The organism is Mesorhizobium sp. BR-1-1-10 (genome assembly GCF_020165595.1).
GTDB classification, from domain to species: Bacteria; Pseudomonadota; Alphaproteobacteria; order Rhizobiales; family Rhizobiaceae; genus Mesorhizobium; species Mesorhizobium australicum.
In genome coordinates this window covers 55,657-112,622 of record NZ_JAIUIL010000011.1, presented here as the reverse complement: position 1 = coordinate 112,622, position 56,966 = coordinate 55,657, and the positions used below count along the sequence as shown (strand labels likewise).

The window sequence follows — 56,966 nt, the reverse complement described above, 5'->3', positions numbered from 1 at the left end:
TGGCGGCACCAATTGGGGCGCCATCGCCTTCCGCACCGGTGCGGCCTACAGTTGGAGCAGCCTCTCGACCAAGCGGTCCGTCGCCTTCACCGGTTTTGCCGATCAGCTCTCGGCCGACTATGATGCCGGCACCGCGCAGATGTTCGGCGAACTCGCCTACAAGGCCGAGACCAGCGGGGGCCTCAAGTTCGAACCCTTCGCTAACCTCGCTTATGTCAGCCTGCACACTGACAGCTTCAGCGAAACCGGCGGTGCGGCGGCCTTGACCAGCGCCGGCGCGAGCAGCAACGCCACCTTCACTACGCTCGGCTTGCGCGGCTCGACCGATTTTGCGCTTGGCGGCGTCAATGCCACCGCGCGCGGCATGCTCGGCTGGCGCCACGCTTTCGGCGACGTCACGCCAAACTCGAGTTTCGCCTTCGCCGGCGGCGACGCCTTCACCATCGCCGGCGTGCCGATCGCCAGGGACGCGGCGGTTATCGAAGCCGGCATCGACATGAAAGTGTCGCCCAATGCCACGCTCGGCCTGTCCTATTCCGGGCAGTTCGGTGGTGGCGCCTTCGACAACGGCGCCAAGGCAAACCTCAGTGTCAAGTTCTGACGACAACAGGCCGCCGGCTCGCGCCAAATTAACGTCGCCGGGCGGTCCTGGCGTCCGTCCCCTACTCCGGCGACGGCACCGGCGGCTTCGAGGTTAGCGCGGTGCCGGCGGCGGCCACGATCACGGCGGCGATGCCGGCCAATTGCGGCGTGGTCAGGCTTTCCCGCAGGAACAGGAACCCGGCCAGCGCGCCAAGCCCCGGCTCGAGGCAGGTCAGCGTGCCATAGATGCGCGCCGGCATGCGGGTCAGCGCCACCATCTCCAGGAAGAACGGCAGCGCGCTCGAGAACAGGCCGACGAGCAGCGCGCTGACCAGGATCGACGGCGCGAGCAGGCCGCTTCCCGCCTCGGCAATGCCAAAGGGCAGCACCAGCACAGCGGCGATCGCCATGCCATAGGCGGTGGTGCGGGTGCCGAGTTCCGCGCCCGCCTTCTGCGCCAGAACGATATAGAGCGCCCAGAACCCGCCGGCCGCCAGCGCCAGCATCACGCCGATCGGGTCGAGCGGCTTTAGCGAGTGGATGAAGGGCGACAACAGCACGATGCCGGCGACCGCAAGTGCGATCCAGGCAAAGTCGCTGGCCCGCCGAGAGGTCAGTGTCGCCACCAGCAGCGGACCGGAAAACTCCAGCGCCACCGCGACGCCGAGCGGGATCCTGGCAAGTGCCGCGTAGAACAGAAGGTTGAGCGCGCACAGCGTCACCCCATAGGCGATGAGCCACGGCATGGTGGCGCGCGAGGGCCGTACCTGCCAGGGCCGCAGCACCGCGATCAGCATCAGCGCGCCGATGACCAGCCTGAGCGTCGTCGTGCCTTGCGCGCCGATCACCGGAAACAGCGTCTTGGCGAAGGTGGCGCCGATCTGGATCGACACCATGGCCCCCATCAGCGCCGCGACCGGCAAGGGTGCGGCTTCGCGGCTGGCAAGCGGCATTGATGTCACTTGTGCTTCATCTCCATGCCCGACGCGAAAACCTGCCCGGCAGCAATGCAATAGGATGAACCGGCCTGGCTGTCGTGAGACAGCGCGGATGCCTCGATGGGGGCACGGCCAGAAACGGTCGATGCCGTAAGGCGATTCCGCCACCGACAGCGCTTCGGGCGCCGGCGCGACACCGATGGCCGCCGGCCCACGGACGCGTCGCTGGCGGCGGCCCGGTTGAGTTCGACGACGGTCCCTGCCCTGAGCAGATGCGCCGTAGTCGGTCAGCGTGGTGGGCGAAAGCGCCGTGCGCCGCGCCAGTTCGGCACGACTGCGGACCGTCGTCGCGCAGCATGCGCAGGATCGCCGCTCCAAACTGGATTTGGCAGAACGCCGAACCCGCCCTAACCAGTTGGTTTCCTGGAATTGCCCTAGGCCGCGGCGGCGGAGCGCTTGAACACGATCGTGACCCGCGTGCCTTCGTCGGCGCTGGAAGTCACGTCGAACTCAGCCTTGGCGTTCTCTGTCAGCGATTGTGCGATGAGCGCGCCGAGCTTGCCTTGCTTGGGCCAGCTCTCGCCTTCCGGCAACCCGATCCCGTCATCGGCGACGACGACGCGGCAGCCATCCCCGTTCACGACGCTGTGCAGCGTGATCGTGCCGCTGTCACGCCCGCGAAATGCATGCTTGAGCGCGTTGGTCAGCAATTCGTTGACCACCAGGCCGGTGGGCATGGCAACGTTGATCGAGACCGGGTAGGTGTCCACCTTCATGTCGAGGCGAATGCCCTCGACAGCATGCGAACTCATCACGGCTGACGCGATCTGGCTCAGATAGACGCCGAGATCGACCTCCTCCTTGTGCTCCTCGCCCGATAGCGTTTGATAGAGGATGGCCAAGGCGTCGACGCGGCCGGCCAGTCTTTCGAAGCGTTTCCGGTCCGGCTCGGTCGCATTGCGCGTTTCGAGGCGGATCAGGGCGGTGATCATCTGCAGATTGTTCTTCACCCGGTGCTGCAATTCCCGCAGCAGCGTGTCTTTCTCGCGGACGCGCTCCTCGATCGAGCGCGCATCTTCGGTCTCGCCATGGGCCGAGACGTCGACCAGTGCCACCAGCCGGAAGCAGGCCTTGCCGTTGTCATCCTCGATGACGTTGGAATAGACGTCGACGATCGCAGGCTTGTCCTCGGCCCGCTCGAGCCGGAACGTGCCGACGAAATCGGTCCCGTCGACCACCGCATCGGACAGCGCGCTGTCCTTCTGCTGGTGCAGGCCAATGCCGGAAAGTGCCGCCCAATGCTTCTGGGCGAGGCTCGCCGCCTTCAGGCCCGACAGTTTCTCGAACTCCGGATTGGCATAGACGACACGTTCCTGCCCGCCGAGGTCCGAAACGGCGATGGCAATCGGCACTTGGTCGAGGAACTTCTTGAACTGTTCGCTTTCCAGCGCGCTGGCAAGGTCGGGCGTTTCCAGCAACTGCTCGACCGTTTCCGCCTTATCTGAATTCGATGTCATCTCTTGCATCCAGGAATTTTCTGGACGCCACCAATATCAGCGAAGCGATGCGCGAGCTATCGCCAAAAGTGCCACTTTCACCGGCATCAGGACTAGGCCCGCGCCGGCCTGGTCCCGCGCAACGGCAGCGCCATGGTGAAATCCAGGCCGTCGCCAAGATGATTCTGCTTGATGATGGCATCGCATTGCAAGCGTTCCCCAGCCTGGAACCCTGCAGGAACCCGAACCGGTCAACTCTGGCCGGCCACCTTCGCCAGCCGCGGACCGGTCTTGCCGTCGACGATTTCGGGCCTGGCGCTGTCGACCGCGCCGTCCCAGCCGCCGCAGAGCGCCTTGTTGAGGGCGATGTAGTCGGTCGCCAGAAGGACGCGGCTCTGCAACAGCGAATCCTCGGCCGAGTAGAGCGAGCGCTGGGCCCCGCGGCCACCGAGCCACGTTCAAAACCTGTCATGTGAAGAACCCTTACTGCTGGTTGGCCGTCACCGGCGTTTCGCCCGTATCCTGCCCGGGATCTGGTTTGGCCACCCCGCCCTTGAAGATGCGCCGCACCGTGACGAACAGCAGCGGCACCAGGAACACACCGATCACGGTCGCGGCGATCATGCCGCCCATCACGCCGATGCCGACGGAGTTCTGCGCGCCCGAGCCGGCGCCGCTGGCGATCGCAAGCGGCGTGACGCCGAGGATGAAGGCCAGCGACGTCATCAGGATCGGCCGCAACCGCTGTCGCGCCGCCTCGAGCGTTGCCTCCACCAGCCCCATGCCGGCCGCCTGCCGTTCGATGGCGAACTCGACGATCAGGATGGCGTTCTTGGCGGCGAGGCCGATCGTGGTCAGCAGGCCGACCTTGAAATAGACGTCGTTGGTCTGGCCGAACAGGCTTGCCGCCAGCAGCGCGCCGAAGATGCCGATCGGTACCGACAGCATCACCGCGAACGGGATCGACCAGCTCTCATAGAGCGCGGCCAGGCACAGGAACACGACCAAGGCCGAGATCGCATAGAGCGACATCGCCTGGTTGCCCGAAAGCCGCTCCTGATGCGACAGCCCGGTCCATTCATGCGAATAGCCGGCCGGCAGTTGCGCGACGAGTTTGTCGATCTCGTCCATCGCCGCACCCGAGCTCACGCCCGCTGCCGCCGCGCCCTGAATCTCGACCGCGGCCGAACCATTATAGCGTTCGAGCCGGGGCGAACCGAATGTCCAGTGGCTGGAGGCAAAGGCCGAGAACGGCACCATGGCGCCGCTTGAATTGCGGACCTGCCATTTGTCGAGATCCTCCGGCTGCATGCGGAAATTCGCGTCCGATTGCATGTAGACCGGCTTCACCCGTCCGCGATCGATGAAGTCGTTGACGTAATCGCTGCCCCAGGCGCTGGACAACGTGTTGTTGATGTCGGCAAGGCTGACGCCCAGCGCGCTCGCCTTTTCCTGGTCGATGTCGACCGAGAATTGCGGCTGGTCCTCCTGGCCGTTGGGACGCGTGTTTGCGAGCACCTTGCTCTGCCCAGCCAAGGCCAGAAGCTGGTTGCGCGTCTGGATCAGCGCGTCATGGCCGGCGCCATTGACGTCCTGCAGGTAGAAATCGAAGCCGTTGGTGTTGCCGAAACCCTGGATGGCCGGGGGCGCCAGCGCGAAGACCTGCGCATCCCTGATCTTGGAGAACGCGCCCATGGCGCGGCCGGCGATCGCCTGCGCGGCCATTGCGGACGACTTGCGCTGGGCGAAATCCTTCAGCCGCACGAAGCCGATGCCGACATTCTGCCCGGCTCCGCCGAAGCCGAAGCCCGACGCGGTGAAGACCCCGTCGACGGCGTCCTTTTCGTCGTTGAGATAGTGGTCGGTGACTTGCTTCAGCACGCGCTCCGTGCGGTCCTGTGTGGCGCCGACCGGCAATTGCACGCTGGTGATCAGGATGCCCTGGTCCTCTTCCGGCAGGAACGAGCTCGGCAACCGCGCAAACATCCAGCCCATGGCGACGACGATGGCGAGGAAGATGGCAAGAAATCGCCACGACCGGTTGATGATGCCGTGCGAGCCGTCGCGATAGGCCGTCGTGCCGCGATCGAACATCCTGTTGAACCAGCCGAACGGACCGGTCTGCGTGGCATGGTCCTTCGGCCGCCGCAGGATCGTGGCGCACAGTGCCGGCGTCAGCACCAGCGCCACCAACACGGACAGCACCATGGCCGAAACGATGGTCACCGAGAACTGCCGGTAGATGATGCCGGTCGAGCCGCCGAAGAAGGCCATCGGCACGAACACCGCCGACAGCACGGTGGCGATGCCGACCAGCGCGCCGGTGATCTCGTTCATCGATTTTCGCGTCGCTTCCTTCGGCGACAGATCTTCCTCCTGCATGACGCGTTCGACATTCTCGACCACGACGATGGCGTCGTCGACGAGCAGGCCGATGGCCAGCACCATGGCGAACATGGTCAGCGTGTTGACCGAATAGCCGAACAGCGACAGCACGCCGAACGTGCCCAGCAGCACCACCGGCACCGCGATGGTCGGGATGATCGTCGCCCGCAAGTTCTGCAGGAAGATGAACATCACCAGGAACACCAGCACGATCGCCTCGGCCAGCGTCTTGACCACCTCCTCGATCGACAGCCGCACGAAGGGCGAGGTGTCGTAGGGATAGACGACCTCGACGCCTTGCGGGAAGGTCGAGCTCAGCCGGTTTATCGTCGAGCGCACCGCTTCGGCGGTGCTGATCGCGTTGGCACCGGTCGCCAGGTTGACGGCGACGCCCGCCGCCGGCTTGCCGTTGTAGTTGGCTTGCGTCGTATAGCTTTCGGCGCCGAGTTCGACGGTGGCGACGTCGTTCAGCCGGACCAGCGAGCCGTCCGTCTGGCTTTTCAGGATGATGTTGCGGAACTGTTCGGCGGTTTGCAGCCGGCTCTTGGCGGTTACCGTGGCGTTGAGCTGCTGGCCCTTGCGCGCCGGCAGGCCACCGAGCTGGCCGGCCGAAACCTGCGTGTTCTGCGCCTCGATGGCACTCGCCACGTCGCTTGGCATCAGCGCGTATTTGGCCAGCTTGTCGGGGTCGAGCCAGATCCGCATCGCATAGCCCGAGCCGAAGAGCTGCGTCGAGCCCACGCCTTCGACGCGCTTCAGCGTGTCGTTGACGGTGGCGTCGACATAGTCGGCGAGGTCGGTCGAGTTCATCTTGCCGTCGCTGGAGACGAAGCCGATGACCATCAGGAAGCCGGTCGAGGATTTGGAGACGGTGATGCCGTTGCTCTGCACCACCTGCGGCAGTTGCGACTGCACCAGCTGAAGCTTGTTCTGCGTCTGCACCTGGGCGGTGTCGGGGTCGGCCGAACTGGTGAAGGTCAGCGTGATCGACGCAGAACCGGTCGCGGTCGAGGTCGCCGTCATGTAGTCGAGATTATCGATGCCGGTCATGCCTTGTTCGATGACCTTGGTCACCGAGTTCTCGACCGTCTGGGCGTCCGCGCCCGGATAGGTGGCGCTGATATTGACCGTGGTCGGCGCGATCTGCGGATATTGCGAGATCGGCAGTGTGGTGAGTGCGAGCAGACCGCCCAGCATGATCACGATGGCGATCACCCAGGCGAAGATCGGCCGGTTGATGAAAAATGCTGACATCGTCTCAGTTCCCGGTCGACGCGGCGGGTTGCCGGCCGGTGCTGGCCACCTTGGATGGGGCCGGCAAGGCGGAGGTCTGGCCGCGATCCTTGATCTCACCGGTCGCCTCGTCGATCGTCACTTCGACGCCGGTCGCATCGCCGCCGGGGCGCACGAGCTGCAGGCCCTCGACGACGACACGGTCACCATCGCCCACGCCGCTGTCGACCAGCCAGCTGTTGCCGACGGTGTTGCGCACGGCAAGCACGCGCGTCTCGACCTTGCCCTGCGCATTGATGACCATGGCCGTCGCCTCACCCTTCGTGTTGCGGGTGACGGCGCGCTGCGGCACGAGAAAACTGTTCTGGGCAACGCCCTCCTCGACCAGCGCCCGCACATACATGCCCGGCAGAAGCAGGCGGTCGGGGTTGGGGAACTCGGCCCTGAGCGCGAACGTGCCGGTGGTCTGGTCGACATTGGCGCCGGCGAATTCCAGCTTGCCGGTCTGCGCGTAGATGGTGCCGTTCTCGAGCTTCAGCTTGACGCTGACATTGGGGCCGCTGAACTTCAGCCGCCCTTCCGAGATCGCCTGGCGCAGGTTGAGCAAATTGGTGCTCGACTGCGTGACGTCGACATTGATCGGGTCGAGCGAACGGATCGTGGTCAGCACCGTCTCCTGGTTGGCGGTGACCAGCGCGCCCGGTGTCAGCGTGGACTTGTCGATGCGGCCTGCGATCGGCGCGGTGATCGAGGTGCGGTCGAGGCTGATGCGCGCGGTTTCGGCGCTCGCCTTGGCGGAAGCCACATCCGCCTGCGCCTGCGCAAGCGTGGCGGCAGCGTCATCATAATCCTGTTTGGAAACAACGTTCTGCTTCAACAGGCCGGCGTATCTGTCGAACTTGGCCTGCGCGGTAGGGACCGCCGCCGCCGCCTTCTGCTGCGCCGCGACCGCGCTGTCATAAGCCGCCTTGTAGCTCGCCGGGTCGATGAGGTAGAGCGGCTGTCCCGCCGCCACCTCGCTGCCTTCCTTGAACAGCCGTTGCTGGATGATGCCGTTCACTTGTGGACGCACCTCGGCGATCAGCGAGGCCGCCGTGCGCCCCGACAGTTCGGCTGTGATCGCCACCGATTGCGGATGCAGCGTGACGACGCCGACTTCCGGTTTGCCGACGCCGCCCATGCCTGCGGGAGCCTTGCCGCCCTCCTGTGAGCAGGCCGCCAGGAGAAGGGCTGCGGCAAGCGCCGTCCAGGACGCGAGCCGGCGAACCGGCGGGGAGGACTGGCTAGACTGCATGGACATGGCTGAATGATCTTTCGCTGGGGGTGCGGTGACCGCCTGGGCTTTGGCCAGGCGGTGACCGCCTGGGCTTTGGCCAATGCAAAGCGAGGCCGAACGCCGGCGGTCGCAGGTGAGGCTTGAGGCGGACGATGTCGTGACGAGGGGTCGCGCCCACTTGCGGGCGGCGTCGAGCGGTGCTTCGAAGCGGCTCATGTCGCGCTCCTTCTTCCTGGCTGGAGCGCACCCGAGGATCGGATGGCTGGCCGCGATGCCCTCCGCGCCATTATGCCGATCAGCACCGACATGCCAAGCGCCTTGCCAGGTCTCACGCGATCTTGCGGTCATGATTTCCGTGGCCATCGGCGTGCCGCGAGATCGGCAGCGACAGGCGCCAGGCGGCGAATTCCAGCCGGATCGCGCCTTGCAGCGTGTCGACCGGCAAGGCCGGCGGCGTTGCGGCATGATCGATGCGCCGGCCGAACGAATATTTCGGGCTGGCCGATGCGATCAGCCGCAGCAGCATCAGGGCTTCCCACATTGTCGTGCCTTGTTGCATGGGGTGAATCCGGGAAGGCGCGATCCACCATCCCGGAGAAGGAAACCCGGCCGGCCCGGGAACGGGTTGGGTACCGGGGCCGGCCGGCGCAGCCGGTCGGTTGTCAGCCGTTCCCGGGCTGGGGCGGCGGCATCGGGCCATCATTGGGCGGGCCTGCCGGACCGACTGCGTCATTCGGCGGGCCGCCCCATGGACCGGGGGGTGGTCCATGTGGGCGTTCCGCCGAAACGAGGATTTCGAGCTGTTCAGGCGTGAGCTTGGCGCGCAGCTCGGCGATCGCGTCCTTCAGCTTGGCGGCCGAAGCCGCACGCGCCGTGACGTCGTCTGCCAGCCTTTCCTGGAAGGCGAACGGATCGGGCTTGCCGGCCGGCCCTGCATCGGGGCCTTTCGCCTGCGGCCCGCCATCCGGCCCTCCAGGCCCGCCAGTGCCACCCGGACCACGGTCCGGCCGCGGTGGCGAAAGCACCGCCTGCAGCGCGCTGGTGTAGTCGCGCCAGGCGTCGAGCTGTTCGCTGCGGATGCCGACGCGTGTTTCGAGCGCGGCGAGCCGGGCGGCCAGCATGAATTCCGGCGGCGGCCCCACGCGGCGGGGGCCGAAGCCTTGCGGGCCGAAACTGTGCGAGCCAAAACCTTGCGGACCCCATCCTTGCGGAGGATGCGGCATCGAGCCATGGTCCGTTCCATCCTGCATTGCCATGGCAGGCGGCGGCCCGCCTGGCGCCGCGCCCGGGTCGGGCTGCGCCGCCAGCGCGGGGTGGATGGCGGCGGCGGAAAACAGGCCGAGCGCAAGAAGTCTGCTTCGCATGACGGTATTCCTTTCATCCCTGCTTTGGACGTCAGGAGGATAGGAAGCGTGTTTGTCTGCTTCGCGTCGGCATGTTGCCGAAGGTTTCCGCAAAAGGGCAATTTGTTTCCGAATGTTTCCATCCCCCGGCCAGAAACATTGGGTTGCAATTTTCCATGCCGCTTGCGCGCGCGCTCCCTATAATCAGGACAAGCCCGGGATCATGGGCAAGGGCACGATAATGCATTCACAACCCCATATCCTCGTCGTCGACGACGACCGCGAAATCCGCACACTGCTCGGACGCTATCTCGATGGCCAGGGTTTTCGCGTCTCGGTGGCGGCCGACAGGCGCGAATGCGAGCAGAAGCTGGCCACTGGCCAGTTCGACCTGGCCGTGCTCGACGTCATGCTGCCGGATGGTTCGGGGCTCGACATCTGCCGGGGCTTGCGCGACCGCAAGCCGCATATTCCCGTCATCCTGCTGACGGCGCTGAAGGAGGATGTCGACCGCATCATCGGGCTGGAACTCGGCGCCGACGACTATCTCGGCAAGCCGTTCAACCCGCGCGAGCTCATCGCCCGCATCCGCGCCGTGCTCAGGCGCTCGACGCCGGAAGAAGCGGCGCCCGCGCCTCCGCCCCGCGCCTACCGCTTCGCCAGCTACAGGCTGGAGCCGGACACTCGCAAGGTGACGGATGCGCAGGGCGCGGCCGTCGATCTCACCGGCGCCGAATTCGACCTGTTGCAGGTGTTCCTCGACCGCCCCGGCCGGCTGCTGTCGCGCGACCAGCTGCTTGATCTGACGCAAGGCCGCGAACGCGACCCGCTCGAACGCTCGGTCGACGTGCTGATGAGCCGGCTGCGCCGCAAATTCGCCGATGCCGGCGACGGGCCGCTGTTCAAGACGGTGCGCAATGGCGGCTACCAGCTGACCGCGCGTGTCGAGACGGTGGAGGCGCAGGCGTGAACTCGCTGCGCCGCCGTCTCATCCTTTTGCTGGTCGCCTCTATCGTCGGTGTCGTCGGCCTGGCGACGGCGGCGGTCCTCAGCGTGCGCGGCGGCGGGCCGCCGCCGGAACTCGTCGTGCCATGGGTTGCCCAGCAGATGGAACTCGTCGTGCGGCTGCTGCCGGGGCCGATACCGGATGTGCTGCGAGTGCAATTCAGCGACCGGCCGGCGGATGGCAAGGTGGACCGGCAGGAGACGGCGATGCTCAATGATCTGCTGCGCCGCCGCGGCTTCGACGTGCTGGCCATCGTCAGCGACAAACCGGGTGAACCCAGCCAACGTGCCTCGATGCGCCTGCCCGACAGCCGGTGGGCCATCCTCGAAATTGCGCATATCGATCCGCCCAGGCGCGAATGGCTGGTGCTGGCCGGCTGGATCTCGCTGATCGTGGCCGGCGCTACCGCCGTCTCCGTCTATTTCACCTCGGTGCTGATCCGGCCGCTCGAAATGCTGGAGGCCACCGTCTCCAAGATCGGCAGCGACGGCGTGCTGGCGCCAGTGCCGGAGGTAGGCTCGGCCGAGGTCAAGGCCACGGCGCACGCACTGAACCAGCTCTCGTCCAGGCTGAAGACCGCCATGGAAAGCCGCATGCGGCTGGTGGCCGCCGCCGGCCACGATCTGCGCACGCCGATGACGCGCATGCGGCTGCGCGCCGAATTCCTCGACGAGGAGCGCGACAAGTGGCTGCACGACCTCGACGAGCTCGACCGCATCGCCGACAGCGCCATCCGCCTGGTGCGCGAGGAGGTGAACCAGGATGCCGTCGAGCCGCTCGACCTGGAAAAGATGGTGCGCGACATATCTGCCGAGATGGTTACGCTCGGCCATTCCGTCTCGATCGGGCATCTGGACAAGGTTGCGGTCCGCGCCGGCGCGCTCGGCCTGCGCCGCGCCCTGCGCAATCTGGTCGTCAACGCCGCCACCCACGGCAAGGCCTGCACGATCGCGCTCGACCTCGCCGACAGGCGCGCCGTGCTCTCCATATGGGACGTCGGCCCGGGCATTCCGCCCGACCTCATCAACAAGGCCTTCGAGCCCTTCTTCCGCGTCGACCCCGGCCGCCAGCAATCCATTCCAGGCGCCGGCCTCGGCCTCGCCATCGCCAAGGAGATCATCGAGCGCTACGGCGGCACCGTGACGCTGGAGAACCGCCAGGGCGGCGGGCTGGCGCAGACGGTGGTGTTCGCGGCGGTGTGATTGGGTCAGGCCCGTCCACATCGCGAAGGCAGCCCAATGCTGGGACCGCCAAGCAACGAGGCCTGCGAAGCGCGCTACGACGTGGCGCGCAGATTCCTGCGGATGGGACGCCTGCCCGTTGCACGGGCTTTCTCGGCCACCACGGCAGCGATCTCCACCACCTCGCCCTCGCGCGATTTGCCGTTAGTGGCCTTGTGGAGCCGCTCGTAGGGCAGCAATTCCTTGATCCGGGCATTGAGCGACGCGATTTCGGCCCGCAAATCCTCGCATTCCTGCCGCTGGACATCCCGTTGTATGTCCTCCGATGCCTGTTGCAGCGCAAGTTGCGAAAGATTGGCGTTCGCTTTCGAAAGACTCAGCTTGTCGGCTTCGTTCTCGTCGGTGAGCGCGGACAATCTTTCATCGGCGATTTTCTTTTCGGCCACTGCGTCGTCCAGGTCGGTCTTGAGCCTGGCGATTTCGGCGGCGGCCGCACTGTTCTCGTTCGAGGCCCGCTCCAGCCGCGATTCCAGGTCTTGGATCTCGGACCGCAATCCGCGCATCTCCGTCTGGCCGCGAGCCCGTTCGGCTTCCCAGTCGCCTTCCATCAGGCTGGCCGTTTCGGTCTTTTCCGCCAGCTTCGCCTGTGTGGCCTCGAGCGCCTTCTGCAGCCGGATCTCCTCTTTCTCGCTCTTGCCAAGCGCCGCCATCAGTTCGGCAAGGCGCGCCGCTTCGCTGGCGTGGACTGCCGAAAGCTCGTCCAGCCTGTGGCGCGCCTGGCTCTCCCGCTTCAGCACCTTGTCGAGTTCGACCGACAGGCTGACATGTTTTTCCCGCAGCACCTTGCTCTCGCGCAAGCGCCTGTTGGCCTCGACCGTCCTTGCCGTCAGCCGGTTGGCGATGTCGCCGAATTCCGCGTCGCGTTTGGCGCTGGCATTGCCCATCTCGGCGAGCTCGAGCCTTGCCGCCGCGAGCGCTGTGCGAAGCGCGTCCCGGTCCTGGACCAGGTCTGTCTCGCGCTGCTGCAGCACTTCGCACGTGCTGTCACGCTCGCGCAGCTTCGCCGCCGTGTCGTGCAGCTTTTCCGACAGCGCTCTTTGCTCGGCGATCAGGCCGGCATTTGCGAGCTCCAGCTCATTGGCGCGAAGAATGTCGGTGTGGAGGATGTTGAGGAATTCGCGCGTCAGATGATGCGAGGTCGAGATTTCCGACAATTTGCCGTTGATCTCATCCAGATAATCCCTGGCGTCGTGGAACATTCCTTCGAAGGCGTTCAACGCCGCGAGCCGGGTCTGGGCATGGGGCGTCAGTCGTGGCGTGGTTTCGGCGGTGTCGGTGTTGCCCGCATCGTCGGGATTGTCCGCGCCCTCCGCTTGCGCCGCATCGGCCTGGGGTGGCGAGACGGTCGGCGCGTTATCGGGGACATCGTCGCCCTGTGGCGGTGCCTCGAATTCGCTGTCGAGGCTGGCATCCAGGGCGTCCGCCAGATCGTCCTGCAATTCCTGGAGTGCGTCGTCTACGTCTTCAGCACGCTTGATCAGGCTCTTGAAGTTCATACGGAACTCCCTCTTACGCAATCAAAACCAGATATTTAACAAACTGCTAATATGTATCCTTACATCCGCTTATTCCGCAGGGGAAGCCCCCCTAGGGAAATGTAAATTTCAGACATTTGGGGATTTGCACCGCCGCGACAGCCAGTCCTGGGTCCCGGCCTGGCTCAGACCGTAGTGTTCGCGGTGGTGTCAACGCTTCTCGTGCATATTCGGTGTGCAGCCTGATATGCTGCCAGCAAACGGCTTGCAGGTCGAACGGGAGGGGATGGAGATGTCGATCAAGGTGATCGGAACCGGCTTTGGCCGAACGGGCACGGATTCGATGCGCGAGGCGCTGGCCATTCTCGGCTACGGCCCCTGTCACCACATGCATGAAGTGATCGGCAACGAGGAGCAGAAACGGATGTGGCGTGCGGTGGCCCAAGGTGCCGCGCCGGACTGGAACCAGCTACTGTCGGGCTATGTCTCCTGCCTGGACTGGCCTTCGGCGTACTACTGGCGCGAACTGATCGAATTCTATCCGAATGCCAGGGTGATCCTGACCTACCGCTCGGCCGAAAGCTGGTGGGAAAGTTTTGAAAAAACGATCGCGATGGGACTTGAGCAAAGCGTCGATCAAGAATCGCTGGGCCTCGCCCTGATCGCCAGGCAGGTGTTCGGCGGCCGGCCCGGCGATCGAGCGCATGCCATTGCCTGCTACGAAGCCAATGTCCGTGCGGTGTACGCCGAAGTGCCACCGGAGCGGCTGCTGGTCCACGCTCTTGGCGATGGCTGGGAACCGCTGTGCACTCATCTGGGCGTTGCGATACCGGATCAGGATTATCCCAATCGCAACAGCGCCGCGGGCTTCAGGTCGAGATTTTCGCTGAACTGATCTGGACGAAAACCGGCGGTGCCGGCCCGGCAATCCGGGTTCCTCGCCCCCTGTGGAGCGGGGCGAGGAAAAGGCGCACCGTTTTTTACCCCGCCATGGCCAGCGGCACGGCGCTCTTGTTGGGGATCTGGATGTCGATTTCCAGCGTCGACATGGTCTCACCCCGCTCCATTGAGACCTGGAGATAGTCCTGGTCGATCTGCACATGCTTGGCGATCACAGCCATGATCTCCTCCCGCAGAATGGAGACGAGGTCGGGCTGGCCACGGCTGCGGCGCTCATAGGCGAGCAGCACCTGCAGCCGCTCGCGCGCCACCGGCGCGCTGGTGCGCCGCTTGAAGAGGTCGAGGATGCTCATGCGGCCCTCCTTCCGAGCAGACGGTCGAGGAAACCCTTGCGTTCGAAGGGCACCACCACCGGCAAGTCTTCGCCTTCAAGCCGCCGTGCCGCTTCGAGATAGGCCTTGGCGGCGTTGTTGAGCGGTTCCGACAGCGTCACCGGCGAACCGAGGTTGGAGGCGCGCAGCACATCCTGGCTTTCCGGGATGATGCCGAGCAGCGGCACCGACAGGATTTCCAGCACGTCGTCGATCGAGAGCATTTCTCCCCGCGCGGCGCGCGCCGCGTCATAGCGCGTGACCAGCACATGCTTGGCGATCTGCTCGCCCTGTTCGGCGCGCATGGTGCGGGCGTCGAGCAGACCGATGATGCGGTCGGAATCGCGCACCGACGACACTTCCGGATTAGTGACGATGACGGCCTCGTCGGCAAAACGCATGGCGAGCTGCGCGCCGCGCTCGATGCCGGCCGGGCTGTCGCAGAAGACATAGTCGAAGACCGAGCGCAGCTTGTCGATCACCTCGCCGACGCCGTCCTCGGTCAGCGCGTCCTTGTCCCGCGTCTGCGACGCCGGCAGCAGGAACAGCGTGTCGACGCGCTTGTCGCGGATCAGCGCCTGCGACAGCTTGGCCTGGCCCTGGATGACGTTGACGAGGTCGAACACGACGCGCCGCTCGGCGCCCATGATCAGGTCGAGATTGCGCAGGCCGACGTCGAAATCGACCAGCGCCACCTTCTTGCCGGTCTTGGCGACCGCGGCACCCAGCGCGGCCGTCGAGGTGGTCTTGCCGACGCCCCCCTTGCCCGATGTGACGACCACTACCTTGCCCATGGAAAAAGCCTCCGTTGCCTGTTGTCGTTTGTTGTGCCGTGCGCCGCACGGCTGTTGTCAGAGCCTGCCATCATGCCATCCCAAACCGGTCCGAGGCTTGCGCGCGGCGATGGTGCCTCGGCGCTTGTCCGGGCCGCAACCGTGAAGCCGGGCGTCAGCATCGCGCCGCCCTAGTTCAGCGGCACGACGGCGAGCATGTCGCCTTCGAGGAAGGCCTGCACGGCCTTGCCGCGCGAGACGCCTTCCATCTCTTCGGCGGTGGTGTACCAGCCGTCGACCGAAATCAGCTCAGCCTCGTTCTTGCGGCAGAAGATGCGTGCCGAGCGATTGCCCTGCGAGCCGGCGATGGCGCGGCCGCGTAAGGTCCCATAGACATGGATAGAGCCCGCCGCGATGATTTCGGAGCCGGACGCGACCGAGCCCAAAACGATGACATCGCCATGTGGATGGAAGATCGACTGACCCGAGCGGATCGGCGACTTGACCATAAGCGTGCCGGCCTGGACAGTTTCGATCGCGCCTGCTTCCGCGGCCTTGGCTGCCTTGCCCTTGCCCGCCTCGGCCCTGGCTTCGCCGGCCTTGCCCTCGCCTGCCTTGACTTCGCCGGCCTTGACTTCGCCGGCCTTGCCGGCATCCTTGCCGCGATCCGAAAACACCGTTTCCAGCTTGCCGGCTTCATCAGCCGCCTCAGCCTTGCCCTTGCGGCCGGGCTGCGACAGCAGGCCATCCGTGGTGGCCTCCTTGGCGCCGCCAAGCAACGGCGGCAGGTCAAGCCCGAGCGAGGCCCCTTCAAGCTCGATGGCATAAACCCGGATGCCCCGTGCACCGAGCGAAGCAACCAGCAGCCCGATGTCGCCCGCGTCGGGCTTCAGCACGTTTAGATCGAGCACCACCGGCCGCCCCGCAAAATACCCCGGCGAATTGCCGATCCAGTGATCCAGCCCCTCCAGCCAGGCGGAAATCGGCGCCTCCGGCGTGAGCGTAAAGGCCACGAACGAACGGGCGCGAAAACGAATGGATTTTGTTTCGACGGGGGCGGCAAAGGTCACGGCCAGCGAATCCTTACTGAGAGGTAAACGCTAGGGGGTTAATGGTTAACGAATGGTTAACGTGGAGAGGGCAACTCGGCAGCTGGTGCGAGAAATTGGGAGGTCTGCTAAGCGCCTGCGATGACCGACGGCAGGTGCGGCTCCTCCGAAGCAAGGGCGTCAGCGGCGGCGCGAAGCTGATCGAATGGCTGCTACCAAATGGGCATCTTCGAAGGGCTTGCTGATCAACGCCACGTCGTGAGGGCGGTCCGAGATCTTCTCGGCATCGGCGTAGCCCGTGACGATGAGTGCCGGCCAATCCGCGCGCAGGCTGCGGGCGAAGCGGATGACGTCGATGCCCGAAATGAGCGGCATGGCGAAGTCGGTTACGATGACGTCGAAACGGTCCGGTTCCTTTTCGATGGCGGCCAGGGCCTGGGCGCCGCCGGAAAACGCCGTCACGTCGAAACCCGATTGCCGCAGCGACATCGCCGTCAACTCCCGCAGGGATTGACTGTCGTCGACGAGCAGAACAGTCGGCAACTGATCCTCGGCCGCCGTCGGGAGGTCCGTGCCGGCATTGTTGGCGGCACTGGCTTCGAAAACGAGCTCATCCCTGGTGGTAACGTCTTGCGCCTCGCGTGAACGGGGCAGCCAGAGCTCCATGGTGGTGCCGTGGCCAAGCTCGCTGTCAATCCTGAGCGTGCCACCCGACTGCTTGGCGAAACCATAGACAGTGCTGAGGCCCAGACCGGTGCCCTTCCCGATCGGCTTTGTCGTGAAGAACGGCTCGATCACCTTGCTGATGACATCCGCGGCGATACCTGTCCCGGTGTCCTCGACCGCAAGCCTGACATAGTCGCCCGCGGCAAGCCCCTGGCCGGAATGGCCGACGCTGCGATTGTGGGCCCTGACGCAGATTGTCCCGCCGGAAGGCATCGCGTCGCGGGCATTGAAGACCAGGTTCATCAAGGCAAGCTCAAGCTGCGCAGGATCCGCATGCACCGGCCATATGTCGTCACCGACATGCCAGTCGAAGCGCACCAGGCCGCCCAGGATCGGTGCCACAAGGCCGGTCATCGTGTCTCCGAGGCTCGACATCCGCACGGCAACCGGTTTCAGATCCTGGCGCCTTGAAAAGGCGAGCATGCGCTGGATGAGGTCCTTGCCCTGGGAAGCGGAACGGCGCGTCATGTCGAGAACCTGGGCCGCCTTGCCGTCGAGGCTCACTTGCCTTTCGAGCAGGCTCAGCCCGGAGAGGATCGCCGCAAGCAGATTGTTGAAATCGTGGGCAAGTCCGCCGGTCAGCTTGCCGATCGCATCGAGCCGCTGCGATTGCAGCAATTGGCTTTCCAGGTGGCGCTGCTCGGTGATGTCCTGCATGGTGCCCAGCAGTTCGAGCCCGGCGCCATCCCTGGCGACCACTCCCTGGTCGAGGAATATCCGGTATTCCTCATTGGCGCATCGCCAGCGGAACTCGCACGCATAAGAGCCGGTCTCGTGGGCGGCCGAAAGCGATCTTGTCACTGCGTCCCGATCAGCCGGATGGACACGGCTGATGCCGAAATCTGGATCCGCCATGAACCGGTTCGGAGAAAATCCCGTCAACCGCTCGACCCCCTTGGAAACATAGCTTGCGGCGAATGGCGCCGCGGCCGCGCGAGCGTGAAAACAGATCGGCAGCGAGGCGAGGATCGTCTCCTGCCGGGCCTCGGAATGCCGCAGCGCCCGCTCGGCGTCGAGCTTGTCGGAGGTCGCCTTCAGCGCTCGCTCAAGCAGCAGTTGCTCCCTGGCCGCATTCCGTTCGATTTCCCTCGTCTTTTCATATAGATCGACGAAGACCATGACCTTGGACCGCAGCATCGACGGGTCGAATGGCTTGAACAGATAATCCACCGCGCCGGCGTCATAGCCGCGCAACATATGTGCTTCTTCCTTGTTGATGGCGGTCAGGAAGATGATCGGCGTGGCGTTCGAACGTTCGCGCCTCCGGATCAGCGAAGCGGTTTCGTAGCCGTCGAGACCGGGCATCAGCACATCCAGCAGAATGACGGCGAAGTCGTCCTTGAGCAGAAAGCGCAGCGCCTCGTCGCCCGACTGGGCGCAAATCACCTGCCCGACCCCGTCAAGTGCCTCCTCAATGGCAACGAGATTTCGCGCGTCGTCGTCGACAGCGAGAACGCGAACCGGCCCCAGCTTTTCGAACGGTTCGCTGCTTTCTGCTTCCATCGCCGCCATTGCTAAATCCGCCGGGGCGCGATCAGATTGCGGTCGTCGCCGTCTGCCCGCGATGTCCCCGCTCGCGAGCGCGAGCGACCGACCCAAACCCGCAGCAGGGCGAGGAGCAGGTCGAGGTCGACGGGCTTGGCGATGTAGTCGGACGCGCCGGCGTCCAGACATTTCTGGCGATCTCCTTTCATCGCCTTGGCCGTGACGGAAATCAGCGGAATGTGCGCGATTTCCGGCTGGGAGCGTATCCGGCGCATTGTCTCGTACCCGTCCATCTCGGGCATCATGATGTCGATCAGGGCGACGTCGACGTCCGGCGCCTCTTCAAGCATGGCTATGCCGTCCCGCCCCCGCTCGGCATGCTGCACCTCGATACCGTAGGTCTCCAGCACGCTGGTCAGCGAATAGATGTTGCGAATGTCGTCGTCGACGATCAGAACCTTGGCTCCGGCCAGATCGGCGTTGTCGAGTTGCTCGGAAGCCAGGATTTCCTTGTCGGGCCTGTCGCCTGGAAGGGCGGCGGACATCAACAAGCCAAGCTGGGCAAAGTTGTCGGCACGTGGAACATCGCTGAGCGGCGGATGCAAGGCGATCTGCTGTTGAAAGGCGTCCGGATGGGGCGTGAAGAAGAGCAGGCGCGGGACAAAATCGCCGAACTGGGACATGATCTCATCGAGCATCTGGGCGTTGTCCTTGGCCGAACGGCCAAAACCGAACACGACGGCGTCATATCCGGCAATACCACCCCCGTCGGCATTAGCCGCGACGCGGCCGATGGCGGTGACCGACGTGACGCCGTCGCGAATGGCTTCGACCAGCGCCAGGCGACGCTCGGGATCCGGATCCGCGACCAGCACATTGCGTTGTGTCCTGAGTGTCCTCGACTGAATGTCGTCGAAGACACGCGAAAGTTCGCCGGCGGACACCGGCTTGCTGGAAACGCTTGCGGCGCCTCGGCGCGTGAGGAGCTCGATGTCTTCGGCGCCGGAGATAACGTGGATGGGTATGTTCCTGGTCTTCGGATCGTGCCGTAAAAGGTCGAAAAGCACCCAGCCATCAATGTCCGAAAGGCCGAGATCCAACGTGATCGCATCGGGCATGAGCTTGCGCGTAAGCGCCAGCGTTCCCGAGCCGGCCGTGGAGAGCACGCCTTTCAATCCGGCCGATCGCGCAAGACCAAGCAGCAGCCCGCCAAAAGTGGGGTCGTCCTCCACGATCAGCACCACCCTGTCCGATGGATCGATCGCATCACGGTCGTCGGCGAGTTCCGGCGTTCCTGTCGTGCTGCTGGCCGCAACGGAAACGGCGGCCGGCGAAAGCTCGATCTGCGGTGCAAGACTGCTGCTGCGCGGGCCGTCGAAGGGAATGACAAGCGTGAAGGTCGATCCCGTTCCAGGCTGGCTTTCGACGCGCAACTCGCCGCCGAGCAGGCGGGCGATTTCCCGGCTGATCGAGAGGCCGAGGCCAGTGCCGCCATATTTGCGGCTGGTGGTGCCGTCGGCTTGTTGGAACGCCTCGAAGATCAGCTTTTGCTTGTCCTCCGGAATGCCGATGCCCGTGTCGGTGACGGCGATGGCCAGCGCTTGCGGCAGTGCCGCCGCGCCGTTTGCGCGGCCGGTCCGCTCGGCATGGATGCTGAGCGTCACGTCGCCTTGGGACGTAAACTTGAAGGCGTTGGACAAAAGGTTGAGGACGATCTGCTGCAGCCGTTTTTCGTCCGTACGGATCGTCTCGGGCAGGATCTGATCGATCTTGATCGTAAACCCAAGCCCCTTGTCGGCCGCAAGCTGCCGGAAGGTCCGCTCCATATGCTGGCGCAGATGTGCGAGCGGCATGTCGTTGAGCTCGATCGAAACCGTGCCGGATTCGATTTTCGAAAGATCCAGTATGTCGTTGATGAGGCTGAGCAGGTCCGTGCCCGCCGAGTTGATCGTGCGAGCGAATTCGATCTGCTTGTCGTTCAGGTTGCCCTGCTGGTTGGTCGCGAGCAGGTTGGACAGGATCAGCAGCGAGTTCAGCGGCGTCCTCAGCTCGTGGCTCATATTGGCCAGGAATTCGGACTTGTACTTGGACGTCAGCGCCAGCTGTTCCGCTTTCTCCTCGAGTGCGCGTCTGGCCATTTCGATCTCGAGATTCTTGTTCTCGACCTGCTTTTTCTCGTTCTCGAGAAGCTGCGCCTTCTCCTGCAATTCCTCGTTGGTGGCGTGAAGCTCTTCCTGTTTCTTGGTGAGCTCGGTCTGGCGCGACTGCAGTTCGGACGTCAGAAGCTGTGACTGCTTGAGAAGCCCTTCCGTGCGCATGGTCGCGGCGATCGTGTTGAGCACGATGCCGACTGACTCCATCAATTGCTCGAGGAACAGGCGATGCGTGTCGCTGAAGCGGCTGAACGAAGCGAGTTCGATGACCGCCTTGACCTCTTCCTCGAACAATGCCGGCAGAACGATGGCGCTGGCCGGCGGCGCTTCACCGAGGCCCGAGCTGATGCGCAGGAAGCTCGAGGGAACCTCGTCGAGCATGATCGCCCGTTTGTCGGCCGCGCTTTGACCGATCAGGCCTTCCCGAAAGTCCACACGCTGGCGGATCTTGGCTTTGCCCTCGGCGGCGTAGGACGCGGCCAGCTCCAGATAGGATTCTTCCTCGTCGCGATTGGTCACGTAGAAAACGCCATACTGCGCGTTCACCAGCGGCGCCAGCTCCGATATGATCATGCGCGACACCGTGGCCAGATCGCGCTCGCCCTGCAGCATGCGCGAAAACCGCGCGAGGTTGGTCTTCAGCCAATCCTGCTCGGCATTCTTGAGCGTCTGATCCTTCAGGTTGCGGATCATCTCGTTGATGTTGTCCTTGAGCGCCGCGACCTCCCCGGAAGCCTGGACGCTGATGGAACGCGTAAGATCGCCCTTGGTGACCGCGGTCGACACCTCGGCGATGGCCCGCACCTGGGTGGTCAGGTTCGCCGCCAGCTGATTGACGTTGTCGGTCAGGTCGCGCCACAGGCCGGCGGCGCCAGGCACCCTCGCCTGGCCGCCGAGCTTGCCCTCGATGCCGACCTCGCGGGCGACGTTGGTCACCTGATCGGCGAAGGTCGCCAGCGTTTCGATCATGCCGTTGATGGTGTCCGCCAGGGACGCGATCTCGCCCTTGGCATCGACGGCGAGTTTGCGCTTGAGATTGCCCTGCGCCACGGCGGTGACGACATCGGCGATGCCGCGCACCTGGTTGGTCAGGTTGGTCGCCATGAGGTTGACGTTGTCGGTCAGGTCCTTCCAGGTGCCCGCCACGCCCTCGACCTGTGCCTGGCCGCCGAGCTTGCCCTCGGTGCCGACTTCGCGCGCCACACGCGTCACCTCGCCCGCGAATGAGTTGAGCTGGTCTACCATGGTGTTGATGGTGGACTTCAGCTCCAGGATCTCGCCCTTGACGTCGACGGTGATCTTCTTCGACAGATCGCCTCGCGCCACCGCGGTCGTCACATCGGCGATGTTGCGCACCTGGCCGGTCAGATTCTCGGCCATCGAATTGACGTTGTCGGTCAGGTCCTTCCAGGTGCCGGCGACGCCGCGCACCTGTGCCTGGCCGCCAAGCTTCCCCTCGGTGCCGACTTCGCGCGCGACACGCGTCACTTCCGAGGCGAAAGAGTTGAGCTGATCCACCATCGTGTTGATGGTGTCCTTGAGCTCGAGAATTTCGCCGCGAACGTCGACCGTGATCTTTTTCGACAGGTCGCCCAGCGCAACGGCGGTCGTCACTTCCGCGATGTTGCGGACCTGGCCCGTCAGATTGGCGGCCATGGCGTTGACGTTATCCGTCAGGTCCTTCCACGTGCCGGCGACACCGCGGACCTGTGCCTGGCCGCCAAGCTTGCCGTCCGATCCCACTTCGCGGGCAACGCGCGTCACCTCGGATGCGAAGGAGTTCAGCTGGTCCACCATCGTGTTGATGACGTCCTTGATCTGCAGAATCTCTCCCAGCGCATCGACGGTGATTTTCTGGGTGAGATCGCCGGTCGCGATCGCGGTCGCGACCTTGGAGACATCGCGCAACTGCACGGTCAGGTTGCCGGCCATGGCGTTGACGTTGTCGGTCAGGTCCTTCCAGGTGCCGCCGACCCCCTCGACATGGGCCTGGCCGCCGAGTTTTCCCTCCGAGCCCACTTCGCGGGCAACGCGCGTGACTTCGGAGGCGAATGAGTTGAGCTGGTCCACCATCGTGTTGACGGTGTTCTTGAGCTCGAGGATTTCGCCCTTCACGTCGACCGTGATCTTCTTGGAGAGATCACCCCGCGCGACGGCCGTCGTCACATCGGCGATGTTGCGCACCTGGCCGGTGAGATTGGCGGCCATCAGATTGACGTTGTCGGTCAGGTCTTTCCAGGTGCCTCCGACGCCACGGACTTCCGCCTGACCGCCGAGCTTTCCCTCGGTGCCGACTTCGCGCGCGACGCGCGTCACTTCCGAGGCGAAGGAATTCAGCTGGTCCACCATCGTGTTGATGGTGTTCTTGAGCTCCAGGATCTCGCCCTTCACGTCGACCGTGATCTTCTTCGACAGATCGCCAAGAGCCACTGCGGTGGTCACTTCGGCGATGTTGCGCACCTGGCCGGTCAGGTTGGCCGCCATTGAATTGACGTTATCGGTCAAATCTTTCCAGGTTCCGGCGACACCCCGCACCTGCGCCTGCCCGCCGAGCTTTCCCTCCGTGCCGACCTCGCGTGCAACGCGCGTCACCTCGCCGGCAAATGAGTTGAGCTGGTCGACCATCGTATTGATGGTGGACTTCAGCTCCAAAATCTCTCCCTTCACGTCGACGGTGATCTTCTTCGACAGGTCGCCGAGCGCCACCGCGGTCGTCACATCGGCGATATTGCGGACCTGGCCGGTCAAATTGGCGGCCATCAGGTTCACGCTGTCCGTCAGGTCCTTCCAGGTGCCACCGACGCCCTCGACGCGGGCTTGGCCGCCGAGCTTTCCCTCGGTGCCGACTTCGCGCGCGACGCGCGTCACCTCGCCGGCAAACGAGTTGAGCTGGTCGACCATGGTGTTGATGGTCGACTTCAGCTCCAGGATCTCGCCCTTCACGTCGACGGTGATCTTCTTCGACAAATCGCCCGAAGCGACTGCGGTAGTCACCTCCGCGATGTTGCGCACCTGGCTCGTCAGGTTGGTCGCCATCGCGTTCACATTGTCGGTCAGATCCTTCCAGGTGCCCGCCACCCCCTTGACCCGGGCCTGACCGCCTAGCTTGCCCTCGGTGCCGACCTCGCGCGCCACGCGCGTCACCTCCGAAGTGAACGAGGCGAGTTGCTCGACCATTGTGTTGACGATCTTGCCGATCCGCAGGAATTCGCCGCGCAGCGGCCTGCCGTCGATCTCCACCATCATGGTCTGGGACAGATCGCCCTTGGCGACGGCGCCGATGACCCGGGCCACCTCGGCGGTCGGTTGCACCATGTCCTCGATCAGGTCGTTGACCGATCGGACGCTCGATTCCCAGCTACCTTTGGCGTTCCTGACATGGCCGCGCTCGCTGATGCGCCCGTCCTTGCCGACCACCCGGCTGAGCCGCGCGAATTCCCGCGTCACCTGGTCATTGAGTTCGACGATTTGATTGAACGTGTCTGCAATCTCGCCACTCAGCCCATCATAGACGTTTTCGATGCGGACGGAGAAATCGCCGTTTCGAAAAGCTTTGAGAGCGCTAAGGATTTGTCGAGAGTCCAGTTGTTCTTTTGGTAACCGAGATGCGCCCAAAAACCCCTCCACGCGAACCCCCGGCCGGATCAGGCCGAAGCCATTAACGCGTGGCCGCGTATTTGGTTCCATATGGCTTGCAAGCGCGGCTGAAAGGTCCGCCGCTTTGCTGGCCCCCTAGGAGGCCGACAGGCCTACAGCGGCCTCGGTCTCTGTGTACCGCTATGCAACAGCGATCCCTTCAATGCCGCTTGAAATACTGCACTTCCCTTTCGTGCTTCTCCGCCGCTTCGCGGCTGTCGAACGTGCCCAGATTCCGCCGCTTGCCCGTCTTCTCGTCCTTTTTCCTTGAATAAAGCCGATATTTTCCGTCTTTCAGCTTCCTGATCATCGGTCTCTCCTCAGGAAAGGACGAAGGGCCCGACGATCGCCGAGCCCTTCCTATTGTCAGTCGCGGTGTTCGGGCATGGCTTTCAGCTGATCCTTGGTCCAGCTGGTCACGGCGTGAACGTCGCCGTCCTCGTCGCGCATGAAATCGAGTTCGTTGGCGGCGACGGCGACCGGCTTGGCGCCGATGCCGAGGAAGCCGCCGACGTCGATGACGACCTGGCTGCTGCCATGCATATGGTCGACGGAGCCGATCTTCTCGTCGTTGGGGCCGTAGATGGTCGCGCCTTCAAGCGTATCCGGGGTCAGTTCGGCGCGGCTGAGCCTTACGTGATTGGCGTGGTCCATGAGTGCATCTCCTTTGCGGTGGGACAGGGTGAACCTCCGAGGCGGCCAAGGGTTCCGACATTGTCGGAGATGACCAGGGATAGTGCTCCAAGAGAGCGCCGGCTTCGGGGCGATCATGGTTTTGCGCTCGGTGGCTCGATGAATCATCTTGTCATCGAGTTGCACCAACGCGTTGTTTCGAAAGGCTCGCGCGTTCAGCGCCCGCGCTTTGGCTTGAGGCTGCGCGCGGCTTGCTCGATCGCGGCGCGGTCGGTGCCGAGACGGTCGATCAGCTCCTGCGCCTCCTCGCCCGATATGCCCGCGCGGATCGCCAGTTCCTCCACCGTCAGAACGTCGGAGCTCGCGATCTCGCCGGTTTGTGGCAGCGCGTCATCCGCCGTCAGCGGCAGGGCGGCTTCCCTGTCGATCTCCATCTCGGCCCGGCTCCAGTGCCGCTCATGGTCGCCATGGCCGCCGCCTTCGCGTTGCCAGATCTCGTAGGCGCGGTTCCTGATCTTGTCGTCGCGGTCGTCGCTCATGTCATTCCTCCACTCATGTGAGGCATGAACGCCGCGCCGGTGCGAACGATCCAAAAAATTTGCGTGATCGTCGGGATGACAAGATGCAACCCTTCAGCCAGGCCTGCATGGCACCGGCGGCTACTCGCACTGGCGCCTGGGTCCCCCGGAATATGGCTGATAGCTGTTGTCGTCGGGCCTGTAGGAGCGGTAGCGGCTGAAGCAGGAATCGACATGGTCGGCGGAAAGCGCCGTCGTGGCGACCGCCGGGGCGACACCCCCCTCGACATAGCTGACGGCTGCCGATGGCTGCGCGCCCTGGTCGTCGCCGGCGTCGAGATAGGGCGAGACGCAGGGGCGCTGCTGCCCGCTATAAGACATGTAGCTGTTGTCGTCCGGATTGTAGGAGCGGTAGCGGTTCGCGCACCAACTGACATGGGACGCCGGCAGCGCGTCGGCTCCAGCAGCCGGCGCGATCGATCCGGTCGCGGCCGGATCGGGTGCCTGCGCCTTGACGGCGATATCGGGCGGCGCGGGCTGGTCGGCCGGCAAGCGTTGCAGATTTTGCGCCGCCTTGTTCACCGGCCGCGCGTCCCTGGTCCACAGTTCCGCCACGCTGACAGTCGGCCTTGCCTCATGCGCGGGCTTGGCGGCGAGCAGCCAGGCGGCAAAGCCCAGCCCGCTGCCGAAGACCGCAAGGGTCAAGACAAAGCCGCCGACCAATGCCAAAATCGCTTTCACGTCACGCTCCTTCAGCCCCTGCTTATAGAATGCGGAGCATCAAGGCTGGTTCCAGCAAAGTACGTGTCGCAGGCGTTTGAACGGGTCGCGCGGGCTCAGCTCCTCCTCAGACCGGCAGCCTCACCTCTGGGGAAAACTGGTTCTCGACCGCCAGCAGCGACGCCACCGTTTCCCTATCGCGCTGGCGCTGCTGCAGGGTACGGGCCAGCAGCCAATCCAGCGAGATCCGGCCGGCGCCGGCGACGGCCAGAACGAACATGCCGCCGGCGATCGCCAGATCCTTTTCGAAATTCAGCAGCTCGCTCTGGCTGGCGAAGTTGGTGTGGAACAGTGTGGCCGTTGCCAGGCAGAAGAGGCCGAGGCCAATCGCCCCCAGCCGCGTCAGCACGCCCGTTGCCACCGAGAGCCCTGCCCCCAGTTGCAACGCGATGGTGGCGACAAACAGCGGCAGACCGACGCCTTGCGCGGCCATCGCCTTGGCGGCGCCGTCGAAATGGGTGGCCAGTGTCACCCCCTCATGCAGGAAGATGAAGGACATGAGCAGGCGCCCGACAAGCAGGGTCAGATCCCTGACATAGAGTTTGGTGGCGAGGGCGTGCAGCTTCGCGGCGCGTTCGTTCAGGATCATGGTCAGCCTCCGATATTTTGACACCGTGCAAGGCCGCGCGGGGACGGCGCCTGCCGAATGTGATGCTTGAAAGGGCCGGAGCCGGCTCGAGGGAGAGGCGCCGGCTCCGGCAATGGGCGCCAGCCACGAGCGCCCGAACTTTGGTGGGTCAGCGCCAAGCCCCTCATCCGGCCGCTTCGCGGCCACCTCTCCCCAGCGGGGAGAAGAGAAAGGCGGCGCCTCCTCTCCCCTCGGGGAGAGGTCGGATTGCCCCGAATTGCTTTTCGCAATTCGATCTTGGCAATCCGGGTGAGGGGAACTTACTTCGTCACCTTGGTATCGATGGCTTTCCGCAGGTCGGAAAGCTCCTCGCAGCCGGTCGGGCACAGTTTCTGCAGCGAGGCCAGTTGCTCATCGGCCTTGGCCATGTCGCCGGTTTCGACGTAGAGCTCGCCCAGATATTCGCGGGCGGCCTTGTGGTCGGGTTTCAGCTCCAGCGCCTTGTTGTAGTAGGTCAGCGCGGTGGTGAAGTCGCCGGTCTTGCGCAGCGTGAAGCCGAGCAAATTGTAGACGTCGGCCTGCTGGTTGTCCTGCGCGAGGTCGCGCAGGTCCGCCAGCGCGCCCTTGTAATCCTTGGCGTCGATCTTGGCCTTGACGGCGGTGAGGTCGGGCGCGTCGGCGCCCTCGATGTCGTCGACCGCATAGGCTGGGATGATGGTTGCGACGGGAACCACGGTCAGCACGGCAATGGCGCCGAGCAGGCCGAACAGGGCGTGCTTGCCCAAAAAAGATTGTTTCATTGTCTGTCTCGCTTGGGTTGGGAGCTGGTGCTCAGATTTCGACAGGCGTGAAGCCGTAGGCATTGCCGTCCTTGACGAAGACGCCGGTGCCCGGGAACGGGAAGTGCGAACCGGAAATGCGGATGTTGTCCGCGATCACCCGGTCGATGATCTTGTGGCGCGTGGCGATCGCCGTCGGCCCATCCTGGTCATAGGCGCCCTGCCATTCCGGATGCGGTGCGAGAAGCGCCGGCACATACATTGTGTCGGCCGAGATCATCAGTTGTTCCTTGCCGGAATTGGCGAGGTACACCGAATGGCCGGGCGTGTGGCCGGGGGCGGCGATGATCTGGATGCCGGGCGCGACCTCGGCGCCGTCCTCGACCAGCTTCCAGTTCTTCCATTTCGGGAAGTTTTCGGCGATGCGCTTGCCCGCCGGCTTGCGGCCCTCGGGCAGCTTCGCCAGCCTGCTCGGGTCGGTCCACCACTTGTATTCGGTGGCGTTGACGATCAGCTCGGCGTTTGGGAACACCGGCGTGTTGGTGCCCTTCTCCATGAGGCCCCAGACATGGTCGGGGTGGAAATGCGAGATCATGATAGTGTCGATCGCCTTGTAGTCGATGCCGGCGGCGGCCATGTTGGCCGGCAGGTGCGTGGCGTTGGCCTGCCACTGGCCGACGCCCGAGCCGGCATCCATCATGATCAGCCTGCCGCCCATCTTGAGCACCGCTACGGTGAGCGGAATGGGCATGAAGTCGGTCGTCAGCCCCGCCTTGGCGAGCGCTGCCTTGGTATCGTCGACCGAAACATCCTTGATGAAGGCCGGGTCGTGCGGCTTCTTCCAGATGCCGTCATAGACGGCGGTCACCTCGATATCGCCGACCGTGTATTTGTAGAAGCCGACGGTGGGCTCCAGCGTCTGCGCGAAAGCGGGACGGGTGAATTCCAGCTTGCCGGCAAGGCCGAGGGCGGCAGCGGCGGCGGCGGATTGAAGCACTGTGCGGCGTGACATGCTGAACATGGTGATCTCCTCTGTTGAGTGGTGGCTAAGGCGAAAGGTCGAATGGAATGACGGAGCGCCAAGCCCTGGCCCTCCGTCGCTGATCGCGGGTCGGATCGGCGCCGCCGGGATCCGGTGCCGACCCGTGAACTCAGTTGCCCCAGATGCCCTGGCCGGGTTCGTCCGCATCGGATTTGGTCGCCGGCCGGCTCGGCCCGGTCGTCACCTTGGTATCGACGCCATGAGGACGTGCCGCGTAGGGGATCGAGGCGGTGGCATTGGTGTCGACGGCGGCGCCAGGCTGGTTGGGGGCATTGGCGCCGAAATGGTCGCTGCCGGCAAAGGCAGAAGTCGAGGCAAGCAACATCGCAGCCACGCTGAGAGCGAGCTTGGTCATTTCGGTAAATCCTTGTTTCGTTTTCTATGGGTCGCGGACCGCAAGATTGCCCCGCTTGCAGAGAAGACCCGCAACGGCCGCGCTTTATTCCTGGACGCTATGAGATTTTTTCTGGAAGGGCTGAAACTGCAGGAAGCGGCCCTACGGAACGCTGCCCAGACACAATTCAGAAACAAGATTCAACAGTTCGGAAAAACTGGCGAAAAGATCGGATGGCATAAGCATCCCTCAACGGCCGGAAATCTGGCCGCCGCACAAGTGCACGATGCAGGCGCACGGACACAGGGGCACGGAATTGGGTACGGCAATGCAACGAGGTTCGAACGGATCGATGGGTGCCCTACCTGGCATGTCGCTCGCCGCCGGCAGCGCCCAGGCAATGCGCGCGCTTGCGCCCTACGCCCATGCTCCCGAAACTGTGAAGACGGGGCGGTCGATTCCGTGATAACCGCCCGGCCAAAGAGGGTGCGGCCGGCGATCGCCGGTCTGAATTCCGGAATCTTCCGTTCTGGAAGCTTCAGTCATTCCCCCTCCATGAACAACGATCAAATTGCAGCGACGGCACAGCCGGCAATGCCCGCCGGCGCGGCGGCGTGACCGAGATGTGCCTGTAACGGCTTGCCAGGACGAGAAAGTTTAGAAATGGACCACGGTATCGATATCGCCGAACTGGACAGGGAAGCGGCACGATTGGGCGCAGGGCCCGAGACCAGCTCCGACAGCGTCGATGCACTTGCGGGAATTGCCTCCGGAGCGCACGGCCAGGTCCTGGCGGGCGCCGATTTTGCCCGGACAGGCCAACCGGACGAGCGGCTCGACAAAGTCTTCGAGCAACTCGCCGGAACATTCGCCACGCTGCCGGCGGTGATCTCCGAGGGCCGCACCTGGACCTATCGGGAGCTGGACAAGCGCGCCAACCAATTTGCTCGCCTGCTGGTCAAGCGCGGCGTGCGGCCGGGTCACCGTGTCGGGCTCATCCTCGACCGGTCCGCGGAAACCTATGTGGCCCTGCTCGCCGTGGTGAAGGCGGGTGCCGCCTTCGTGCCGCTGGCCACCGCCTTTCCGCAAGAGCGCATGGCGCTCATCATCGAAGACGCCAGCGTCAGCCTGGTCGTCACCATCGCCACCTACGCTTCGCGGGCCGACCAGCTGCCGGTTCCGCACCTGTTGATCGACAGCGCCGCCGCCGAAATATCAGCCCAATCCGACGCGCCGCTGAAGCCGCATAAGGCGCCGGCCCCCACGGCGGTCGAAGACATCTGTTACATCCTCTATACGTCCGGCACCACCGGCAGGCCGAAGGGCGTCGCCATCCGCCACCAGAGCTTCGTCAACTTCATCCGCGTCGCCGCCGCATCCTACGGCTACCGGCCGGGCGATCGCGTCTACCAGGGCATGACCATCGCCTTCGACTTTTCCTCCGAGGAGATCTGGGTGCCGTTCGTCGCCGGCGCGACGGTCGTGCCGGCACCAGGCCAGATGCCTCTCGTGGGCGAAGAGCTCGCCGATTTCCTGCGCCATCACGACATCACCTGCATGGCCTGCAGCCCGACGCTTCTGTCGTCCATGACATCGGACGTGCCCAGCCTGCGCACGCTGCTGGTCGGCGGCGAGGCCTGCCCGCACAATCTGGTGGTGCGCTGGTCGAAGCCCGGCCGGCAGATCCTCAACACCTATGGCCCGACCGAGGCGACCGTCACGGCAACCATGGGTGCATTGACGCCGGACCGGCCGGTGACGATCGGCGCGCCGCTGCCCACCTACTCGATCGTCATTCTCGACCCTTCGCTGCCGCGGCTCGCCGAACCCGGCGAACTGGGCGAGATCGGCATTGCCGGCATCGGGCTGGCGGTCGGCTATCTCAACCGGCCGGACCTGACCGAACAGAAATTCATCGCCGATTTCCTCGGCCTGCCGAACAACCCGTCGAAGCGCATCTACCGCACCGGCGACCTTGGCCGGATCAGTGACGCCGGCGAGATCGAGTATGCCGGGCGCATCGATACCCAGGTGAAGATCCGCGGCTATCGCATTGAACTCGGCGAGATCGAGGCCGTGCTGCTCGACCAGCCCGAGATCGCGCAGGCCGCCGTCACCACCTGGGAGATCGAGCCCGGCCGCGTCGAACTCGTTGCCTATTACGCGCCCAAGGCCGGCCAGCCGGCTCTCTCGCGCGCCGACATTGCCCAGACGATGAAGCGGCGGCTGCCCGACTACATGGTGCCCTCCTATCTGGAGGAACTGCCGGCGATCCCGATGACGGTCTCCAACAAGGTCGACCTTCGCCAGTTGCCCAAACCAACCAGCGTCCGGCTCTCGGCCGATCGCGCCATGGTGCCGCCCGGCAATGACGACGAGCGTTTCCTGGCCGACGCGCTATGCGCCGTGCTGAAGTTCGACGATGTGTCCGTCGAGGACAATTTCTTCGACGATCTCGGCGCCAACTCGTTGCTGATGGCGCATTTTTGCGCGCGTGTGCGCACCCGCAAGGAATGGGCGACGACGTCGATGCGCGACATCTATCTCTATCCGACGGTGGCGCGCCTGGCCAAGCACCTGAGCGTGGCGGAAGAGATGACGACGGCCACCAACGAGCCCGTTCTCACCCGCCAGGCGTCCAATTTCGTCTACTGGACCTGCGGCGCGGCGCAGTTGCTGTTTTACGCGCTCTACAGCTACGTGGCGCTGTGGGCGATCAATGACGGCCTCAACTGGGTCTATGACACGCTCGACGACCCGCTGCAGCTTTACGTCAGGTGCGTGGTGCTCTCTGCCGGCGTGTTCTTCGGCATGTCGGGCTTCGCCATTGCCGCCAAATGGCTGCTGGTGGGCCGCTGGAAGGCGGAAGCGTTCCCGATCTGGGGCCTGCGCTACTATCGCTTCTGGGTGGTCAAAACCTTGATCCGCACGGCACCCGTCGTGCTGTTCCGCGGAAGCCCGCTCTACAGCCTCTACCTGCAGCTTCTGGGAACCAGGATCGGCAAGAACGTGGTCATCGAATCCCGGGCGGTGCCGGTGTGCACGGACCTGATTTCGATCGGCGACCGAACGATCCTGCGCAAGGAATCGCTGATCCTCGGCTATCGCGCCCAGGCCGGCTATATCCACACCGGGCCGCTGACCATCGGCCGCGACGCCTTCGTCGGCGTCGGCTGCACGCTCGACATCGACACCGCGATCGGCGACGGCGGCCAGCTCGGTCATTCTTCCTCGCTGCAGCACGGGCAAAGCATCCCCGACGGCGAACACTGGCATGGATCGCCCGCGGTGCCGACCACGGCGGACTATTGCAAGGTGCGCAACGTCAATCCTCCCCGCATCCGGCGCTTCCTCTACGAGGCCGTGCAGCTGATAGGCCTGTTTGCCATCGTCACCCCGCTGCCGCTTTTGTTCCACAGCTATTGGGAGAATGTCGGCGACGACTATCAGGAGACCATCGGCATTGTGGCGATCGGCACCACGGTCACACTGTTCGGCTACATCGCCGCGGCCTTTTTCGCCGCCACGGTGGTGCCGCGCCTGTTCAGCCTGATCCTGAAACCCGGCCGTACCTACACGCTTTATGGCTTCCGCTACTGGCTGCAGACGGTTGCCGAGTTCTCGAGCAACTCCCGCGTGCTCGGGCTGCTGTTCGGTGATAGCTCGGCCATCGTCCATTACATGAGCGCCATCGGCTGGAACCTCAACAAGGTGGTGCAGACGGGCTCCAATTTCGGCTCCAACCAGCAGCACGAAAACCCGCTCCTGTGCGAGATCGGCACCCAGACCATGGTGTCGGACGGGCTTTTCATGATCAACATGCACAAGTCCGCTTCCGCGTTCCGGCTCGAGCCGACCCGGATCGGCGAGCGCAACTATCTCGGCAACAACATCTACTATCCGCCGGATGGACGCACGGGCGACAACGTCCTGCTCGGCACCAAGGTGATGGTCCCCATCGACGGGCCACTGCGCGAGAATGTCGGCCTTCTGGGCTCGCCGCCCTTTGAAATCCCGCGCATGGTGAACCGCGACAAGGAACTCATCGCCGGCATCGACGAGCAAGACCGACGCCAGCGCATCCCGCTCAAGAACCGTCACAATCTGGTGACGATCCTCCTGTTCATGGCAACGCAATGGGTCATGCTGTTCGCCACGCTTGCGATCTGGGACCGGGCACTGAACTACTACACCGAATGGGCTGAGATCGCCCTCTTCGTGGCGGTGCTTTTGACCTCGGCGATCACCATTCCGTTCTACATCTTCGTCGAGCGGGCAAGCCTCGGTTTTCGCAAGCTGAAGCCGCAGATAACGACGATCTACGACGTCACATTCTGGCGCCACGAGCGCCACTGGAAGCTCGCGGATTCGCCTGTTGTGCGCCTGTTCGCCGGCACGCCGTTCCGGCCGATGATCCTGCGCATGCTTGGGGTCAATGTGGGCAAGCGCGTCTATGACGGCGGCGCCAACCTGACCGAGCGTTCCCTCGTGGTGATCGGCGATGACGTCACGCTCAATGAAGGCTGCGTCATCCAGGCCCACTCGCTGGAAGAAGGTGCGTTCAAGTCCGACTTCATCCGTATCGGCGATGGCTGCACGCTCGGACCTTCCGCCTTTGTCCATTACGGCGTGGTGATGGGCAAGGGATCGATGGTCGATGCCGATTCCTTCGTGATGAAGGGCGAGGAGTTGGAGCCCAACTCGATCTGGCGCGGCAATCCGGCCAAGCTGCACCGGTTCGTCGAGCCGGTCATGGAAGACGGCTCCAGGGCGTCGTCCTGACGCTCGATCCCGATATCGTCGGAGGCCACATGGCAGAGCGATCCGGAAGCACCGTGGACATCCGGATCGGCCCGGTGACCCCAGCCAATCGCGCTTTGGTCACCGCATTGCAGCTGGCGCCGGAGCAGATCGATTTCGTCGCCAGCAACGCAGCCTCCCTGCGTGAGGCCAGATCCGATCGGGACGCGCGGCCACGCGCCGTCATGGCAGGCGACCAGATCGTCGGGTTCCTGATGTACGAGGCGCCGCGGGACGATGACGAGGCGCGCATCTACCGCTTCATGATCGACCGCGCCTGGCAAGGCCGGGGCTACGGCAAGGCCGCGTTGCGTGAAGTGCTGGAGGAAATCGGCGGGCTCGGCCACATCAGCCACGTGTCGATCTGCTACGAACCGGAGAACGAGGCGGCGCGGCAGCTTTATCGCAGTGCCGGTTTCGTCGAACAGGGGCTCGACGAGGACGGCGAAATGATCGCCGATCTCATTCTGCCAACCGGCGACCGATGACGCCGCCCGCCGATCCGTCCGAGGAAATCGCCCTGGCGCGCGCCATGGCCGCCATGGCTCCGGCCGGGGTCCGCACCGGTTGCCGGATCATCCGCGAAGGTGACGAGACCCATCTGTTGCCGGCGGAAGCAAGCTCCATCCCCGCTCGCCAGCCGTCCATGCGGCGGGCCAGCGGCGCGGCGCGATTGCTCGCGCACCGGCTGCTCGCGGATGCCGGCTTCGACGGTTTCGCCCTCTTGCGCACGCCGTCCGGTGCACCCGCATGGCCGGACGGGATAACGGGCTCGCTCGCGCATGACGACGACATGGCCGTAGCGGCGGTCGCGGCTGTTGCCGGCATTATCTCGCTCGGCATCGACGTCGAGCCGGCGCTGCCCCTGCCCGATGAGATTTTCTCGCTCGTGGCAATTCCCCAGGACCGGATCGGCGCCGCCGACCGGCAGCTCGCCGGCCGCATCCTTTTCGCCGCCAAGGAAGCGGTCTACAAGGCCGCCTATCCGCTGGATCGCGAGGTGCTGGGCTATGAGGATATCGCCGTGGACCTCGAAACGGGCCACGCGACAACGAGGACGGGCCGCAAGGTCAGCTTCGCATACGGCATCGCCCCGCGCGTGGTCGTCTTGGCGTTTTGTCGGAATAACACCTATTCGCCAACTATCTCGCGGTAGTTCCTCACCTGCCCATCCAGCCCGCGAATGCGCCAGCGCTCGCCGTCCTGCCCTTCGACATGGCAAGGTCCGAGCGGCACTTTCCCTCCCCCGTCGGGTAGGTCGAGGACATAGACAGGGTTGCAGATGCCCGACAGGCGCGCGCGCAGCGCTTCCACCAGCGCCTGGCCCTGGGCGATCGTGGTGCGCCTGTGGGCCATGCCGCGTGCGAGATCGCCATGGTGAAGGTAGTAGGGTTTTATCCCCAACCGGTACATCAGCTCGCGGCAGAGCTCTTCCAGCGCTTCGACCGTATCGTTGACGCCCTTCAGCAGAACGCTCTGGTTGAGCATCACGAAGCCGGCCTGCCGCAAGGCGCGGCAGGCCACTTCGGTGGCGTCGGTGATCTCGCGCGCGTGGTTGAAGTGGGTGACCACCGTCACCATCAGCCGGCCCTGCAGCGCCGCGACCAGCCCTGGCGTGATGCGCGACGGCAGTGCCACCGGCACGCGCGTGTGGAGGCGCAGCAACCGCACATGGGCGATGTCCTCGATGCGCGCCCGGATCTCGGCCAGAGCCTTGTCGGGCAGCGACAGCGGATCGCCGCCGGTCAGGATCACTTCGCGGATTTCGGGATGGTCCGATATATAGGCCAGCGCCGGCTCCAGCGCCTCGCGCGTATAACCACGGCCGATCGACGTCAGCGATTCCTTGCGGAAGCAGAACCGGCAATAGACCGCGCATTGGTAGGTCGGGAACAACAGCACCCTATCCGCATGGCGATGCGTCAGCCGCGGCACCGGGCTGAATTCGTGATCGGCGATCGGGTCGCCAAGCTCACCCTCCGCCTCGTCCAATTCCCCAGGCGACGGGATCACCTGCGCCCGGATCGGATCGGCGGGATCGTTCCAGTCGATCAAGTCGAGATAGGCCTTTGGCGCCCGCACCTTGTGAAGCGCCGCGGCGGCTTGCGCGGCTTCGCGCTCGGCCGGCGAGAGCGGCAGGGAAGCGAGGTCGCGCACATGGCGCACGCCGGCGCGGACATCCTCCTGCCAGGCGCTGTCGGCGGCGCGGGTCGCATCTTTGAGATTGGGCATCGGGCGTCTCGGCTGTTTGCGCGGACCTATCGGCCGGATGAACAGCGCGGTCAACCGCTGTCGCAACGCCAACCATGTCCGCCGCCTTCACAACCTATGTCCATCCGCGCCAGCCATCGCCACAAAAGCGCTTTCAATCGTCTCGAACCTCAACTCCGGATAAAGCGTCCCGGCTTCCGGGGTGGCCGTCTCGAGCGCGGTCTCGCCGCGGATCCAGAATGCGCGCAGCAATCCAAGGCCGGGAACCGCCGCGATCAGCGCCTCCAGCTCCTCGGCGCTCATCTGCTTGACGCGGGGCGAACGGCCGCTCACTTGCCGCCACAGCTCGATCATTTCACTTTGGGTGATCTTGTTCTGTGCGATCCGTATCTCGCTGCGAACAGCATTGGGATCCTCAAGCGCGCGTATGGTGACCGCAGCGATATCCTTCTCGCTGACGAAGGTCGCCGGCACGTTGCCCTCGCCATAGAGCGTCACCTCGTCGGGTGGCAGCGGCGTCGAGCCGAAGCGCGTCAGGTCGCCCAGCGTCGCCACCCAGGTCGAGAAGAAGCCGTTGGTGTAGATCACCGTATAGGGCAGGTCGGCCTCACGGACCGCGTCGAAGACGGCCCGCTTGATGTCGAGCGGTTCGATCGAGCCGGGTGCGGCGGCGGCAAAGTCGAGGCCGAAGCCGGCGGACGGGACATAGCGGGAGATACCGGCATCCCTGATGGCGCGCACCAGCGTCATCTCGCTGGCCGACCCCACATGCACCGAGCTGATGACGCGGTCGACCTTGCCGACGGCGCGCACGAGGCTGTCATAGTCGTCGAGATCGCCGACATGCACGGTGGCGCCGAGATCCTTCAGCGGGCGCATCCGCGCTTCATTGGCCGACGTTGCCTGCCGGACCAGAACATGCAGGCTGTCGCCATTGCGCGCGCTGGCCTTGGCCATCTCGCTGCCGAGCAGTCCGGTCGCGCCGATGATCAGGGTGCTGGTCATATCGTCCTCCCATTGGCCAGAATTCCGTTAGCAAGGATGGAACCGTCCCAGTCGCGTTCGAGGCCGATGTCATGCAAACGGCGATCGGAAAGCCGGGAGATCTGGCGCAATGTGCGGCGGCGCTCGAACGCTGCCGCGCTTCGCATGGCAAGGCCGCTCATCGCGGCGCCGATGGGTCGAAGGGTCAAGGTCATAGTCCGTCTCCTGTGTTTCACTGGGCGCAAGCCTGCCGATGTCGCCCGAGTGGGGCGAGCATGACGATTGCTCACACTTGTCTGGTCAATTCAGCGCATCGATGAACCGGAAAGCCGGTGTGGATGCTTGGTACGCCTGAATATTGGGCCATTAAGGGCTGGACGACAAACGACTCTTTGTGCAGGATTTGTGAGTAACACTCACAGGTCGATCCAATGCCGCGCAGACTGCCGCCCCTCACCGCTTTGCCCGCCTTCGACGCGGCAGCCAGGCATTTGAGTTTCTCCAAGGCCGCGGAGGAGCTCAACCTCACCCATGGCGCGGTCAGCCGCGCCATCCGCAACATCGAGGACAGGCTGGGCATCCAGCTCTTCGATCGCGGCACACGCTCCGTGCGCCTTACGGGCGTCGGCGCGGCCTATGCGGCGGAGGTCGGCAAGGCGCTCGACCAGATCGCCGCCGCCACCATCGCCGCCACACCCGACCGCTCGACGCGCATCCTCAATGTCAGCACGTCCGACGGTTTCGCCGGCCGCTGGCTGGTGCCGAGGCTGCATCGTTTCCATCGCGCCAATCCCGACATCGACGTGCGGCTGGCGACTTCGGGCGTGCTGGCCGATTTCGTCAGCGACGGCATCGACATATCCATCCGCTACGGCCGCGGCGGCTATAGCGGGGTGACGGCGGAATTCCTCGCCGACGAGGAGGTTTTCCCCGTCTGCAGCCCGGAACTGCTGCAAGGCGAGCATCCGCTGCATCTGCCAGCGGACCTCAGGCACCACAAACTGATCCACGACGCCTTTCGCATCGACTGGGCGACATGGCTTGAGCAGGCCGGTGTCGAAGGCATCGACCCCACACGCGGCGTGCGCTTCGATTCCGCCACCTTCGCCGTCGAGGCCGCCGTGCATGGCGAAGGCGTGCTGCTCGGCCGCAGCGCGCTGGTCTCGGCCGACCTCGCGGCAGGCCGGCTGGTCCGGCCCTTCGATCTCGCGCTGAAATCGGCGGCCAGCTACTACGTCGTCTATCCCGAAGGCGCGCTGCGCCAGAAAAAGATCAGGGCGTTCCGCGACTGGCTGTTCGCCGAAGTGGCGGCCGACTGGATTGGTGCGAAGAAGAGCGGCTGATCCGAGGAACGCCCACCTGAATTCCCTCTCTTGCCGGCCAGCTATCGCCTTTCGCTCCGGCGCATCCAGTCAGTCCGACGGGCCGTCCGGCAGCTTGGGCGTCACGATCCGTATGGGACGGCTCCCGATCGGCGTTCCGGTCCCGCGATCGATGCTGACTGGGTCGATTTCGGTTCCTGTCTCGGCGTCGAAGAACCGAGTGAAATTGCCACCGCCCCGGTGCTTGCTGCCCCAGGCGGCGAGCGAGAACAGCACCGGAAGCAAATCCCGACCGGCCTCGGTCAGCACATATTCATCCCGTGGCGGCCGCTCCGAATATCGCCGTTTCTCCAGCAGCCCTTCCTGCGTCAAGGTCGCCAACCGGCTAGTCAGCATCGTCGGAGCGATGCCGAGGTTCTTGCGAAATTCGTCGAAACGGCTGAGCCCCGCATGGGCATCGCGCATGATCAGCATGCTCCACGTGTCACCCATCGTGCCGAGGCTGCGGGCGATCAAACAGGGCTGGTTGGAAAGATTCTTCACGACGATACCATTTTGATAGTGACTTACTACTGATTTGATAGTATCTGATCTCGCGAGGCCGTTCCACCGAAAAATGATGGTGACGGCCGGTCATCGCGCCGCTGGGAGTGCTTCATCTGAGCGTACACGGCTGACAAGTCCGTCGGCACAAACCGTCATGATCATGCATCTCGAAGGATATTGAAATGAACAACAAAAATCGCGGCGTCGCCGTCGTCACCGGAGCAGCGGGCGGCATCGGGCTTGCGACAGCCAAAGCCCTTCAGTCGGCCGGCTACCGCGTCTTCGGCACGAGCCGGAAAGCCGCGACCGGGTCACCGCCCGGGATCACGATGCTGAGCTGCGACGTGACCGACGCGGACTCCGTCGCAAGCATGGTGTCGCAAGTGATAAGCCAGGCCGGGCGCATCGACCTGCTGGTCAACAATGCTGGCAATGCACTGATCGCGGGTGCGGAAGAATCGTCCGTTGAACAGGCAAAGACCCTTTTCGACGTCAACGTCTTCGGTCTCATCCGCGTCACAAACGAGGTGCTGCCGATCATGCGACGTCAGGGCGGCGGCCGGATCGTCAACATCAGCTCGGTTGTCGGCTTTGTCCCCAGCCCGTTCAGCGCGCTCTACACATCCACGAAACATGCCGTCGAGGGCTACTCCGAGTCGCTGGACCATGAGGTCCGCCCCTTCGGTATTCGCGTCCTGCTGGTCGAACCGGCCTTCACCCGTACGGCTCTCGATCACAATGCGACGAAGCCGGACAGGATGATGAGTGTCTATGACCAGGCGCGGGCAACGGCAACCGCGGTCTGGAACAGGGCGATCGAAACCGGCGATGCTCCCGAGGTAGTCGGCCAGGCGGTCGTCACCGCGGCCACCGCGACATCGCCGAAGCTGCGCTATCCCACCAGCAAGCAGGCGCATCGCCTATACCTGCTGCGACGGTTTGTTCCCGCGCATGCCTTCGACAAAAGCCTCCGAAAACAGATGAACCTGCCGTCGTGACAAAGGCGCGTAGCCACTGTTCGGCGGGCCAGTTTTGAGACGCCAGACATCCGCTGCTGCGGCCGACGATTTGACGCATCACAAGCCGATCCACGACGGTTCCGAGAGGGGAAATTGAGCCGGCGGAGTGGCGCCAAACCGCCTCTGGGCATCCCTGCCCGGTTTCAGGTGGCGCTCGACACTTTCGCGATCGCCGCCAGCACCAGCAGAGCCAGACAGCCAACAAGTGCCATCAGGCCCAGCGACCAGGAAATGCCGATATGGGCCATCGCCAATGCCAGGGCGAACGGCGCGACCGCCGAGACGATCAGGCGGGCGGACATGGCGCGTCCCTGCAGCCGGCCATAGCCTTCGCTGCCGAACAGCATCAGTGGCAGTGCCCCGGTGACGATGCTGAACAGCCCGTTGCCCATTCCGAAGACGACGGCGAACGCCATCGCGCCGGCGATCGAAGGCGCGGTGCCAAGCAGGATGGCCACGCCCGCCGTCATCAGCACGGCTGAGATGATGGCGAGCCGCAGCAGCGGCAGGTTGATCCCGAAGACCATATTGATGAAACGGCTGAGCACCTGCGACGGCCCGAACAGCGTTCCAACGATGGCGGCGGCGGCACCCAGACCGAGCCCGGACAGCAGCGGCACCATATGGACCAGCACGGCGGCGCTGACCAGGTTCTGGAGCGAGAAAGCGACAACCATCAAGGCAAAGCCGAGCGGCCGCGCCGGGGCCGGCAGCGATCCCGCGACGTGCCGTGGCGGCTCGATCGCCGCGCGCCTGCTCCTGGCCAGCCCCTGCGAGAGCCAGGCGTGCAGCGGCAGGCAGACCAGCAGGTTCAGCCCGGCAAAGACGAGGTAGACGTCTCGCCAAGGCAAATGCGCATGCATGGCCGATGTGATCGGCCAGAAGACTGTCGATGCGAAACCGGCGATGAGGGTGAGATAGGTTATGCTGCGCTGCGCGGCACGCGGCCGGATCTGGACCAGCAGCGCGAAGGCCGCGCCGTATTGGACAAGGTTCGATGCTGCCTCCAGCGCAATCAGCGCGCCGACGAAGGCTGGACCGTTGGGCGCATAGGCACAGGCGGCAAGCGCAGCGGCAGCAACGGCCGAGCCCGCGGTCATGATCCGTCCCGCGCCAAAACGGTCGATCCAGCCGCCGAGCAAGGGGGCGGTTAGCCCGCCGGCCAGCAGCGCGGCCGATAGCGCGCCGAATATCCATTCGGTTGGCCAGCCCATATCCTTCGCCATGTCGCCGGCAAGGATGCTGAAACTGTAATAAAGCGTACCGTAGCCGATAATCTGGGTGATCCCGAGCGCGGCGACAGCCGCTATCGGGGCACGCTCCGCGGTCTCGGCTTTTGCAAGGCTTCCATCATTGCCTACCGCGGTCATGGCTCACCACCTCCCCGTCTTCCTTGGTGAACCGGCTCACCGGGCGGTCGAGCAGATCCAGCACAAGCTCGGACGGACGGCACAGCCGTGTCCCTCTCGGCGTTTCGACGATCGGCCGGTTAATCAGTATCGGATGCTCGAGCATGGCATCGAGCAGTTGGCTGTCCGACCATTTTGGATCGGCCAGGCCCAGTTCGGCGTAGGGGGTGCCCTTTTCACGCAGCAAGGCGCGCACGGGAATTTCCAGCGTCGCTATCAATTGCTCCAGCCGCGCACGTGGCGGCGGATGTTTCAGATATTCGACGATGGTCGGCTCCTCGCCGCTCGCCCTGATCATGGCAAGCGTGTTGCGCGAGGTTCCGCAGTCCGGATTGTGGTAGATGGTGATCGTCATGGGCTGGCCTCGATGGGGAACGGTTGAACGTGCGGCTGCAGCAGCCATGTCGTCAGCGCCAGGGCAATGCCCGCGCCGGCCAGTTCGGCGGCGATGAAGCCCGGCAGGCTTGCCGGACTGATTCCGGAAAAACTGTCCGTCAGTGACCGCGCGGCCGCGACCGCTGGGTTGGCGAACGATGTCGATGCGGTGAACCAGTAAGCGGCGGTGATATAGAGGCCGACTAGCCAGGGGATGGCCGAGCGCTCGAAACGCAGGCCGGCGAGAATGACCGCCAGCAACCCGAAGGTCGCGATCCCTTCCGAAAGCCAGAGCGCGGGTCCCGTTCGGTCATGCGTCGACAAGGCGAGCGGCGAAAGCCCGAACATCAGGTGCGCGCCGACCGTGCCGGCGACGCCGCCCGAGAGTTGGGCGAGCACATACCAGGCGCAGTCGCTCGCCGGCAGCCGGCGCGACAGCGCCAGGACCATTGAAACGGCCGGATTGAAATGAGCGCCCGAGACCGGCCCCAGTATCGTGATGAGCACCACGAGGATCGCGCCCGTCGGCAAAGTGTTGCCAAGCAGCGTCAGTGCGCGATCGGGCGTCAGCGACTGCGCCATGATACCGGAACCGACCACCGTGGCCACCAGCAAGCCGGTGCCGAGAGCTTCCGCCGTGAGCCGGCGCGGCAAATCAAAACCGGCCGTGTCCCTGATGGAGGATGCGCCAGGCACAGTGTGGCCGCCACTCATCGGGCAGGCTCCCGCGTGTCGGCCGCACAGCAGCCCGGCAACACCGCCGGCGCGCAGATTTCCGGCCGGCCGGAGCAACAATCCTCCATCAGGAAGCGGATAAGACCGCTCAGCATGTCATACTCGGCGCTGTAGACCATGGAGCGGGAATCGCGGCGCACGCTCACCAGCCCCGCGCGTTCAAGCTCCTTAAGGTGGAAGCTGACGTTGGACGCCGAAACCTCGACCTTCTCGGCTATCGCCCCGGCGGCGATGCCGTCGGGGCCGGCGATCACCAGATGGCGCAGCACGCGCAGCCGTGTTTCCTGCGACAGCGCCGCGAAGGCCAACAGGGCTTGACGTTCATTCATATTTCAACAATCCTATGAATATTGAAGCAAGGATTATCGCACATGCTCGCCTCTGACAATCGGGAATTTGATCCCGTGATCACGGCCGACCCGCGGGACATCACCATGGCCGGCTTGCTGGGCTTTCTGGCGGATCACAGGGAAAAGCCACTGGTGTTTTTCCATGAAGGCGGGCCGGTGTTGCCGGGCTACCATGTCACCGAGGTCAAGGCCGGCCGCTTCGACGCGCTCGACTGCGGCGGGAATCCGGAATCATGGTCGGAGATCTTCGTGCAGCTATGGGACGTCAATGAGGACCGCACCCATATGCCGGCTGGAAAATTCGCGGCGATCATCCGGAAAGTGACCGAGCATGTCGGTCTCGACCAGGCGGCCAAGCTGACCTTCGAGGTCAGCGACGGCGTGCGCCCGATGCAGCTCTACCGGGCCGCCCTGCCCCGGCTGGCCGACGGCGCGGTGCATGTCGCGCTTGCGCCACGGCCAGCGAGTTGCAAGCCGCGCGACCGCTGGCTGGAGGAGGAAAAGAAGGCCAAGGCCTGCTGTGGCCCCTCCGCCGGGCCATGCTGCGGCTAACGGAGGGTGCTTTTGAGCATGTGAGTACCGGAAGCGCGGGCGTGAGCCATGTGCAGGCCGGCCGGACATCGGCAACCTTAGTCCTTGGCGCGAAAAGCGTCCGGCATCACGAACACTTCGTCGGCACGGCCATAGCCGCCATCGGCGACTTCCTCCACAAGCACCATCGTGTAGGGCCGCACGCCCTCACCGAAAAAGTCGACGAACATGGCGGTCGTGCGATGGATGAGGTCTTCTTTCTGTGCCTTGGAGAGCGCCGCCTGCGGCATCTTGATGTTGGCGAATGGCATGGTGTTTTCCTTGTCTTCTCAATCGTTTGGGCTAGGTTTCGAATGGAACGGGAGGCAAGCCGCCACAGCAGCAGCGGCCAGCCTCCTTCAGATCACGCCGCCATTGGCGCGGATGATTTGCCCGTTGACCCAGGCACTGTCCGGCCCGGCCAGGAACGAGACCACGCCGGCAATGTCGTCGGGCTGGCCGAGCCTGCCGAGCGGGATCATCTTGGCCGTGGCCTCGATCTGCGCCGCGCTCTTGCCATCGGTGAACAGCGCCGTCTCGACCGGTCCGGGCGCCACCGCGTTGACGGTGATGCCGCGCGCGCCAAGCTCCTTGGCCAGGATGTACGTCATCGCCTCGATCGCCGCCTTGGTGGCGGCATAGACGCCGTAACCCGGCTGGTAGAGGCCGACCACGCTGCTCGAAAAATTGACGATGCGGCCGCCATCGCGAATGCGTTTTGCGCCTTCGCGCATACCACGGAACACGCCGCCGAGATTGATCGCGACCTGGGTGTCGAAGAAGGCATCATCGGCCTGTGCGATCGGCGAAAGCTTCATGATGCCGGCATTGTTGACCAGTATATCGATGCCTCCGAACGCCTTCTCGCCGGCGTCGAAGAGGCTGGCGATACCGGCCGGAACCGCGATATCGGCTTGCACGGCGATCGCCTTGCCGCCATCGGCTTCGATGGCGCGCACCAGCGCCTCGGCCTCGGCCTGTCCCCGCGCGTAATTGACGACGACGGCGATGCCGTCGCGGGCCAGCCGCCGCGCGATCGCCGCGCCGATGCCCTTGGAGGCGCCGGTCACGATCGCCGCTTTAGTTTGGCCCGTGCTCGTTTGGCCTGAAGTCATGGAAGTCTCTCCTTCTTGTTGGTGAGACGGATATAGGCCGAACCAACTTCCGGATAATCAGCCTTGTCTTGACATCACTATTCGGAAACTGCGAACAAAGACCATGGATCGCCTGGACACGATGCGGCTCTTCGTTCGCGTGCTGGAGCGGCGCAGCTTTACCGCTGCCGCCGCCGATCTCGGCCTGCCGCGCTCGACCGCGACGGAAGCGGTCCGGCGGCTGGAAGACCATCTCGGCGCAAGGCTGCTCGAGCGCACCACGCGCCAGGTGAACGCCACGCAGGACGGCGAGGCCTATTACCGGCGCTGCCTGTCCATCCTGGCCGAGATCGAGGATGCCGAGGCCGCCTTCCGCAATGCCGAACCCTTCGGCCTGCTGCGCATCGACGCCAGCACGCTGCTCACACGCACCTTCCTGTTGCCGCGCCTGCCGGAATTCCTCGCCCGTTATGCCAGGATCGACCTGCAGATCGGCCAGAGCGACCGGCTGGTCGACTTGGTGCGCGAGGGTGTCGACTGCGTCATCCGCGTCGGCGAGCCGCCTGACAGCGGCATGATCATGCGCCGGCTTGGCATGATCCGCGAGATGACCTGCGCCAGCCCCGCCTATCTCTCCCGCCACGGCACGCCCGCCTCCCCCGATGCGCTGGACGGCCATAAGGCGGTCGGCTTCGTCTCCTCCCGCACCGGCGAAGTGCTGCCCTTCGAGTTCACCGTCGGCGGCAAGACGCGCGAGGTCAGGCTGCCCGGCCGCGTCGCCGCCAACAATTCCGACACCGCCGCCGACCTCGCCCGGCTTGGCCTCGGTCTCATCCAGGCGCCGCGCTATCGCTTCGAGAAGGATTTGGCAGAGGGAACACTGGTCGAGGTGCTGGCCGAGTATCCGCCCTCGCCGACACCGCTGTCGGCGCTCTATCCGCAGAACCGGCAGCTTTCGCCGCGCCTGCGCGTCTTTCTCGACTGGGCGGCACGCATCTTCGCCGAGGCGAACCTGTAAGCGCAATTCCGGGAAAAGTGTGTAGCGGTTCTTCGTCCGGAGTTGCGTCAACACAGGGAACAGGCACTCGCCGTTGCCCATCGGCGCCATCTGATGTCAATGTCGCCGCGACAGCGCGCCATGGGGAGATGGCGCACCGCCAGGGAGGATTTTCATGACCAAGCAGCAAGCCGGCTTGCCGCGCTATGACGATGCCGTTGCAAGCTTTCGTATCGAGGATGAGATCGCGAGACTGCAGGGCGACCCCGCGACCGGAATCAACGCCTATGTCGAATGCTGCGGCCGGCACACCGGCGGAAACCGCCTGGCGCTGCGCGCCATCTCTGCCGGCGGCGAACTCAGCGAATTCAGCTTCGAGGATCTCGCCGACATGTCCGGCCGCGTCGGTACTCTGCTGAAGGAATTGGGCGTCGGCCCGGGCGATGTCGTGGCCGGCATGCTGCCGCGCATCCCCGAACTGGTGGCGCTGATCCTCGGCGCCTGGCGCATCGGCGCGGTCTACCAGCCGCTGTTCACTGCCTTCGGCCCGAAGGCGATCGAACACCGGCTCGGCTACAGCGGCGCCAGGCTGGTGGTGACCAATCCGGCCAATCGCGGCAAGCTCGACGAGGTCGCGAACCCTCCGCAAATCGCCACCATCCTAGGTGCTGGCGACGCCCTGTCCCCGGGCGACATCGATTTCCGTGCCGCGCTTGCCGCCGCCTCACCCAACTGCGACCCGGTGATGCGCAAGGGCGAAGACCTGTTCATGATGATGTCGACCTCGGGCACCACCGGCCTGCCGAAGGGCGTGCCGGTGCCGCTCAACGCGCTGCTCGCCTTCGGCGCCTATATGCGCGACGCGATCGGCCTGCGCCCAGACGACATCTTCTGGAACATCGCCGATCCGGGCTGGGCCTATGGCCTCTACTACGCCATCACGGGACCCCTGCTGCTCGGCATCGCCACGACCTTCAACGAGGGCGCCTTCACCGCCAAAAACACCTATGATGTCATCGAGCGGCTTGGCGTCACCAGCCTTGCCGGCTCGCCCACCGCCTTCCGCCTGCTGCTCGCCGAAGGTCCCGACGCCGCCGCGCGTGCAAAAGGCCGGCTGCGTGTGGTGAGCAGCGCCGGCGAGCCGCTCAACCCGGAAGTGATCCGCTGGTTCGACGCCCATCTCGCCGCGCCCATCCACGACCATTACGGCCAGACCGAGAACGGCATGATGGTCAACAACCATCACGGCCTGGCGCACCCTGTCCGCGCCGGCTCGGCGGGCTTTGCCATGCCGGGCCATCGCATGGTGGTGCTGGACGAGGCCGGCAACGAGCTCGGCCCCAACCAGCCCGGCATCCTCGCCGTCGACATCGCCAACTCGCCGTTGCGCTGGTTCGACGGCTACCACCAGGCCGAAACGCCGGCCATATCGGGCGGCTACTACCGCACCGGCGACACGGTGGAATACGAGCCGGACGGCTCGGTCTCCTTCATCGGCCGCGCCGACGACGTCATCACCTCGTCAGGCTACCGCATCGGCCCCTTCGACGTCGAAAGCGCGCTGATCGAACATCCCGCCGTCAACGAGGCGGCGGTGGTCGGCGTACCCGACCCGCAGCGCACCGAGATCGTCAAGGCCTTCGTCATCCTGGCGCCCGCCTACGAGGGCAGCCCGGAACTCGCCGAAGAATTGGCGCAGCATGTCCGCAAACGCCTCTCGGCCCATGCCTATCCGCGCGAGATCGACTTCGTCGGGGAATTGCCGAAGACCCCTAGCGGCAAGATCCAACGGTTCTTGTTGCGCAAGGCTGAGGTGGAGAAAAGGAACGGGTGAAGGGCGGCGGGAAGATTGGAGTCGGTCCTGCGCCAATTGCTGAGACCTGCGCATTGGAGGCAAAGTTGAGTGCGGGCGATAGGCGCCACCGGTAAGGGCACGTCATGACGGAGCATCGAATCTATTCCACAAGCTTTGCCAGCGTCTATCCGCACTATGTCGCCAAGGCGCAAAGGAAAGGACGCACCAGAGCCGAGGTCGATGAGATCATCTGCTGGCTGACGGGCTACACCGAGAAGGAACTCGACGCCGAACTGGAGAAAAAAACCAGCTTCGAGGATTTCTTTGGTCAGGCCTCTCGACTGAATCCTTTGCGGAATTTGATTACAGGGGTGGTCTGCGGCGTCCGCGTGGAAGATATTGAGGATCCACTGATGAAGGAAATTCGCTACCTCGATAAGCTGATCGACGAGCTTGCGAAGGGGAAAGCGATGGAGAAGATACTCCGGAAATGAGGAGAGAGGCTCGAGCGCGCGATATCATCGACCGGGCGCGTGGGCGCAAGCGCTAATCACACCCCTCACACCGCGATCTGCAGGGTCCCGTGGCGCTTCACCTCAGCCTCTATCTCCCGCACCAGCGTCTCCAGCGCGGGATTGCGGACGTTGCGGGCGCGGCGAATGACGTAGGCGAGGTCCGGAGGCTTGGGGAACGACTTGTCGACGATCTCCATGCCGGGCCGCAGATGACGCTGGCTGAGCAGCGCCACGCCGAGGCCGGAGGTCACGCCGGCGATGATGCCGGCCGCGCTCGAACATTCGAACACGATCTCGAACACCGTTCCCTCGTCCTGGCCGAGATCGAGGCCCCAACGGCGATAGAAGCAGTTCTCGTCAAAGGATAGGAACGGCACCGGGTCGCCTTTCCCAAGGGTCAGCTCGGGCGACTTCACCCAATGCAGGGTCTCGCGGAACAGCAGGACATCGGTGGGGCGGACGTCGTGCTGGAACACCTGGATGATGGCAGCGTCGAGCGCGCCCTCGCCCAACAGCTTCTGCAAGGCAAGGCTCATACGCACCTGCGTGCGCACGCTCACCTCGGGGTACAGCCGGCGAAACCGGCCAAGGATGCGCGAAAGGTCCGTGCAGGTCGTATCCTCGGTCATCCCCAAAGCGATCTTGCCTTGCAGCGTGCTCTTCGACAGGCTCAGGATCGCCTCGTCATGGATGCCCAGGATGCGCCTGGCATAGCCCAGCAGATCCTGCCCTGAACTGGTGAACATCGGCGCATTCGCCTTGCGTCTGAGGATTTCGCAGTCGAGACTCGCTTCCAGCCGCCTGATCTTGTGGCTGACGGCCGATTGCGACAGGCCGAGCATCTCGGCAGCCCGGGTAACACCGCCATGTTTCTCGATCGCCACCATCGCCCGCAAGGCATCGACATCCAGGCGCCGGCTCATCACTCCAGCCATGACAATCCTCGTTTGAAACGAAAGCAGCGCTCCAGGGTCTCGGCAGAGAACGGGCTTTGAGGCAATCAGATATGCCACATCTCGCGCCTATTTCATGAATACATCGAAATTTGTCATGTGCAAAGGCGCCTGCGCGCCGCCATAAATCCCGCATCCGAGATCGGCCGTAATCCGCTGGCGAACCCGCTTCGACGAAGAGACCGCATGACGCTCCCGAAACCTCCGTCCCGTCGCCTGGCCTGGCCGCTTCTCGCGGCAGCCCTGGTCGTAAGCTGGAGCTCGGGCTTTGTCGGCATCCGTTACGCCAGCGAGAGCGCCGACGTCATGCTCGTGCTGTTCTGGCGAACCTTGATGTCAGGGCTGGTCCTTCTGCCCTTCGCGCTCATGGTCGGGCCGCGCATCGGCGTCCGGGCGCTGCTCCAGCAGATGGCGTTCGGCGTGGCGATGATGTTCCTCTATCTCGGCGGCTTCGCGCTTGCCATCGGCCAGCGCGTGCCGACCGGCCTTGTCGCGCTGATCTCGGACCTCGTCCCCCTCGCCATCGCGGCACTGTCGCAGCCCGTTCTCGGCCACCGGCTGACATCGAGGCAGTGGACCGGAACGGCTCTCGGCGTGCTCGGCGTGCTGGTCGTCTCGCTGAACAGCCTCAGTCTCGGCACCGCGCCGGCCTGGGCGTACGTGGTCACGATCGCTTCCATGATGGTCTTCGCTCTGGCGACCGTGCTGCAGAAGCGGATGGGGACGATCAACATGCCCATCCACCAGAGCCTGTGCATCCAATGCCTGACGGCGGCGCTGTTTTTTGCCGCTTGCGCCGAATGGAAAGGCGGGCTGATGCCGCCCCTTGATGGCCGGTTCGAGTTCGGCATCGCCTGGCTGGTGCTGTTTTCGACCTTCTTCTGCTACGGCGTCTATTATGCGAGCCTGCGCCTCCACAGCGCCGCGCAGGTCAGCAGCATGATCTATCTCAGCCCGCCGGTGACGATGCTCTGGGCCTGGCTGCTCTTCGGCGAGCCCCTTTCTGCGGCGATGGTCCTTGGCCTCGCGGTGACTCTGGTCGGCATCTGGCTGACATCGTCGCGCGGCACCGCACCGAAGGGCGAGGCAGGTTTGCGCCCAGCCGGGCAGCCAGCCGATTGATCACGATCCACGCAAACGCCAGCCAATTATCCAACTCAAGGGAGTGAACCATGAAGCTGACTGATTTCAAGGCCTTGACCTTCGACTGCTACGGTACGCTGATCGATTGGGAATCCGGCATGATCGACGCCCTGAAGCCGCTGACCGGGCGGGTTGGCCGCGGCCTCGGCCGCGACGAGATCCTGCAGGCGCATGCCAGGCACGAATCCAGCCAGCAGGACTGGACGCCGCAAAAGCGCTACTGCGACCTTCTGGCTGTCGTCTACAAGCGGCTCGCCGAGGAATGGGGCGTCGTGACCACGCCGGAGGAATGCATCGCCTATGGCCAAAGCGTGAAGGACTGGCCGGCCTTTGCCGATACCGCCGCCGCCCTGCAATACCTCAAGCAGCACTACAAGCTCGTCATCCTCTCCAACGTCGACAATACGAGCTTCTCCTTCAGCAACAGGAAGCTCGGCGTCGATTTCGATGCGATCTACACGGCGGAGGACATCGGCTCCTACAAGCCGTCGCCCCGGAATTTCGACTATATGCTGGAAAAACTGGCGACGCTCGGGATCGGCGACAAGCAAGTCCTGCACACGGCCGAAAGCCTGTTTCATGACCATGCCGTGACCAACCGCCTGGGCCTTAAATCGTGCTGGATCCACCGCCGGCATGCCGATCAGGGTTTCGGCGCCACGATGCATCCCGGCGAGATGCCGAAGGTGGACTTCCGCTTCGACAGCATGGCCGACCTCGCCAAGGCGCATCAGGAAGAATTGGGCGGCTGATAGAAGGCCATCCCTTGAGCTGAAACCAGAACTCGCCTGAGCGTCATCAACTCTTTTTACGGGCGGCGCCGCGCTTTTCGGCGGAAGTGCCGGAACCCCACAGGGCGCGGCCGAGCAAGCCCCTGCGTTTGCGCGGGGCGAGGTCGATATCGCTGACCAGCTTGGCGCCACCCTTGCGCCGCTCGAGCGTGATCTTGCGGCTGTGGAAGGCCTCCAGCTCGGCGCGGTGCGCCACGCTCAAGATGGTCACATTAGGCAATTCGTGGATGATGGTCTCCATCATCCTGTCCTGGCTCTTCTCGTCGAGTGCCGCCGTCGCCTCGTCCAGCACGATGATATCGGGCGCGTGCAGGAGCAGCCGCGCGAAGGCCAGGCGCTGCTTCTCGCCGCCCGACAGGGTCTGGTCCCACGGCGCGTCTTCCTCGATCCGGTCGCCGAGATGACCGAGCCCCACCTTGTCGAGGGCAGCCCTGATCTGCGGGATCGTCCAATCCTCGGCGGCGCCTGGATAGGCAGCGGCCCGGCGCAGCGTGCCCGAGGGGATGTAGGGGCGCTGCGGCAGCATGAACATGCGCTTGCCCGGGTGGAAATCGACGCTGCCGCCGCCCCACGGCCACAAGCCCGCTATCGCCCGCACGAGCGTGCTCTTGCCCGAACCGGATTCGCCGGCCACCAGCAGCCGCTCGCCCGGCTGGATCACCACCTCGGTTTCCTTGACCACGGCGGTGCCGTCATCGAGCGACACGGACAGATTGTTGAGGTTGAGCATCGTGTCGTCCTTGGTCTCGCCGCGATTGATGCGTCCGAGCGCGTCGCTCTCTTCCGCGCGCTCGAGCCCATCCAGCGACATCATCAGCGAGGCGATGCGCCGTGCCGAGGCGTTCCAGTCGGCCAGGCGCGGGTAATTGTCGACCAGCCATCCGAACGCGCCCTGCACGATGGCAAAGGCGGATGCCGCCTGCATGACCTGCCCAAGCGACATCGAGCCGTCGAGGAATTTTGGCGCGCACAAAAGCACCGGCACCACCGGCGCGAACAGGCTCGATCCCTGCGAGACCAGCGCCGTGCGCATGTGCTGGCCAGCAAGCATCGCCCACTTCCCCAGCACGCCGGCGAAGGTCCTGTCGATGCCGCTGCGCTCCTCCTCCTCGCCGCCGAGCAGGGCGATGCTCTCGCCGTTTTCGCGCACGCGCATCAGCGTGTAGCGAAATTCCGCTTCCGCCTGGTTCTTCTGCTCGGAGAGTTCGACGAAATGCCGGCCGATGACCACCATCGAGGTGGAGGTGATGCCGGCATAGATGACCGCGGTGATGACGAGAAAGCCCGGAATGGTGACGGTCGAGGAGCCGATCGGCAGCGTCAGCGCGCCGCCGATGGTCCACAAGACGACGATGAAGGTCGAGGCCGCCAGGAACGCGTTGAGCACGCCGGAGACGAAATCAACAGGCGATTCGGTGGCGATCCGCAAATCGTCGGCGATGCGGGCTTCCGGGTTCTGGTGATCGCCGCTGACGAGATTGAGCTGGTAGTAGCGGCCGTTGGTGAGCCAGCGGCCGATGATGGATGTAGTGAGCCAGGAGCGCCAGCGGCGCTGGATCGTCATGCGCAGATAGACCTGCGCAACGACAAGGCTGACGCTTCCAAGCACCAGCGGCACGAACACGGCGCTCAGGAAATAGACGGTCGGCGCATTGCGCTGCTCGATGGCGTCGAAGATCGAGCGGTTCCAGACATTGATCCCGTACTGGAAGCCGACATTGACGCAGATCAGGATCAGGAGCGCGATCGTGCATGGCCAGGCGAGCTTGTCGCCCCGCCGGCTCCAATAGCCGCGCGCGCTGATCCAGAAGCGCTTCAGCAGGTATTTCTTGCGCGCCTGTTCGGCCTGTTCGGGGCTCAGCTGCGGATCAGGTTCCACCGCCGCTGGCGGCGGCGCCGCCTCGCCGACGACCTCGGATGCGGCCTCGACATCGGGTACCTTCTCCCGGCGGGGCTTCCTGGCACCGTTTGGCTTGGCGCCGCCGGCCGGCCTCTGTTTGGGTTTGATGTCTGCCACAACGGCCATAACGGCCTGGGTATCGGAAGGTTTCATCATGAGGGCTTGCGACCTTGCCAGGGCTGTCCTGGTGCCCCGATATCCGCCACGTCTCGCGATGAGTTCACCGCCGCACAATCGCCACCAAGCCACGCGAAGAGCTTGTAAAACGGAGGTTTTCACGATGCGTCTGATCTGGACTTTGGTGTTCGCGCTGGCGAGCGGTGCGGCGTATGCGGCTTCGCCGGAGGACGACTACATCGCCGCGCGCGACAAGGCGATCGCGGCCATCGCCGCGATGGAAAGCGCGAACGCTCCCGTGGAAACGCTCGACGCCGCCAATGAGAAGGCCCGCGCCGATCTCGAACAGCGCCTTTCGACGCTTCTTGGACCTTTCACGGTCAAGGGTTTTCCGGCGGCCGGCAGGATCAATATCGAAAGCCTCAGTTCCTCCGATGTCGGCTTCGGCATGCTGGACGGGCTGCGTCACGGCACCGAGGACGGCCCCAGCATCGTCGCGTCGACACGCGGGCTGGTCGAGCGCTGGCTGCAATCGCGTGCGGCGGAGACGGACGCCGATCTCAAACTGCCCACCAGCTTCGACGCGGCGCTGAAGCTCGATGCGTTCTACACCCAGGCGATCGGCAGCGACGCCGCTTTCACCGGCACGCTCGACTTCACCCTGAAGACGCCCGACGGCGCCGACATGGCGATCGCCCGCCTCGGCGGCTGGGCACAGGACGTCGGACCGAACTACGACCAGGAAATCGTCGTCACGCTGGTCAAGGGCAACAGCGTCATGATCGCCGAGGCGCCCGCGGCACCACCCGTCCCAAGGATCGCGGCCTGCGACGCGGTCTGGACCGCGGCCGACGCCGCCGCGCAGAAACTGGTCAAGCAGGCCACCGACGACAGCGACGAAAATACATCCGATGCCGCCGACGCCGCCTGGGCAAAAGGCGACAGCGACTTCCGCGCCTGCATGGGCAAGAACCTGCGCGACAACCCCGCCTTCCCCGCGCTGCTTGCCCAGGCGCAGACGCTTGCCGACCAGATGGCTGGGAAGTAGGGCGCGCAAGGCGGACGCGGCGCCGACGCTGCCAATCTCCCCCTCGGGGGGAAGATTGGCTGTTTCGTCGTCAGCACCGTTTCCACCCCTTGCGGCCTCCGCACGCCATCACGATATTGCCGGCGCGCTGGCCTTGCTGACGGCAGTTGCCAGCACCGTTGAAAATTGGTGAAAGGAAGTCCCGATCGCGCATGGCGCGACGGGCGGATGAAAGCGTGGGAAACTCGGAATGACGACAGACACGAAAGCGACGGAAACCAAGGCATTCGAGGCGGATGTTTCGCGGCTGCTGCACATGATGGTGCATTCGGTCTATTCCGATAAGGACGTCTTCCTGCGCGAACTGATTTCCAACGCCGCCGACGCCTGCGAGAAGCTGCGCTTCGAGGCCGTCAGTCGCCCCGAATTGATGGCCGACGATCCGAAGCCCCGCATCTCGATTTCAGCCGATCCCGACGGCAAGCTGATCACCGTCGAGGACAACGGCATCGGCATGAGCCGCGACGACATGACGGAGGCGCTGGGCACGATCGCGCGCTCGGGCACGCGCGCTTTCATCGAGCGCGTCGGCGCCGGCAATTCGAGCGAGGACACGCAGCTCATCGGCCAGTTCGGCGTCGGCTTCTACTCCGCCTTCATGGTCGCGACCCGCGTCGACGTCATCAGCCGCCTGGCGGGAAGCGAAGAAGCCTGGCGCTGGTCGTCCGACGGCAAGGGTTCCTACGAGATCGCGCCCGCCCCGCTCGAAGCCGCGCCCAAGCGCGGCACCCGCGTCGTGCTGCATCTGATGGACGACGCCGTGTCCTACACCGGATCCTATCGGCTCGAGCAACTGGCCAAGTCGCAGTCGGGCCATGTGCCGGTGCCGATCACGCTCATCGAGAGGCCCGGTGCCGAGGCGCGCGACATTGCCGATGGCACGGCCCTTTGGGTCAGGCCGAAGAGCGAGATCAAGCCCGAGGAATACACCGATTTCTACCGCGGCGTCTCCGGCCAGTATGACGAGCCGGCCGCCACCGTCCATTTCCGCGCCGAGGGCCGGCAGGAATATAGCGTGCTGGCCTTCGTGCCCGGCTCGCGTCCCTTCGATCTCTTCGACCAGGACCGGAAGGGCCGCATGAAGCTCTATGTGCGCCGCGTCTTCATCACCGACGATGCCGATCTGTTGCCGCGCTACCTGCGCTTCATGCGCGGGCTGGTCGATTCCGCCGACCTGCCGCTCAACGTCTCGCGCGAGATGATCCAGGAAAGCCCGCTGCTTGCCGCGATCCGCAAGGGCCTGACCAACCGCGTGCTTGGCGATCTCGCCAAGCTGGCGGAGAACGAGACCGAGGCCTATGCGAAGATCTGGGAAAACTTCGGCGTCGTCCTCAAGGAAGGGCTCTACGAGGACCATGAGCGGCGCGAGCAGCTCTTGAAGCTCGCCCGCTTCCGCTCAACCGCCTCCGGCGAAGGCTGGCGCGGCCTTGCCGACTACGTCTCGGCGATGAAGGAAGGGCAGAAGGCGATCTTCTTCATGGCCGGCGACGACCGTGCACGGCTCGAAGCCTCGCCGCAGCTCGAAGGTTTCAAGGCACGCGGCATCGAGGTGCTGCTGCTCACCGACCCGGTCGACAGTTTCTGGACGTCGATGGCGCCCGAATTCGACGGCAAACCGTTCAGGTCGGTGACGCAGGGCGTGGCCGAACTTTCCGAGATCCCGCTGCTCGACGAGGCGAACAAGCCGGATGCGGCGGCGGCGCCCGAGGTCGATGGCTTCCTGGCCTTCGTCAAGGCGGCGCTTGGCGATGCCGTGTCGGACGTGAAGGCCTCCGACCGCCTGACCGAAAGCGCGGTCTGCCTGGTGGCGCCCGAACACGGTCCCGACCGGCAGTTCGAGCGGCTGCTCAACGCCGCCGGCCGCCTCGACAAGACGGCCAAACCGATCCTCGAGATCAACCCCCGCCACCAGCGCGTCCTGGCACTCGCCAGCCTCGGCGAAGACGAACAGGCCTTCAAGGAGGATGCCGCCCACCTTCTCTACGACGAGGCGCGCGTCCTCGACGGCGACAAGCCGGCCGACGCAAGGGCGTTTTCGGAGCGCCTCGCCCGGCTGATCGCGCGCGGTATTTCGAAGGGCTGAGGAGACGCCGGCCAGCCGTTCCCGACGTGTGGTCGAACGGGGTTGCGTGGCGACCCCGTCTCCCGACAAATTTCGGCATCTCTCGCACCCGGCGACACTGAAGTCCGCTGGCTCAATCGCCGACTGTGGACATCGCGCCTGCAATCCCTCAATCTTGGCCCGGGAACAAAACAGGCGCTTCAAAGAGAGCGCACCGGGTGCTCATGAAACGACGATGGACATTGTATGATCCACGGCTGGCCTGGATGCTGGTCGCGCCGGTGCTCTTGCTGCTGATCTTTTTCCTAGTGCTGCCGATCGCCGTGATGGCCGGCTATACCTTCTTCACCTTTGTCACCGCCGGCGTGGAAACGAGCGCGCTGACGACCGCGAACTGGCACGAATTCCTCACCGACAGCTACTATCACGGCTTCCTCCTGAAGACGCTGAGGGTCGGAGCCATGACGGCGCTGCTGTGCGGCGTGCTCGGCTACTTCCCCGCCTATTTCATCTGGGCCACGACCTTCAAGCACAAATGGCTGCTGCTGCTTTTGCTGATCGTGCCGTTCTGGATCAGCTTCACCATCCGCACCTTTTCCTGGATCAACATCCTGGGGGAACAGGGCGTCATCAACGTCGCGCTGCTCAAAATGGGCATCATCCATGAGCCGCTGCAGATGCTCTACAACGAAGGCGCGGTCATCCTGGGCATGCTGCACTTCCTGCTGCCCTACATGATCCTCAACGTCTATGTCAGCCTGGAGAGCATTGATCGCACGTTGATTTCGGCGGCCCGCTCGATGGGCTGCACGAGCGCGCAGGCGTTCCGGGAGGTCACGCTGCCGCTGTCGCTGCCCGGCCTGGCGGCGGGCCTGCTGCTTTGCTTCGTGCTGGCCGCCGGCAGCTATGTGACGCCGCAGCTTCTCGGCTCGGGCCGCGACGCTCTGTTCGGCAACCTGATCTACGACACCATCATGGGCGAATTGAACTGGCCGATGGGAGCCACGCTTTCGATCGTGCTGTTCATCGTGCTCGGCTTCTTCGCCGCCGTCTACACGCGCTACATGGGCATGTCGCAGATCGTCAAAGGGCTTGGCGGATGACGGGGTTTGGAGGATGAGAGGAACACGGCGCAGGCAGGAAGGCAGATGGGCCTGGCGGCTGACCGGCTTCGTCACGGTCTGCGTCTACATCTTCATGTTCGCTCCGATCGTGGCGACAGTGGTCCTGTCGTTCAACGCCTCGATGTTCGGCGGCTTCCCGATGACCGGCTTCAGCCTGCAGTGGTACGGCAAGCTGATGGCCAACGAGGCGGTGCTGGCTGCCTTTCGAACATCCTTGTGGATCGCATTGGTCACCGCCATCGTCACCACCGCCATCGGCGTCACCACGGCGTTTGCCTTGGTCCGCTTCGAATTTCGCGGCAAGCAGGCACTGAGCACGCTGGTGATCCTGCCGGCGCTGGTGCC

General features: G+C 64.5%; 51 protein-coding genes and 1 pseudogene (2 of these 52 only partly in view). 19 read left to right on the top strand and 33 right to left on the bottom strand.

The features are described from left to right. Positions 1-601 carry the final stretch of an autotransporter outer membrane beta-barrel domain-containing protein gene (locus tag LB555_RS23060; protein ID WP_224683850.1) on the top strand. It extends 3,809 nt beyond the left edge of the window, so 601 of the gene's 4,410 nt are visible here — the last part of the coding sequence; the start codon falls outside the window, past its left edge; its stop codon occupies positions 599-601. Positions 602-662: 61 nt separating this feature from the next. Here LB555_RS23060 and LB555_RS23055 read toward each other — a convergent pair whose 3' ends face one another. From LB555_RS23055 to LB555_RS23025, 7 genes and pseudogenes are all read right to left on the bottom strand, one after another. Beyond that, on the bottom strand, positions 663-1,544 hold the full coding sequence (locus LB555_RS23055; RefSeq protein WP_015316934.1) for an EamA family transporter: 882 nt from the start codon (positions 1,542-1,544) through the stop codon (positions 663-665). Between the two features lie 410 nt (positions 1,545-1,954). Further along, the gene (locus LB555_RS23050; RefSeq protein WP_140792425.1) at positions 1,955-3,037 is read right to left on the bottom strand and encodes a sensor histidine kinase; all 1,083 of its coding nucleotides are present in this window, start codon (positions 3,035-3,037) and stop codon (positions 1,955-1,957) included. Between the two features lie 230 nt (positions 3,038-3,267). Beyond that, positions 3,268-3,453, bottom strand: a pseudogene (locus LB555_RS23045) (RND transporter); the annotation flags it as partial. A 46-nt stretch (positions 3,454-3,499) separates the two neighbouring features. Then, positions 3,500-6,655: an efflux RND transporter permease subunit gene (locus LB555_RS23040; RefSeq protein WP_224683848.1), complete on the bottom strand. Its 3,156-nt coding sequence runs from the start codon at positions 6,653-6,655 to the stop codon at positions 3,500-3,502. 4 nt (positions 6,656-6,659) lie between these two features. Next, positions 6,660-7,934 carry an efflux RND transporter periplasmic adaptor subunit gene (locus tag LB555_RS23035; RefSeq protein WP_140876372.1) on the bottom strand — a complete coding sequence of 425 codons (1,275 nt, stop codon included), beginning with the start codon at positions 7,932-7,934 and terminating at the stop codon, positions 6,660-6,662. Positions 7,935-8,238: 304 nt separating this feature from the next. Then, positions 8,239-8,469 (bottom strand): hypothetical protein, encoded by a 231-nt coding sequence (locus tag LB555_RS23030; RefSeq protein WP_224527071.1) that lies wholly within the window; start codon positions 8,467-8,469, stop codon positions 8,239-8,241. A gap of 103 nt (positions 8,470-8,572) precedes the next feature. Continuing rightward, entirely contained in the window at positions 8,573-9,274 is a 702-nt protein-coding gene (locus LB555_RS23025) for a hypothetical protein (RefSeq protein ID WP_224683847.1), read from the bottom strand. A 220-nt stretch (positions 9,275-9,494) separates the two neighbouring features. Here LB555_RS23025 and LB555_RS23020 point away from each other — a divergent pair, with 220 nt between their 5' ends. Together LB555_RS23020 and LB555_RS23015 are read left to right on the top strand one after the other, a co-directional pair. Next, positions 9,495-10,223 carry a response regulator gene (locus LB555_RS23020; protein WP_224683846.1) on the top strand — a complete coding sequence of 243 codons (729 nt, stop codon included), beginning with the start codon at positions 9,495-9,497 and terminating at the stop codon, positions 10,221-10,223. After that, positions 10,220-11,461: an ATP-binding protein gene (locus LB555_RS23015; protein WP_224683845.1), complete on the top strand. Its 1,242-nt coding sequence runs from the start codon at positions 10,220-10,222 to the stop codon at positions 11,459-11,461. Before LB555_RS23020 ends, LB555_RS23015 begins: the two co-directional genes overlap by 4 nt. A gap of 74 nt (positions 11,462-11,535) precedes the next feature. Here LB555_RS23015 and LB555_RS23010 read toward each other — a convergent pair whose 3' ends face one another. Continuing rightward, positions 11,536-12,996, bottom strand: a complete 1,461-nt coding sequence (locus LB555_RS23010; RefSeq protein WP_224683844.1) for a hypothetical protein — start codon at positions 12,994-12,996, stop codon at positions 11,536-11,538. 226 nt (positions 12,997-13,222) lie between these two features. On the opposite strand from LB555_RS23010, the gene LB555_RS23005 reads away from it, so the two are divergent. Beyond that, the gene (locus LB555_RS23005; RefSeq protein WP_318013037.1) at positions 13,223-13,870 is read left to right on the top strand and encodes a sulfotransferase family protein; all 648 of its coding nucleotides are present in this window, start codon (positions 13,223-13,225) and stop codon (positions 13,868-13,870) included. A gap of 85 nt (positions 13,871-13,955) precedes the next feature. Here LB555_RS23005 and minE read toward each other — a convergent pair whose 3' ends face one another. From minE to LB555_RS22940, 13 genes are all read right to left on the bottom strand, one after another. Beyond that, a complete protein-coding gene (gene minE, locus LB555_RS23000) occupies positions 13,956-14,228 on the bottom strand; it encodes a cell division topological specificity factor MinE (RefSeq protein WP_015316923.1) in 273 nt (90 codons plus the stop codon). Next, the gene (gene minD, locus LB555_RS22995; RefSeq protein WP_015316922.1) at positions 14,225-15,040 is read right to left on the bottom strand and encodes a septum site-determining protein MinD; all 816 of its coding nucleotides are present in this window, start codon (positions 15,038-15,040) and stop codon (positions 14,225-14,227) included. The genes minE and minD overlap by 4 nt, the downstream gene beginning before the upstream one ends. A 170-nt stretch (positions 15,041-15,210) precedes the next feature. Beyond that, on the bottom strand, positions 15,211-16,089 hold the full coding sequence (minC, locus tag LB555_RS22990; protein ID WP_224683843.1) for a septum site-determining protein MinC: 879 nt from the start codon (positions 16,087-16,089) through the stop codon (positions 15,211-15,213). Positions 16,090-16,248: 159 nt separating this feature from the next. After that, positions 16,249-18,306 (bottom strand): response regulator, encoded by a 2,058-nt coding sequence (locus LB555_RS22985; protein WP_224683842.1) that lies wholly within the window; start codon positions 18,304-18,306, stop codon positions 16,249-16,251. A 2-nt stretch (positions 18,307-18,308) separates the two neighbouring features. Next, on the bottom strand, positions 18,309-24,059 hold the full coding sequence (locus tag LB555_RS22980) for a HAMP domain-containing protein (protein ID WP_411970789.1): 5,751 nt from the start codon (positions 24,057-24,059) through the stop codon (positions 18,309-18,311). Positions 24,060-24,228: 169 nt separating this feature from the next. After that, the gene (locus tag LB555_RS22975) at positions 24,229-24,378 is read right to left on the bottom strand and encodes a hypothetical protein (RefSeq protein WP_127204769.1); all 150 of its coding nucleotides are present in this window, start codon (positions 24,376-24,378) and stop codon (positions 24,229-24,231) included. Positions 24,379-24,434: 56 nt separating this feature from the next. Then, positions 24,435-24,722: a hypothetical protein gene (locus tag LB555_RS22970; protein ID WP_015316916.1), complete on the bottom strand. Its 288-nt coding sequence runs from the start codon at positions 24,720-24,722 to the stop codon at positions 24,435-24,437. 194 nt (positions 24,723-24,916) lie between these two features. Further along, positions 24,917-25,240, bottom strand: coding sequence for a DUF2934 domain-containing protein (locus tag LB555_RS22965; RefSeq protein WP_015316915.1), 324 nt, complete (start codon positions 25,238-25,240; stop codon positions 24,917-24,919). A gap of 120 nt (positions 25,241-25,360) precedes the next feature. Continuing rightward, positions 25,361-25,960 (bottom strand): BA14K family protein, encoded by a 600-nt coding sequence (locus LB555_RS22960; RefSeq protein WP_224527103.1) that lies wholly within the window; start codon positions 25,958-25,960, stop codon positions 25,361-25,363. Positions 25,961-26,066: 106 nt separating this feature from the next. Continuing rightward, on the bottom strand, positions 26,067-26,588 hold the full coding sequence (locus tag LB555_RS22955) for a DoxX family protein (protein WP_224683840.1): 522 nt from the start codon (positions 26,586-26,588) through the stop codon (positions 26,067-26,069). Between the two features lie 299 nt (positions 26,589-26,887). Continuing rightward, entirely contained in the window at positions 26,888-27,367 is a 480-nt protein-coding gene (locus LB555_RS22950; RefSeq protein ID WP_015316912.1) for a tetratricopeptide repeat protein, read from the bottom strand. 31 nt (positions 27,368-27,398) lie between these two features. Next, a complete protein-coding gene (locus LB555_RS22945) occupies positions 27,399-28,367 on the bottom strand; it encodes an MBL fold metallo-hydrolase (protein WP_224683839.1) in 969 nt (322 codons plus the stop codon). 130 nt (positions 28,368-28,497) lie between these two features. Next, complete coding sequence (locus tag LB555_RS22940) at positions 28,498-28,743, bottom strand: DUF680 domain-containing protein (protein ID WP_140788507.1); 246 nt, start codon at positions 28,741-28,743, stop codon at positions 28,498-28,500. A gap of 642 nt (positions 28,744-29,385) precedes the next feature. Here LB555_RS22940 and LB555_RS22935 point away from each other — a divergent pair. Genes LB555_RS22935 through LB555_RS22925 form a run of 3 tightly spaced genes read left to right on the top strand, consistent with a single transcriptional unit; the run spans position 29,386 to position 34,678 of the window. Then, on the top strand, positions 29,386-33,504 hold the full coding sequence (locus LB555_RS22935) for a Pls/PosA family non-ribosomal peptide synthetase (RefSeq protein WP_224683838.1): 4,119 nt from the start codon (positions 29,386-29,388) through the stop codon (positions 33,502-33,504). A gap of 29 nt (positions 33,505-33,533) precedes the next feature. Beyond that, positions 33,534-34,010 carry a GNAT family N-acetyltransferase gene (locus LB555_RS22930; RefSeq protein ID WP_224683837.1) on the top strand — a complete coding sequence of 159 codons (477 nt, stop codon included), beginning with the start codon at positions 33,534-33,536 and terminating at the stop codon, positions 34,008-34,010. Further along, complete coding sequence (locus tag LB555_RS22925) at positions 34,007-34,678, top strand: 4'-phosphopantetheinyl transferase (RefSeq protein ID WP_224683836.1); 672 nt, start codon at positions 34,007-34,009, stop codon at positions 34,676-34,678. The genes LB555_RS22930 and LB555_RS22925 overlap by 4 nt, the downstream gene beginning before the upstream one ends. Here the strand turns inward: LB555_RS22925 and LB555_RS22920 are convergent. The 3 genes from LB555_RS22920 to LB555_RS22910 all read right to left on the bottom strand — a co-directional run bounded on the left by LB555_RS22920 (position 34,654) and on the right by LB555_RS22910 (position 36,932). Beyond that, on the bottom strand, positions 34,654-35,754 hold the full coding sequence (locus LB555_RS22920; protein ID WP_224683835.1) for a KamA family radical SAM protein: 1,101 nt from the start codon (positions 35,752-35,754) through the stop codon (positions 34,654-34,656). The genes LB555_RS22925 and LB555_RS22920 overlap by 25 nt on opposite strands. 87 nt (positions 35,755-35,841) lie before the next feature. Further along, the gene (locus LB555_RS22915; protein ID WP_224683834.1) at positions 35,842-36,738 is read right to left on the bottom strand and encodes an NmrA family NAD(P)-binding protein; all 897 of its coding nucleotides are present in this window, start codon (positions 36,736-36,738) and stop codon (positions 35,842-35,844) included. Continuing rightward, positions 36,735-36,932, bottom strand: a complete 198-nt coding sequence (locus LB555_RS22910; protein WP_140725186.1) for a DUF1127 domain-containing protein — start codon at positions 36,930-36,932, stop codon at positions 36,735-36,737. The genes LB555_RS22915 and LB555_RS22910 overlap by 4 nt, the downstream gene beginning before the upstream one ends. A gap of 216 nt (positions 36,933-37,148) precedes the next feature. On the opposite strand from LB555_RS22910, the gene LB555_RS22905 reads away from it, so the two are divergent. Next, positions 37,149-38,060 (top strand): transcriptional regulator GcvA, encoded by a 912-nt coding sequence (locus LB555_RS22905; protein WP_015316903.1) that lies wholly within the window; start codon positions 37,149-37,151, stop codon positions 38,058-38,060. A 69-nt stretch (positions 38,061-38,129) separates the two neighbouring features. Here the strand turns inward: LB555_RS22905 and LB555_RS22900 are convergent, their stop codons facing one another. Further along, entirely contained in the window at positions 38,130-38,582 is a 453-nt protein-coding gene (locus LB555_RS22900) for a winged helix-turn-helix transcriptional regulator (protein WP_140788494.1), read from the bottom strand. 185 nt (positions 38,583-38,767) lie between these two features. Between LB555_RS22900 and LB555_RS22895 the strand changes: the two genes are divergently transcribed. After that, positions 38,768-39,583 (top strand): oxidoreductase, encoded by an 816-nt coding sequence (locus tag LB555_RS22895; protein ID WP_140663414.1) that lies wholly within the window; start codon positions 38,768-38,770, stop codon positions 39,581-39,583. Positions 39,584-39,747: 164 nt separating this feature from the next. Here the strand turns inward: LB555_RS22895 and arsK are convergent, their stop codons facing one another. Genes arsK through LB555_RS22875 form a run of 4 tightly spaced genes read right to left on the bottom strand, consistent with a single transcriptional unit; the run spans position 39,748 to position 42,452 of the window. Next, a complete protein-coding gene (gene arsK, locus LB555_RS22890; protein WP_224683833.1) occupies positions 39,748-40,974 on the bottom strand; it encodes an arsenite efflux MFS transporter ArsK in 1,227 nt (408 codons plus the stop codon). Beyond that, complete coding sequence (gene arsC / locus LB555_RS22885; RefSeq protein WP_224683832.1) at positions 40,955-41,368, bottom strand: arsenate reductase (glutaredoxin); 414 nt, start codon at positions 41,366-41,368, stop codon at positions 40,955-40,957. The genes arsK and arsC overlap by 20 nt, the downstream gene beginning before the upstream one ends. Further along, positions 41,365-42,102, bottom strand: coding sequence for an aquaporin (locus LB555_RS22880; protein WP_224683831.1), 738 nt, complete (start codon positions 42,100-42,102; stop codon positions 41,365-41,367). The genes arsC and LB555_RS22880 overlap by 4 nt, the downstream gene beginning before the upstream one ends. Beyond that, positions 42,099-42,452, bottom strand: coding sequence for an ArsR/SmtB family transcription factor (locus tag LB555_RS22875; RefSeq protein ID WP_140716386.1), 354 nt, complete (start codon positions 42,450-42,452; stop codon positions 42,099-42,101). Before LB555_RS22875 ends, LB555_RS22880 begins: the two co-directional genes overlap by 4 nt. 42 nt (positions 42,453-42,494) lie before the next feature. Between LB555_RS22875 and LB555_RS22870 the strand changes: the two genes are divergently transcribed. Then, the gene (locus tag LB555_RS22870) at positions 42,495-43,025 is read left to right on the top strand and encodes a DUF6428 family protein (RefSeq protein ID WP_140716388.1); all 531 of its coding nucleotides are present in this window, start codon (positions 42,495-42,497) and stop codon (positions 43,023-43,025) included. A gap of 77 nt (positions 43,026-43,102) precedes the next feature. On the opposite strand, the gene LB555_RS22865 is transcribed toward LB555_RS22870, so the two are convergent. Beyond that, complete coding sequence (locus LB555_RS22865; protein WP_140716390.1) at positions 43,103-43,315, bottom strand: tautomerase family protein; 213 nt, start codon at positions 43,313-43,315, stop codon at positions 43,103-43,105. An 87-nt stretch (positions 43,316-43,402) separates the two neighbouring features. Further along, positions 43,403-44,158 (bottom strand): SDR family oxidoreductase, encoded by a 756-nt coding sequence (locus LB555_RS22860; protein ID WP_224683830.1) that lies wholly within the window; start codon positions 44,156-44,158, stop codon positions 43,403-43,405. A gap of 103 nt (positions 44,159-44,261) precedes the next feature. On the opposite strand from LB555_RS22860, the gene LB555_RS22855 reads away from it, so the two are divergent. The 3 genes from LB555_RS22855 (at position 44,262) to LB555_RS22845 (ending at position 47,423) form a co-directional block, all read left to right on the top strand. Beyond that, positions 44,262-45,155, top strand: a complete 894-nt coding sequence (locus LB555_RS22855) for a LysR family transcriptional regulator (RefSeq protein WP_224683829.1) — start codon at positions 44,262-44,264, stop codon at positions 45,153-45,155. Positions 45,156-45,309: 154 nt separating this feature from the next. Then, positions 45,310-46,968 carry an acyl-CoA synthetase gene (locus LB555_RS22850; protein WP_224683827.1) on the top strand — a complete coding sequence of 553 codons (1,659 nt, stop codon included), beginning with the start codon at positions 45,310-45,312 and terminating at the stop codon, positions 46,966-46,968. 104 nt (positions 46,969-47,072) lie between these two features. After that, on the top strand, positions 47,073-47,423 hold the full coding sequence (locus LB555_RS22845) for a DUF2200 domain-containing protein (protein ID WP_140788474.1): 351 nt from the start codon (positions 47,073-47,075) through the stop codon (positions 47,421-47,423). Between the two features lie 65 nt (positions 47,424-47,488). Here LB555_RS22845 and LB555_RS22840 read toward each other — a convergent pair whose 3' ends face one another. Further along, positions 47,489-48,379, bottom strand: coding sequence for a LysR family transcriptional regulator (locus LB555_RS22840; RefSeq protein ID WP_224683826.1), 891 nt, complete (start codon positions 48,377-48,379; stop codon positions 47,489-47,491). A 204-nt stretch (positions 48,380-48,583) separates the two neighbouring features. Here LB555_RS22840 and LB555_RS22835 point away from each other — a divergent pair, with 204 nt between their 5' ends. After that, a complete protein-coding gene (locus tag LB555_RS22835; RefSeq protein ID WP_015316888.1) occupies positions 48,584-49,519 on the top strand; it encodes a DMT family transporter in 936 nt (311 codons plus the stop codon). Positions 49,520-49,569: 50 nt separating this feature from the next. Next, positions 49,570-50,292, top strand: coding sequence for a haloacid dehalogenase type II (locus tag LB555_RS22830; RefSeq protein ID WP_015316887.1), 723 nt, complete (start codon positions 49,570-49,572; stop codon positions 50,290-50,292). A gap of 46 nt (positions 50,293-50,338) precedes the next feature. Here the strand turns inward: LB555_RS22830 and LB555_RS22825 are convergent, their stop codons facing one another. Further along, positions 50,339-52,387, bottom strand: a complete 2,049-nt coding sequence (locus LB555_RS22825; protein ID WP_015316886.1) for an ABC transporter ATP-binding protein/permease — start codon at positions 52,385-52,387, stop codon at positions 50,339-50,341. 124 nt (positions 52,388-52,511) lie between these two features. Between LB555_RS22825 and LB555_RS22820 the strand changes: the two genes are divergently transcribed. The 4 genes from LB555_RS22820 to LB555_RS22805 form a co-directional block, all read left to right on the top strand. Continuing rightward, positions 52,512-53,396 (top strand): hypothetical protein, encoded by an 885-nt coding sequence (locus LB555_RS22820; protein ID WP_224683825.1) that lies wholly within the window; start codon positions 52,512-52,514, stop codon positions 53,394-53,396. A gap of 229 nt (positions 53,397-53,625) precedes the next feature. Next, a complete protein-coding gene (gene htpG, locus LB555_RS22815) occupies positions 53,626-55,518 on the top strand; it encodes a molecular chaperone HtpG (RefSeq protein ID WP_224683824.1) in 1,893 nt (630 codons plus the stop codon). 203 nt (positions 55,519-55,721) lie between these two features. Beyond that, positions 55,722-56,600, top strand: coding sequence for an ABC transporter permease (locus LB555_RS22810; RefSeq protein ID WP_140617955.1), 879 nt, complete (start codon positions 55,722-55,724; stop codon positions 56,598-56,600). A 13-nt stretch (positions 56,601-56,613) separates the two neighbouring features. Beyond that, positions 56,614-56,966 carry the start of an ABC transporter permease gene (locus LB555_RS22805; RefSeq protein WP_140617954.1) on the top strand. 490 nt of this gene lie beyond the right edge of the window, so only the first 353 of its 843 coding nucleotides appear in the window; it begins with the start codon at positions 56,614-56,616; the stop codon falls past the right edge of the window.

Excerpts from the sequence above, each read along its gene's own strand:
- LB555_RS22820 (WP_224683825.1), top strand. The coding sequence starts at position 52,512 with ATGCGTCTGATCTGGACTTTGGTGTTCGCGCTGGCGAGCGGTGCGGCG.
- LB555_RS22825 (WP_015316886.1), bottom strand. The coding sequence starts at position 52,387 with ATGATGAAACCTTCCGATACCCAGGCCGTTATGGCCGTTGTGGCAGAC.
- LB555_RS22860 (WP_224683830.1), bottom strand. The coding sequence starts at position 44,158 with ATGACTTCAGGCCAAACGAGCACGGGCCAAACTAAAGCGGCGATCGTG.
- LB555_RS22940 (WP_140788507.1), bottom strand. The coding sequence starts at position 28,743 with ATGACCAAGCTCGCTCTCAGCGTGGCTGCGATGTTGCTTGCCTCGACT.
- htpG (WP_224683824.1), top strand. The coding sequence starts at position 53,626 with ATGACGACAGACACGAAAGCGACGGAAACCAAGGCATTCGAGGCGGAT.
- LB555_RS23010 (WP_224683844.1), bottom strand. The coding sequence starts at position 12,996 with ATGAACTTCAAGAGCCTGATCAAGCGTGCTGAAGACGTAGACGACGCA.
- LB555_RS23025 (WP_224683847.1), bottom strand. The coding sequence starts at position 9,274 with ATGCGAAGCAGACTTCTTGCGCTCGGCCTGTTTTCCGCCGCCGCCATC.
- minD (WP_015316922.1), bottom strand. The coding sequence starts at position 15,040 with ATGGGCAAGGTAGTGGTCGTCACATCGGGCAAGGGGGGCGTCGGCAAG.
- minE (WP_015316923.1), bottom strand. The coding sequence starts at position 14,228 with ATGAGCATCCTCGACCTCTTCAAGCGGCGCACCAGCGCGCCGGTGGCG.
- LB555_RS22865 (WP_140716390.1), bottom strand. The coding sequence starts at position 43,315 with ATGCCATTCGCCAACATCAAGATGCCGCAGGCGGCGCTCTCCAAGGCA.
- LB555_RS22850 (WP_224683827.1), top strand. The coding sequence starts at position 45,310 with ATGACCAAGCAGCAAGCCGGCTTGCCGCGCTATGACGATGCCGTTGCA.
- LB555_RS23030 (WP_224527071.1), bottom strand. The coding sequence starts at position 8,469 with ATGCAACAAGGCACGACAATGTGGGAAGCCCTGATGCTGCTGCGGCTG.
- arsC (WP_224683832.1), bottom strand. The coding sequence starts at position 41,368 with ATGACGATCACCATCTACCACAATCCGGACTGCGGAACCTCGCGCAAC.
- LB555_RS22835 (WP_015316888.1), top strand. The coding sequence starts at position 48,584 with ATGACGCTCCCGAAACCTCCGTCCCGTCGCCTGGCCTGGCCGCTTCTC.
- LB555_RS22810 (WP_140617955.1), top strand. The coding sequence starts at position 55,722 with ATGAAACGACGATGGACATTGTATGATCCACGGCTGGCCTGGATGCTG.
- LB555_RS23020 (WP_224683846.1), top strand. The coding sequence starts at position 9,495 with ATGCATTCACAACCCCATATCCTCGTCGTCGACGACGACCGCGAAATC.
- LB555_RS22965 (WP_015316915.1), bottom strand. The coding sequence starts at position 25,240 with ATGAGCGACGACCGCGACGACAAGATCAGGAACCGCGCCTACGAGATC.
- LB555_RS22970 (WP_015316916.1), bottom strand. The coding sequence starts at position 24,722 with ATGGACCACGCCAATCACGTAAGGCTCAGCCGCGCCGAACTGACCCCG.
- LB555_RS22920 (WP_224683835.1), bottom strand. The coding sequence starts at position 35,754 with ATGCCCAATCTCAAAGATGCGACCCGCGCCGCCGACAGCGCCTGGCAG.
- LB555_RS22855 (WP_224683829.1), top strand. The coding sequence starts at position 44,262 with ATGGATCGCCTGGACACGATGCGGCTCTTCGTTCGCGTGCTGGAGCGG.
- LB555_RS22945 (WP_224683839.1), bottom strand. The coding sequence starts at position 28,367 with ATGTTCAGCATGTCACGCCGCACAGTGCTTCAATCCGCCGCCGCCGCT.
- arsK (WP_224683833.1), bottom strand. The coding sequence starts at position 40,974 with ATGACCGCGGTAGGCAATGATGGAAGCCTTGCAAAAGCCGAGACCGCG.
- LB555_RS23035 (WP_140876372.1), bottom strand. The coding sequence starts at position 7,934 with ATGTCCATGCAGTCTAGCCAGTCCTCCCCGCCGGTTCGCCGGCTCGCG.
- LB555_RS22895 (WP_140663414.1), top strand. The coding sequence starts at position 38,768 with ATGAACAACAAAAATCGCGGCGTCGCCGTCGTCACCGGAGCAGCGGGC.
- LB555_RS22975 (WP_127204769.1), bottom strand. The coding sequence starts at position 24,378 with ATGATCAGGAAGCTGAAAGACGGAAAATATCGGCTTTATTCAAGGAAA.
- LB555_RS22830 (WP_015316887.1), top strand. The coding sequence starts at position 49,570 with ATGAAGCTGACTGATTTCAAGGCCTTGACCTTCGACTGCTACGGTACG.
- LB555_RS22950 (WP_015316912.1), bottom strand. The coding sequence starts at position 27,367 with ATGAAACAATCTTTTTTGGGCAAGCACGCCCTGTTCGGCCTGCTCGGC.
- LB555_RS23040 (WP_224683848.1), bottom strand. The coding sequence starts at position 6,655 with ATGTCAGCATTTTTCATCAACCGGCCGATCTTCGCCTGGGTGATCGCC.
- LB555_RS22930 (WP_224683837.1), top strand. The coding sequence starts at position 33,534 with ATGGCAGAGCGATCCGGAAGCACCGTGGACATCCGGATCGGCCCGGTG.
- LB555_RS22880 (WP_224683831.1), bottom strand. The coding sequence starts at position 42,102 with ATGAGTGGCGGCCACACTGTGCCTGGCGCATCCTCCATCAGGGACACG.
- LB555_RS22875 (WP_140716386.1), bottom strand. The coding sequence starts at position 42,452 with ATGAATGAACGTCAAGCCCTGTTGGCCTTCGCGGCGCTGTCGCAGGAA.
- LB555_RS22955 (WP_224683840.1), bottom strand. The coding sequence starts at position 26,588 with ATGATCCTGAACGAACGCGCCGCGAAGCTGCACGCCCTCGCCACCAAA.
- LB555_RS23050 (WP_140792425.1), bottom strand. The coding sequence starts at position 3,037 with ATGACATCGAATTCAGATAAGGCGGAAACGGTCGAGCAGTTGCTGGAA.
- LB555_RS22925 (WP_224683836.1), top strand. The coding sequence starts at position 34,007 with ATGACGCCGCCCGCCGATCCGTCCGAGGAAATCGCCCTGGCGCGCGCC.
- LB555_RS22985 (WP_224683842.1), bottom strand. The coding sequence starts at position 18,306 with ATGGCGGCGATGGAAGCAGAAAGCAGCGAACCGTTCGAAAAGCTGGGG.
- LB555_RS22915 (WP_224683834.1), bottom strand. The coding sequence starts at position 36,738 with ATGACCAGCACCCTGATCATCGGCGCGACCGGACTGCTCGGCAGCGAG.
- LB555_RS22845 (WP_140788474.1), top strand. The coding sequence starts at position 47,073 with ATGACGGAGCATCGAATCTATTCCACAAGCTTTGCCAGCGTCTATCCG.
- LB555_RS22910 (WP_140725186.1), bottom strand. The coding sequence starts at position 36,932 with ATGACCTTGACCCTTCGACCCATCGGCGCCGCGATGAGCGGCCTTGCC.
- LB555_RS22905 (WP_015316903.1), top strand. The coding sequence starts at position 37,149 with ATGCCGCGCAGACTGCCGCCCCTCACCGCTTTGCCCGCCTTCGACGCG.
- LB555_RS22870 (WP_140716388.1), top strand. The coding sequence starts at position 42,495 with ATGCTCGCCTCTGACAATCGGGAATTTGATCCCGTGATCACGGCCGAC.
- LB555_RS22840 (WP_224683826.1), bottom strand. The coding sequence starts at position 48,379 with ATGGCTGGAGTGATGAGCCGGCGCCTGGATGTCGATGCCTTGCGGGCG.
- LB555_RS22935 (WP_224683838.1), top strand. The coding sequence starts at position 29,386 with ATGGACCACGGTATCGATATCGCCGAACTGGACAGGGAAGCGGCACGA.
- LB555_RS23005 (WP_318013037.1), top strand. The coding sequence starts at position 13,223 with ATGCTGCCAGCAAACGGCTTGCAGGTCGAACGGGAGGGGATGGAGATG.